The 56,684-nt window shown below is 42.8% G+C and carries 59 protein-coding genes and 1 tRNA gene (2 of these 60 cut by a window edge); 17 read left to right on the top strand and 43 right to left on the bottom strand.

The features are described from left to right. From AC1RRY_RS19630 to AC1RRY_RS19620, 3 genes are all read right to left on the bottom strand, one after another. Positions 1–617, bottom strand: partial view of a hypothetical protein gene (locus AC1RRY_RS19630; protein ID WP_492821410.1) — the 5' portion only. 253 nt of this gene lie to the left of the window's left edge; the window shows 617 of its 870 coding nt (coding positions 1–617); it begins with the start codon at positions 615–617; its stop codon lies beyond the left edge, outside the window. A gap of 893 nt (positions 618–1,510) precedes the next feature. Beyond that, positions 1,511–2,671, bottom strand: coding sequence for a signal peptidase I (gene lepB / locus AC1RRY_RS19625; RefSeq protein ID WP_492821412.1), 1,161 nt, complete (start codon positions 2,669–2,671; stop codon positions 1,511–1,513). Positions 2,672–2,815: 144 nt separating this feature from the next. Then, positions 2,816–3,835, bottom strand: coding sequence for an acyltransferase family protein (locus AC1RRY_RS19620; protein WP_492821414.1), 1,020 nt, complete (start codon positions 3,833–3,835; stop codon positions 2,816–2,818). A gap of 337 nt (positions 3,836–4,172) precedes the next feature. Between AC1RRY_RS19620 and AC1RRY_RS19615 the strand changes: the two genes are divergently transcribed. After that, complete coding sequence (locus AC1RRY_RS19615; RefSeq protein WP_492821416.1) at positions 4,173–4,724, top strand: DNA-3-methyladenine glycosylase I; 552 nt, start codon at positions 4,173–4,175, stop codon at positions 4,722–4,724. A 201-nt stretch (positions 4,725–4,925) separates the two neighbouring features. Next, positions 4,926–5,423, top strand: a complete 498-nt coding sequence (locus AC1RRY_RS19610) for a DinB family protein (RefSeq protein ID WP_492821418.1) — start codon at positions 4,926–4,928, stop codon at positions 5,421–5,423. A 46-nt stretch (positions 5,424–5,469) separates the two neighbouring features. Here AC1RRY_RS19610 and AC1RRY_RS19605 read toward each other — a convergent pair whose 3' ends face one another. The 8 genes from AC1RRY_RS19605 to AC1RRY_RS19570 all read right to left on the bottom strand — a co-directional run bounded on the left by AC1RRY_RS19605 (position 5,470) and on the right by AC1RRY_RS19570 (position 10,228). Continuing rightward, positions 5,470–5,979 carry an SRPBCC family protein gene (locus AC1RRY_RS19605; protein ID WP_492821420.1) on the bottom strand — a complete coding sequence of 170 codons (510 nt, stop codon included), beginning with the start codon at positions 5,977–5,979 and terminating at the stop codon, positions 5,470–5,472. Then, on the bottom strand, positions 5,963–6,310 hold the full coding sequence (locus AC1RRY_RS19600) for an ArsR/SmtB family transcription factor (protein WP_492821422.1): 348 nt from the start codon (positions 6,308–6,310) through the stop codon (positions 5,963–5,965). Before AC1RRY_RS19600 ends, AC1RRY_RS19605 begins: the two co-directional genes overlap by 17 nt. A 133-nt stretch (positions 6,311–6,443) precedes the next feature. Next, positions 6,444–7,112 carry a heavy metal-binding domain-containing protein gene (locus AC1RRY_RS19595; RefSeq protein ID WP_492821424.1) on the bottom strand — a complete coding sequence of 223 codons (669 nt, stop codon included), beginning with the start codon at positions 7,110–7,112 and terminating at the stop codon, positions 6,444–6,446. Between the two features lie 147 nt (positions 7,113–7,259). Beyond that, the gene (locus AC1RRY_RS19590) at positions 7,260–7,598 is read right to left on the bottom strand and encodes a potassium transporter KefB (RefSeq protein WP_492821426.1); all 339 of its coding nucleotides are present in this window, start codon (positions 7,596–7,598) and stop codon (positions 7,260–7,262) included. Positions 7,599–7,657: 59 nt separating this feature from the next. Beyond that, complete coding sequence (locus AC1RRY_RS19585) at positions 7,658–7,864, bottom strand: hypothetical protein (protein WP_492821428.1); 207 nt, start codon at positions 7,862–7,864, stop codon at positions 7,658–7,660. 52 nt (positions 7,865–7,916) lie between these two features. Continuing rightward, positions 7,917–8,255, bottom strand: a complete 339-nt coding sequence (locus AC1RRY_RS19580; RefSeq protein WP_492821430.1) for a potassium transporter KefB — start codon at positions 8,253–8,255, stop codon at positions 7,917–7,919. A gap of 40 nt (positions 8,256–8,295) precedes the next feature. Next, entirely contained in the window at positions 8,296–9,612 is a 1,317-nt protein-coding gene (locus AC1RRY_RS19575; protein WP_492821432.1) for a serine hydrolase domain-containing protein, read from the bottom strand. A 187-nt stretch (positions 9,613–9,799) separates the two neighbouring features. Beyond that, the gene (locus tag AC1RRY_RS19570) at positions 9,800–10,228 is read right to left on the bottom strand and encodes a hypothetical protein (protein WP_492821434.1); all 429 of its coding nucleotides are present in this window, start codon (positions 10,226–10,228) and stop codon (positions 9,800–9,802) included. Positions 10,229–10,417: 189 nt separating this feature from the next. Here AC1RRY_RS19570 and AC1RRY_RS19565 point away from each other — a divergent pair, with 189 nt between their 5' ends. Continuing rightward, positions 10,418–10,843: a DUF3788 family protein gene (locus AC1RRY_RS19565; RefSeq protein WP_492821436.1), complete on the top strand. Its 426-nt coding sequence runs from the start codon at positions 10,418–10,420 to the stop codon at positions 10,841–10,843. A gap of 167 nt (positions 10,844–11,010) precedes the next feature. On the opposite strand, the gene AC1RRY_RS19560 is transcribed toward AC1RRY_RS19565, so the two are convergent. The 6 genes from AC1RRY_RS19560 to AC1RRY_RS19535 all read right to left on the bottom strand — a co-directional run bounded on the left by AC1RRY_RS19560 (position 11,011) and on the right by AC1RRY_RS19535 (position 15,080). Then, positions 11,011–11,574 carry a DUF4256 domain-containing protein gene (locus AC1RRY_RS19560; protein ID WP_492821438.1) on the bottom strand — a complete coding sequence of 188 codons (564 nt, stop codon included), beginning with the start codon at positions 11,572–11,574 and terminating at the stop codon, positions 11,011–11,013. Positions 11,575–11,802: 228 nt separating this feature from the next. Further along, positions 11,803–12,714, bottom strand: a complete 912-nt coding sequence (locus AC1RRY_RS19555; protein ID WP_492821439.1) for a hypothetical protein — start codon at positions 12,712–12,714, stop codon at positions 11,803–11,805. Positions 12,715–12,954: 240 nt separating this feature from the next. After that, entirely contained in the window at positions 12,955–13,353 is a 399-nt protein-coding gene (locus AC1RRY_RS19550) for a DoxX family protein (RefSeq protein WP_492821441.1), read from the bottom strand. A 329-nt stretch (positions 13,354–13,682) separates the two neighbouring features. Continuing rightward, positions 13,683–14,276, bottom strand: a complete 594-nt coding sequence (locus tag AC1RRY_RS19545; protein WP_492821443.1) for a YdeI/OmpD-associated family protein — start codon at positions 14,274–14,276, stop codon at positions 13,683–13,685. A 6-nt stretch (positions 14,277–14,282) separates the two neighbouring features. Then, positions 14,283–14,750: an SRPBCC domain-containing protein gene (locus AC1RRY_RS19540; RefSeq protein ID WP_492821445.1), complete on the bottom strand. Its 468-nt coding sequence runs from the start codon at positions 14,748–14,750 to the stop codon at positions 14,283–14,285. 3 nt (positions 14,751–14,753) lie between these two features. Next, entirely contained in the window at positions 14,754–15,080 is a 327-nt protein-coding gene (locus AC1RRY_RS19535; protein WP_492821447.1) for an ArsR/SmtB family transcription factor, read from the bottom strand. 224 nt (positions 15,081–15,304) lie between these two features. Here AC1RRY_RS19535 and AC1RRY_RS19530 point away from each other — a divergent pair, with 224 nt between their 5' ends. Next, positions 15,305–15,703 (top strand): hypothetical protein, encoded by a 399-nt coding sequence (locus AC1RRY_RS19530; RefSeq protein WP_492821449.1) that lies wholly within the window; start codon positions 15,305–15,307, stop codon positions 15,701–15,703. Beyond that, the gene (locus AC1RRY_RS19525) at positions 15,700–16,107 is read left to right on the top strand and encodes a DUF1801 domain-containing protein (protein ID WP_492821451.1); all 408 of its coding nucleotides are present in this window, start codon (positions 15,700–15,702) and stop codon (positions 16,105–16,107) included. The genes AC1RRY_RS19530 and AC1RRY_RS19525 overlap by 4 nt, the downstream gene beginning before the upstream one ends. On the opposite strand, the gene AC1RRY_RS19520 is transcribed toward AC1RRY_RS19525, so the two are convergent. Next, entirely contained in the window at positions 16,093–16,680 is a 588-nt protein-coding gene (locus AC1RRY_RS19520; RefSeq protein ID WP_492821452.1) for a YdeI/OmpD-associated family protein, read from the bottom strand. The two genes, AC1RRY_RS19525 and AC1RRY_RS19520, sit on opposite strands and share 15 nt — an antisense overlap. Before the next feature lie 318 nt (positions 16,681–16,998). Between AC1RRY_RS19520 and katG the strand changes: the two genes are divergently transcribed. From katG to AC1RRY_RS19505, 3 genes are all read left to right on the top strand, one after another. Continuing rightward, positions 16,999–19,266 (top strand): catalase/peroxidase HPI, encoded by a 2,268-nt coding sequence (gene katG / locus AC1RRY_RS19515; RefSeq protein ID WP_492821453.1) that lies wholly within the window; start codon positions 16,999–17,001, stop codon positions 19,264–19,266. A gap of 494 nt (positions 19,267–19,760) precedes the next feature. Beyond that, complete coding sequence (locus tag AC1RRY_RS19510; RefSeq protein WP_492821454.1) at positions 19,761–20,669, top strand: NmrA family NAD(P)-binding protein; 909 nt, start codon at positions 19,761–19,763, stop codon at positions 20,667–20,669. Positions 20,670–20,741: 72 nt separating this feature from the next. Beyond that, on the top strand, positions 20,742–21,569 hold the full coding sequence (locus tag AC1RRY_RS19505) for a helix-turn-helix domain-containing protein (protein WP_492821455.1): 828 nt from the start codon (positions 20,742–20,744) through the stop codon (positions 21,567–21,569). 140 nt (positions 21,570–21,709) lie between these two features. Here AC1RRY_RS19505 and AC1RRY_RS19500 read toward each other — a convergent pair whose 3' ends face one another. From AC1RRY_RS19500 to AC1RRY_RS19485, 4 genes are all read right to left on the bottom strand, one after another. After that, entirely contained in the window at positions 21,710–22,219 is a 510-nt protein-coding gene (locus AC1RRY_RS19500) for a DinB family protein (RefSeq protein ID WP_492821456.1), read from the bottom strand. Between the two features lie 252 nt (positions 22,220–22,471). Further along, on the bottom strand, positions 22,472–23,527 hold the full coding sequence (locus tag AC1RRY_RS19495; RefSeq protein ID WP_492821457.1) for a proline iminopeptidase-family hydrolase: 1,056 nt from the start codon (positions 23,525–23,527) through the stop codon (positions 22,472–22,474). Positions 23,528–23,839: 312 nt separating this feature from the next. Continuing rightward, on the bottom strand, positions 23,840–24,760 hold the full coding sequence (locus tag AC1RRY_RS19490; RefSeq protein ID WP_492821458.1) for a helix-turn-helix domain-containing protein: 921 nt from the start codon (positions 24,758–24,760) through the stop codon (positions 23,840–23,842). A gap of 280 nt (positions 24,761–25,040) precedes the next feature. Then, positions 25,041–25,916: an SDR family NAD(P)-dependent oxidoreductase gene (locus AC1RRY_RS19485; RefSeq protein ID WP_492821460.1), complete on the bottom strand. Its 876-nt coding sequence runs from the start codon at positions 25,914–25,916 to the stop codon at positions 25,041–25,043. Positions 25,917–26,113: 197 nt separating this feature from the next. On the opposite strand from AC1RRY_RS19485, the gene AC1RRY_RS19480 reads away from it, so the two are divergent. Further along, complete coding sequence (locus AC1RRY_RS19480) at positions 26,114–26,620, top strand: VOC family protein (RefSeq protein ID WP_492821462.1); 507 nt, start codon at positions 26,114–26,116, stop codon at positions 26,618–26,620. Positions 26,621–26,663: 43 nt separating this feature from the next. Here the strand turns inward: AC1RRY_RS19480 and AC1RRY_RS19475 are convergent, their stop codons facing one another. Continuing rightward, positions 26,664–27,008 (bottom strand): nuclear transport factor 2 family protein, encoded by a 345-nt coding sequence (locus AC1RRY_RS19475; protein WP_492821463.1) that lies wholly within the window; start codon positions 27,006–27,008, stop codon positions 26,664–26,666. Positions 27,009–27,111: 103 nt separating this feature from the next. Here AC1RRY_RS19475 and AC1RRY_RS19470 point away from each other — a divergent pair, with 103 nt between their 5' ends. Continuing rightward, entirely contained in the window at positions 27,112–27,498 is a 387-nt protein-coding gene (locus AC1RRY_RS19470) for a VOC family protein (RefSeq protein ID WP_492821465.1), read from the top strand. Positions 27,499–27,739: 241 nt separating this feature from the next. Here AC1RRY_RS19470 and AC1RRY_RS19465 read toward each other — a convergent pair whose 3' ends face one another. The 4 genes from AC1RRY_RS19465 to AC1RRY_RS19450 form a co-directional block, all read right to left on the bottom strand. Continuing rightward, complete coding sequence (locus AC1RRY_RS19465; RefSeq protein WP_492821467.1) at positions 27,740–28,267, bottom strand: GNAT family N-acetyltransferase; 528 nt, start codon at positions 28,265–28,267, stop codon at positions 27,740–27,742. A 186-nt stretch (positions 28,268–28,453) separates the two neighbouring features. After that, positions 28,454–29,191, bottom strand: coding sequence for an SDR family NAD(P)-dependent oxidoreductase (locus tag AC1RRY_RS19460; RefSeq protein ID WP_492821469.1), 738 nt, complete (start codon positions 29,189–29,191; stop codon positions 28,454–28,456). 67 nt (positions 29,192–29,258) lie between these two features. After that, on the bottom strand, positions 29,259–30,140 hold the full coding sequence (locus AC1RRY_RS19455; RefSeq protein WP_492821471.1) for a helix-turn-helix domain-containing protein: 882 nt from the start codon (positions 30,138–30,140) through the stop codon (positions 29,259–29,261). 217 nt (positions 30,141–30,357) lie between these two features. Then, a tRNA-Arg gene (locus tag AC1RRY_RS19450) sits at positions 30,358–30,431 on the bottom strand. 220 nt (positions 30,432–30,651) lie between these two features. On the opposite strand from AC1RRY_RS19450, the gene AC1RRY_RS19445 reads away from it, so the two are divergent. From AC1RRY_RS19445 to AC1RRY_RS19435, 3 genes are all read left to right on the top strand, one after another. After that, complete coding sequence (locus AC1RRY_RS19445; RefSeq protein ID WP_492821473.1) at positions 30,652–32,061, top strand: MBOAT family O-acyltransferase; 1,410 nt, start codon at positions 30,652–30,654, stop codon at positions 32,059–32,061. A 76-nt stretch (positions 32,062–32,137) separates the two neighbouring features. After that, on the top strand, positions 32,138–33,124 hold the full coding sequence (locus AC1RRY_RS19440) for a hypothetical protein (RefSeq protein WP_492821475.1): 987 nt from the start codon (positions 32,138–32,140) through the stop codon (positions 33,122–33,124). Between the two features lie 87 nt (positions 33,125–33,211). Next, complete coding sequence (locus AC1RRY_RS19435) at positions 33,212–34,189, top strand: NAD-dependent epimerase/dehydratase family protein (RefSeq protein ID WP_492821477.1); 978 nt, start codon at positions 33,212–33,214, stop codon at positions 34,187–34,189. 156 nt (positions 34,190–34,345) lie between these two features. Here AC1RRY_RS19435 and AC1RRY_RS19430 read toward each other — a convergent pair whose 3' ends face one another. The 7 genes from AC1RRY_RS19430 to AC1RRY_RS19400 form a co-directional block, all read right to left on the bottom strand. Next, positions 34,346–35,539, bottom strand: a complete 1,194-nt coding sequence (locus tag AC1RRY_RS19430) for a glycosyltransferase (RefSeq protein WP_492821479.1) — start codon at positions 35,537–35,539, stop codon at positions 34,346–34,348. Positions 35,540–35,735: 196 nt separating this feature from the next. Further along, on the bottom strand, positions 35,736–36,851 hold the full coding sequence (locus tag AC1RRY_RS19425; RefSeq protein WP_492821481.1) for a glycosyltransferase family 4 protein: 1,116 nt from the start codon (positions 36,849–36,851) through the stop codon (positions 35,736–35,738). A 283-nt stretch (positions 36,852–37,134) separates the two neighbouring features. Further along, positions 37,135–38,454 (bottom strand): MFS transporter, encoded by a 1,320-nt coding sequence (locus AC1RRY_RS19420; protein ID WP_492821483.1) that lies wholly within the window; start codon positions 38,452–38,454, stop codon positions 37,135–37,137. A 232-nt stretch (positions 38,455–38,686) separates the two neighbouring features. Beyond that, positions 38,687–39,442: a LamB/YcsF family protein gene (locus tag AC1RRY_RS19415; protein ID WP_492821485.1), complete on the bottom strand. Its 756-nt coding sequence runs from the start codon at positions 39,440–39,442 to the stop codon at positions 38,687–38,689. A 109-nt stretch (positions 39,443–39,551) separates the two neighbouring features. After that, positions 39,552–40,499, bottom strand: coding sequence for a 5-oxoprolinase subunit C family protein (locus AC1RRY_RS19410; protein WP_492821487.1), 948 nt, complete (start codon positions 40,497–40,499; stop codon positions 39,552–39,554). A gap of 358 nt (positions 40,500–40,857) precedes the next feature. Further along, positions 40,858–41,544 carry a 5-oxoprolinase subunit PxpB gene (gene pxpB, locus AC1RRY_RS19405; RefSeq protein ID WP_492821489.1) on the bottom strand — a complete coding sequence of 229 codons (687 nt, stop codon included), beginning with the start codon at positions 41,542–41,544 and terminating at the stop codon, positions 40,858–40,860. Positions 41,545–41,546: 2 nt separating this feature from the next. After that, a complete protein-coding gene (locus AC1RRY_RS19400; RefSeq protein WP_492821491.1) occupies positions 41,547–43,559 on the bottom strand; it encodes a thioredoxin domain-containing protein in 2,013 nt (670 codons plus the stop codon). 429 nt (positions 43,560–43,988) lie between these two features. Here AC1RRY_RS19400 and AC1RRY_RS19395 point away from each other — a divergent pair, with 429 nt between their 5' ends. Next, a complete protein-coding gene (locus AC1RRY_RS19395) occupies positions 43,989–44,135 on the top strand; it encodes a hypothetical protein (RefSeq protein WP_492821493.1) in 147 nt (48 codons plus the stop codon). A 218-nt stretch (positions 44,136–44,353) separates the two neighbouring features. Here AC1RRY_RS19395 and pyrE read toward each other — a convergent pair whose 3' ends face one another. Further along, complete coding sequence (pyrE, locus tag AC1RRY_RS19390) at positions 44,354–44,983, bottom strand: orotate phosphoribosyltransferase (protein ID WP_492821495.1); 630 nt, start codon at positions 44,981–44,983, stop codon at positions 44,354–44,356. A gap of 134 nt (positions 44,984–45,117) precedes the next feature. Continuing rightward, positions 45,118–46,404, bottom strand: a complete 1,287-nt coding sequence (locus AC1RRY_RS19385) for a hemolysin family protein (RefSeq protein ID WP_492821497.1) — start codon at positions 46,402–46,404, stop codon at positions 45,118–45,120. A gap of 173 nt (positions 46,405–46,577) precedes the next feature. Between AC1RRY_RS19385 and AC1RRY_RS19380 the strand changes: the two genes are divergently transcribed. Further along, complete coding sequence (locus AC1RRY_RS19380) at positions 46,578–47,252, top strand: NUDIX hydrolase (RefSeq protein WP_492821499.1); 675 nt, start codon at positions 46,578–46,580, stop codon at positions 47,250–47,252. A gap of 23 nt (positions 47,253–47,275) precedes the next feature. Beyond that, a complete protein-coding gene (locus tag AC1RRY_RS19375) occupies positions 47,276–49,015 on the top strand; it encodes a T9SS type A sorting domain-containing protein (RefSeq protein ID WP_492821501.1) in 1,740 nt (579 codons plus the stop codon). A gap of 82 nt (positions 49,016–49,097) precedes the next feature. Here AC1RRY_RS19375 and AC1RRY_RS19370 read toward each other — a convergent pair whose 3' ends face one another. The 5 genes from AC1RRY_RS19370 to bla form a co-directional block, all read right to left on the bottom strand. Next, entirely contained in the window at positions 49,098–50,189 is a 1,092-nt protein-coding gene (locus tag AC1RRY_RS19370; RefSeq protein WP_492821503.1) for a fatty acid desaturase family protein, read from the bottom strand. Positions 50,190–50,318: 129 nt separating this feature from the next. Then, a complete protein-coding gene (locus tag AC1RRY_RS19365; RefSeq protein WP_492821505.1) occupies positions 50,319–51,335 on the bottom strand; it encodes a zinc-binding alcohol dehydrogenase family protein in 1,017 nt (338 codons plus the stop codon). A 134-nt stretch (positions 51,336–51,469) separates the two neighbouring features. Beyond that, positions 51,470–52,027, bottom strand: coding sequence for a hypothetical protein (locus AC1RRY_RS19360; protein WP_492821507.1), 558 nt, complete (start codon positions 52,025–52,027; stop codon positions 51,470–51,472). 156 nt (positions 52,028–52,183) lie between these two features. Continuing rightward, positions 52,184–53,551 (bottom strand): FGGY-family carbohydrate kinase, encoded by a 1,368-nt coding sequence (locus tag AC1RRY_RS19355; protein ID WP_492821509.1) that lies wholly within the window; start codon positions 53,549–53,551, stop codon positions 52,184–52,186. 135 nt (positions 53,552–53,686) lie between these two features. Beyond that, complete coding sequence (gene bla, locus AC1RRY_RS19350) at positions 53,687–54,445, bottom strand: subclass B1 metallo-beta-lactamase (protein ID WP_492821511.1); 759 nt, start codon at positions 54,443–54,445, stop codon at positions 53,687–53,689. A gap of 449 nt (positions 54,446–54,894) precedes the next feature. On the opposite strand from bla, the gene AC1RRY_RS19345 reads away from it, so the two are divergent. Beyond that, positions 54,895–55,266 carry a hypothetical protein gene (locus tag AC1RRY_RS19345; protein WP_492821513.1) on the top strand — a complete coding sequence of 124 codons (372 nt, stop codon included), beginning with the start codon at positions 54,895–54,897 and terminating at the stop codon, positions 55,264–55,266. A gap of 63 nt (positions 55,267–55,329) precedes the next feature. Here AC1RRY_RS19345 and AC1RRY_RS19340 read toward each other — a convergent pair whose 3' ends face one another. Together AC1RRY_RS19340 and AC1RRY_RS19335 are read right to left on the bottom strand one after the other, a co-directional pair. Beyond that, the gene (locus tag AC1RRY_RS19340; protein ID WP_492821515.1) at positions 55,330–55,839 is read right to left on the bottom strand and encodes a hypothetical protein; all 510 of its coding nucleotides are present in this window, start codon (positions 55,837–55,839) and stop codon (positions 55,330–55,332) included. A gap of 57 nt (positions 55,840–55,896) precedes the next feature. Next, positions 55,897–56,684, bottom strand: partial view of a chromate resistance protein ChrB domain-containing protein gene (locus tag AC1RRY_RS19335; RefSeq protein WP_492821517.1) — the 3' portion only. Its footprint extends 76 nt past the window's final position; only the last 788 of its 864 coding nucleotides appear in the window; its start codon lies off the right edge, out of view; its stop codon occupies positions 55,897–55,899.

The following is a 56,684-nucleotide window of genomic DNA, read 5'->3' as shown; positions in this document are numbered from 1 at the left end:
TGTCCATCCTTAAATTCTATAAATTCCTCTTTATTACCATTAGCATCCAAGCTTAACCAATTAATTAATAATCCGTTTTTATAATTAACCAGATGCTGTGATTTACTCCTTTCTTTTAATATATAAATCCATTTCCCTTCTTCTTTTCCGTACAGCAATTTCCCCTTTACTGTCATAATTTTATCATTAAAATAATAATCTTCTACACTCTTTTTTGAGAACGACAAAATCAAATTCAAATAAGCCACCTCCTTCTGCTTATAAACAACTTTACCACTATGTCCACACATTGACCCGTAGTATCCCACTAAAGTTTGATTAGCCAGTATAAGCCATTTCTCCGAAACTTTAATGTCCAGTCCACAATCTCCATCAATTTGGCTTGTGTATAATTCAACCTTTTTATTAGCCGTTTTGCCTTTAAATAGTTTTTCAATGCTGAATACTGCATAAGTTTTTCCTGCCTTAGTTATCTTGGTTGTGCAAGTACCTACAAAAATCAAGTCGCTTTTTTGATAATCAAGTAAATTTATAGCAGACTTGTCAATACAAGAACAAGCATGAGCGATTCCTAATTTAAAGAACCAAACGAAAACTGCTAAGAAATACCTATTCATAAATTTACTGATAATCTAATTTTTCCAAATGTAATAAAGATTACAAATACTATTTGCATTTACTGGCTATGGCCTCAGTGTCTCTTTGCAAGCCCGTATTAGGACGCCCAGTTGGGAGATTCTGCGGATATAAAAGCAAAAATCCCATATTTCATTTCAATGTACTGAAGTGCTCTATTTAATAAAATCCTTCTTCACTATGTAAAAACATTGCACTGTGAAACCTCGTCTTCCGAAGCATAAAAAACCCAATCTCTGGATTCCTCTTTGTATTAGCTATACCTTAACAATTATAATTAAATAGTCGTCTTCTGTTAGTTCAATGTATACTTTATATCCGAAATTTTCAGTGTGTCCAGTTAAGCTGAAACACTGTTTTCTCCAATCAGAGATGTTGTCATATTCAAAACCAACTTCCTTAAAATGATTAATAAGAGGCTTATACGAGTGGTACATACCTTCTTTTTTTATGGCTATTTTTCCTTTTGTGCTCCAGATACCACCATAAAAATAAAAGAACAGAGATAGTAATAAAGGTTACATAAATGTAAGTATTGGGACAAAAAAAACGGGCAGTCACGCAGGCACTTCCGATGCTCAAACACAAAATAGACCACACCGCCCATTATGGGTGTTTGCGTCTATCTTTGTGTCAGTAAAGTTTCGGAAGTTTTGCGTAACAAGATAAGACTATTAACTAATATGTAAGACCCGCTTTATTTATGCATGCGTTTTGATTTAAAAATTAAAGCTACAATGTATGTAAAAATAAAATTCTATCCTTGATGATTGGAATATCTAAATGTATTGAATTAACAACAGAATAAAATCATTAGGCTTTCGTATTGATTCCTGCCGGTGCCTTCGGCTTCGCTCAGGCACCGGAGTGATACTTAGTGAATAATACTAAACAGGCGTTTCCAACGGACTTTATTGAAGAAAGTACCGTTTCTATCGAACGACATCCAGACAAATACAGCCTTGCCTACAATATGGTCTTCGGGTACAAAGCCCCAGAAACGAGAGTCGTCAGAACTATGGCGGTTATCGCCCATCATGAAATAATAATTCTGCTTAAAGGTGTATGAAGTAATCGGCTTACCATCAAGTAGTATCTTTCCGTTTTCGTAACGGGCATCATCGTTGCCATCGAAAGTGGTAATAATTCCTTTATAGAAGGCCATATTCTTTTCGTCGAGTTGAATCGTTACACCCTTTTTAGGCACGGCAAATGCCTCCATGTTATCCTGATTGTTAGGAAACAAGCGGGTATTATACGGAAAAGTAATCAAATTACGGTTGGTGGTATCTCCTTTAGCCAGTATAATCTGGCGAGTGTTTTTCACGAAATCAAGCGCTTGTAAATCTTTGATGGCCTGTCCGGTGGCTTTTACCAGATACAGCGTTTTATCATCCGTACTAAAGGCCTGCGCAAATTCGCTGATACCGTATTTTCTGAAAACCTTGTCGTTTACCGCGCCGTCGGTTTCCAGTTCATATTCCCCTTGTACTGTTGACGGGTTCTGAAAAGGTTTTCCGTTTATAGTTATCTGTCCGGCGTTTAATGCCACTACGTCGCCAGGTATACCGATACAACGCTTGATATAATTGGTTCGCAGATCGACAGGGTATTTATCATACCCGCCAAATTCATCGGGGCGCTCGGGGCAGCCGGGATAATTGAACACAACTACATCACCATTTTTTATGTGTGTAAAGCCTGGCAGACGGAATTGCGGAATCTGAATCCAGTCGAGAAACGAAGGGATTTCTGTACCCCAGATTTTCTGGTGGGTAAGTGGTATTTGAAGAATGGTTTTGGGGGTACGGGTACCGTAATGGAATTTGCTCACGAAAATAAAATCGTCTGTCAGCAGGCTTGCTTCCATAGAGCCACTGGGGATGGTATAAGGCTCAAACATCAGCCAGCGAATCAGGGTGGCGGCCACTACGGCAAAAAGGATGGAGTCAAACCATTCGCGCAAAGGCGACTTCTTTTTAGGTGTTTTAAGGGCAGGTTGAGGCGCTTCGGCGGTAGTAGTTTTTTTGGTCATTCGCTTTTAAATAAGATTGCGCACATTAGACCAGAGAATCAGGAATTAGTTTATTTGGAAAGAGGGAAATATTTTTTGCGTGGATAGCTAATCCCCATTACTCTACTCAAACTGTTAAAGCAATCAACCTAACCGGATATGCCTCTAACTATTTCTTCCATATGGCAGCAAGAAAAACCTAAGAACACTAATTCTTTCGGTCAGTTTCTTCAGCATTACACAAATAAATATTGTAACAAAAAAGCTTAAGGCATCAGTAAAAATATGATTACCTAAATACTTTATCAGTATTGGTCCTACCCAGTAATTGCCGATCAGGTAATGAAAAATCAATATAAAGAAACTGCTCTGACCACATGAAATGAGAATGTAGGACAGCACATCAATTTTTAAAATTGCCTTAGCAACAGTCAGAACCATACATATACCTGAAAGCGAGAAAACCAGCGTTAGTAAAAAAGGCTTGAACTGATTAGTGAATAAGCCCAATTTTATATCGAGCGGATCTTTTAATAGCAAATAGCCTATATAAATGAGACAGTTAAAAAGAAAAAAACGGGGTTTTAGCAGAACTGTCAGATAATCGTATTGACGAACCAGATAACCGGCAAAAAGAAAAAGCAAAAAGTATAACAAATTTGCGAACTTAAAAATGTACCATTCAGCTTCATAATAATTCAGCACTGAAAGCGATATCAACGACACAAAAATTGCAAACAAGAAAACATCAAGCTGACTTGCTTTCCTGATTAATACCAATGTTCTGAAAATTACCAATGAAAAAAACAGACTTACTATAAACCATACAGGCATATAAAATTTCTTTATTGCAATCAGGTTTTTATCTACCATTTCTGCAAAGCCTGTACTTTCTTTAGAAAACTTATAAGCACTGTATATAATGCATGTAAAAATAAACACCGAAAGCAATGGTTTCAATAAACCATCGGCTTTGTTCAAAAGAAACGCTTTATAACTTCTTTTGTCAGTCAAAAGATAGCCGGATATACAAATGAACAATGGAATTTTAAAAATGACGAGTAACTCCTGATTGATATAATTGAGGATGTCATGCTTTTTTATAAAACTGAAATGGGATAAAGTCATGAAGACAATACTTATTCCTTTGGCAACATCTAAGGTCAGGTCTCTTTTCAAATTCATGGCTATACTTTATATAAAGCATTCAATATACCTTTTATAACCGGCAAAATACTGTGTGCAAAGAACAGGATGCCCTTCAAAATTGAGCATTTATACGCATATAAACCAATTTATTGTTTTTTTTTATGATTGCTATAAACGAAGCCGATTGATGCAAATTTTGAAGATTACCACTTTGCCGACTTCAAAATCAATCGAAATGTCTGCTGATACCCTTCCTTCGAACACAAAACCGGAGTAATTCATCCTGAAAACCTCATTCAGCTAAAACTCCTCATTTTGTGTAGTTACCCTATTTTGTATTAGCCTTATCTTTGCTTGACAAAAAAACTTAGAAATGTCTTATTGTTTTTATATCGACCGTATGACGGGGGCTCAACAAGCGCTTCATAAAGAGTATCATGATAACCATTATGGTTTTCCGATACATGATGACAACGAGCTTTTCGGACGGCTGATCATGGAAATCAATCAGGCAGGTTTAAGCTGGGAAACCATTTTGCGCAAGGAAGAGTCGTTCAGAGTGGCTTACGACAATTTCAATATTGAAAAAGTAGCCGGTTATACCGAGGCCGACCGTGAACGCCTTATGGCCGACGCCGGGATTATCAGAAACCGGCTGAAAATTAATGCAGCCATAGAAAACGCCCGTACCATTCTGGGCTTGCAGGCCTCGCATGGTTCGTTTGAAAAATGGCTGGAAGCCAACCACCCGCGCACCAAAGACGAATGGGTGAAGTTGTTTAAGAAAACATTCCGGTTTACCGGAGGCGAAATTGTGAACGAATTTCTGATGAGCATTGGCTACCTGCCCGGCGCGCACGATGCCAATTGCCAGATATACCATAAAGTATTAGCCGAACAACCGCTTTGGAACAAGGCCGTTTAAGCGGCTCTACGATTTTTTGATTGAATCCGTCGCTTCACCGCGACAAACTTTACGCGAGCTGCAAGGGGTGGCCTGTATGGGCCGCCCGACTGCAGATTAATCTTCCTCCCCTATTCCCTGAGTTTTTTCTTTTTTCTTCCAGGCATTTCCTATTGTAAAATAGCAGAAATTGACCGACTATTGTAATAAAACCATCCGCAAATGGCTACCGATAATGAAATGCTTGCCGAAGTGCTGGAATCGCAATACAAAGCGGTCCTTACTACTCTGAGACTGGTGATTGAAAAAACACCCGACGACCTCTGGAACAGCAAAGCTTACCAGAACCCAATCTGGCAGGTGGCTTTTCATACACTATGGGCTGCTAAAATGTATTTGTCGGCTTCACCTTGGGCATTTATGCCCTGGGCAAATGCCATCCGCGGGTCTGAAAACCTGAAAGCGGCACCCACTACCGATACTATCCATACGGCTACTGAACTGCTCGGTTTTATAGATGATATCATTGCCGGCCTGCAGCGAGACATCACCACCCTACCCCTGCACGAGCCCTCGGGGTTTGAGTGGTATCCGGTGAGCAGGTTGGAACTGCATCTCATCAACATCAGGCATATTCAGCATCACTCCGCACAAATCATTGAGCGACTAAAGGCGGCAGGCATTACAGGATTCGACTGGCTGATTGAAGGCACAAAGTAACCTTACGCTATATAAACCAACCGCTGCATTTACCATTTTAGCTTTCTTATGCCTTGCTTGTTTTGTTCAGGTAATCAGCTAATTGATTGAAAGAAGCCCCGAAGCCCTCTTGCATGCTGGCATTGATAGAACGGAATCCGGCCTCTTCTTCGGCGCTGGCATCAACCGGCCGGCCTGTCATGGTTAAGGTGGTAATCCCCTTGTTTTCGCTGAAAAGCAGTCTGTAAAAAATGCGCTCGGGGATAGTAATCTCAAAAGGAGCCGGAATAACATTGGCCTGTGCATCGGCAAATGAATTGGTGAATTCAAGCAGGTCATAAGGCTTGATATTGCCAAAAACAAATCGTCCGTAATTAGTGCCATGCTCCGATTCCATCTTGAAATGGAAGATACCTCCCGGACGAAAGTCGAGACTCATAACCGAGTTTTGGGTCTGCACAGGTCCCCACCATTCGTTCATGGCTTCGGCTGTGCTGAAGGCGCCAAATACCAGTTCTTTAGGCGCATTGAATTCGTAACTGAGCACAAACTCAGCATTATCAGGCTGTTGTATCATGATCTGTATTTTTTGTAGATTGAATTTTGTGAAGGTAATTATCCAGCGCGCTGAATTTCTGTAACCAGAATTGCCGGCAATAGGTAACCCATTCAGCCACCTGAGTGAGTTCGTCTATCTTTACTTCGCAGTAGCGTTCACGCCCCTGTTTTTTGATTACAATCAGGCCACATTCCGACAGAATTTTGACATGTAGTGAAACGGCCTGACGGGTGACATCGAAATTATCGGCGATTTCGTTCACATTCAGTGGCTTTTGCACCAACATTTCTATAATCTGCCGACGCGTAGGGTCGGCAATGGCCTGAAAAACATCTCGTCTCGTTTCCATATTAAGCAATTATTTGCTTGCAAATATATAAGCAAGCATTTACTTGCGCAAATTATTTCTTGATTTTTTTGGGGAAATTTCTTAGGCTAAGGTATTATCCCTTACGTCGTTTTAAAAACTGAGGAAAGAATGTTTACTGATTAATAATTTGGGATTGAACAATTGCAGAGAATGCGTCAAAACGTTTCATTTGTCCTTCTAAATCTGTAAATCTGCCAATCCAGTTTCTATTCTCTTCCGGCAACACTTGTGTATTCTTTACTCTGACTGCTGTTCCGGTCATACACACCATTATCATGTTCCTTCCTCCTCCCAATTCAGAATAATCCACATCTATGCCAATTACTGCATTCCCTCCGAACATTACGCATTTACTTTTCAGGATATTCAGACAGTTGTCTTCTCCTTTCAGTATTTTTCTATTCATTGTTTTCGATTCCAATCCAAAGAAATCGTTCCATTCAGAAGACATTTCGCTTAAAAAACCGGTTCCCATTGTAGACTGTGCCGTTATCATACTTATTGGCTCATAATCCCATCCTTGAGGCGATTGTAAATTCAGGCAAAGTAAATTCATAATCTCCTTTTTTTGCTGTTCTCTTATTTCTAGTACCTCAAGTTTTAGTTTATCTAGTGCAATCGAATACAAGTGATGAGAGCAAGCATCACAATAAGCTTCTCTTTTATCTTGCTCTTCTAGATAATAATTGATTAAATCCGTTTTATTCTGATCAGTAAGTGCATTCGGTGAGAAAAAGGAATTGGGCGCAATTTTAGTACCACAGTTCGGGCATTTTTCCATAGGGTTGGTTTCGGTTAGGTTTGAAATAAGTGATTCTTAAAAGTACAAATTGCTACTCAGAAATACCAACAAATAAACAAAAAAGCCCCCTCACACGAGGAAGCTTTTAACCCTTACCCTAAACTAAGCTCAAAACGTCAGAATCTATTAATTCCACATGGTGCCGTGCAGACCTAAGACAATGCCCATCCAAAGACCAATGATATAGATAAGAACAGCCAGAATATTGGCCAGCACTTTTTTGCTGCCGCCTTCTATACGCAGGATATCTAACACATGATTACAAAACCCTGCGGCTGCGCCTGCTAGTGGGGTAATTACCAGGGGCTGTATCAGCCAGTATTGTCCCCAATCTGGGTGATTCGGACTAACTCTTAATACAAAAAACAGGATTACTGCCAAACCTATGGCCGTGCCGATTAATACGCGCTTAATTAACTGGGGCGTAATGCTTAATATTGATTTTAAATTGCTCTGTGCTGTCATGTTCGTTCAATGTTTTCAGATGTGATACAATAAAGATAGGTCTATTCAGGAGCCCCATTTCAGACGCTCTTTTTGTTGAAATAATTCTGTAATAAATTCCCTGCAATCCCGAATATCACTCCGTTGATAACCGAGAGAATAACCACTGCGCCCGGGGCAAGTTCATCCTCCGGTGGAATATTCGGAAGAAAGAACACCTTGAATACTGTCAGAAATCCCACCATTCCTATGGCAAAACCTATCAATTTACCTGCTTTGTTTTTCATATCGCCTATTTATTTTATTGTGAATAATATGCTTTTAAATACTTTTTATGTATTAATCCCACAGGGTACCGTCCAATCCAAGTATTATTCCCATCCACAGGCCTATGAGGTATACTACCACCGTCAATATATTGGCCAGCAGCTTTTTGCCTTCGCTCTGCGCACGAAGCCCATCCATCAGGTAATTGAATACACCTGCGGCCGCACCAGCCAGCGGAGTGATTATGAGTGGACGGATCATCCAGTACTGCCCCCATTCGGGTTTCGGGTCTTTAACAGGCAATACAAAAATTAAGATGAATACCAGACCCAGGGCCGCACCAAACAGGGCTTTTCTTATCAATGAAGGCCAATTGACCGGTGATGCTGTTACGTTGTTTTTCGATGTCATGTTCTTGTTCGTTTATGAGTAATTAATAGTTTTGAATTACTTATTTCTCTTTGGTTAAAACGCGTTCTCCGCCGTTTCGTCTGATGATCATCTGCTTATTGGCCACATCAAACTCAAAGAATATACCCGGTGGCTCTACCTTAAATTTGTTTTCGGAGGTAGCTTCCAGCGCTATCGTTTGTTGCGCATTAGGTGGTAGCGCCAGAAGTGTCTCGCCGCTTCTGGTGATAGTAAATTTCACGGGTGTTCCTTCTACAGTATAGACACCTACGTATTGGTCGAGCACTTCAGGGCTTACATAGAATGTATCAAAAGCAGGAACCTTAAATTTCTTGTTGTAGTAAATATTAGCAACGCCCTCCATTATGTTGCCGACGGGATACACCTTTGCGTTGGTGGCATAAGAAAACACCAGTTTTTCTTCCGGCAGATACGCCAGCCACGCACCGAAACCATCTACCCCACCCGTGTGCCCATAGAATGTTTTACCAGCAAAAGTGAAAGTATCCATTGCCATTTTATTCTGAATCATCAGGCTGAGGTGCTGCTGAGAAATCAGTTTTCCCTCAAACAATGCCTGTGCAAACAGTGCCATGTCGGCAGGGGTTGAAATCATAGAACCGGAGCCGAACAAAAGGCTGGGGTGTGTTTCAGGGAATTTCTGCCAGTCGATGCCATGCCGGTAAGAAAAACTTTCGTTTCTGGCGGCATCGATGCTACCTGTGGCTATGTAGGTATCCTTCATGTCGATTTTAGAGAGGATTCTGTCGTTCAACACTTTTTCATAAGGCTGACCTGCAATTTTCTCTACCACATTAGCCAACACAAAATAACCTGAGTTGCTGTAGGTGTACCTGGCATCTGGCTCAAAGTCAGGAGTACTTTTGGCCATCAGGGTCAGTATTTCTTCTTTGGGTTTACCTGCCTCACGCCAGGTTCTGAACTCCTGGTCTTCTATCAGGTTATGGATACCACTGCGATGCCCCAGTATATGGGCAATGGTAATTTTATCAGCATTGGGTATCTGTGGTAAAAACCGGCTGAGCTTGTCGGCCAGTTGCAGTTTTCCCTCTTCTACCAACTGGAAAATGAGGGTGGCCGTAAACATTTTAGTGATAGAACCAATGCGATAACGGGTAGCCGCTGTCGACAACTCCTTGCGACTGACATCGCTGTAACCTATCGACCGGGTGTACAGGGTCTCTCCGTTGCGGGCAATGAGCAGGCTGCCCATAGCCTTGTTTTTTTCGGAGAGCCTGTCAAAAAAGGCATCAAGTCTGGTTTTGTCGGGTGTCTGGGCATAACTGATGTCTGCCCACAAACCGATTGTAAATAATGTTAATAATAGCTTTTTCATAGAGATTTGAAATGACGCCTGAAACGCCGTTTTTATATTGACGAAGCAAAGTAATTGAAAGTACTTTGTATTTCAAAGTACATTGACAAAAAAATTTTCATGCCCTGTTCTTCCTTGAAAAAACAGGACATGAAATGTCTGTTTGCTCTGTTTACAAATGCTATTTACGAACAGAAACTACTAGTGCTTATAAATCCTTGCTGTTGAGCTTAACCACTTCTTTCACTTTCATTGCGTTGTCTAGTGTTATCCAGGCAAAAAGACGCTTGGAGACCACAAATTCTGCATAGCAGATATTGTTTAGTCCGTCTGAAACACTATACAGATTATTCACAATTACTCTTCTGTTCGACCAGTCAATCGACATCTTCAGTTTATTTAGTTCCGGGTTCAGGTCATACCATTCAACGCGCCTGTTGATGAAAGAAAATTGCTCGGTATTGTTAAAGGGCTGGCCTATGGTAAGGGTGTCACCCTTGCTGATCTTCAGATTTCCGACGGTGCAGGTCAGAACCCTCATCTGGTCATACTTCTGGTCGAGTTTTCTTTTTGTTGTTTGTGCGAATGCACTTGAGATACTTAATACTAGAATGATACACAGAAGCTCTTTTTTCATTGTATTGACAGGATTGTGTGTTAAACCCGAAATTCTGGAAATGACGGATATGGATAGTTGGTGAATAACTAACCTATAAACGTAATAGTTGGTTGAATATGTTGCACAAAGGCGCATTTTAAATTAGCTTGCAATTCATAATATGTGGGCATTGGCCTCATAAGCTGAACACTAAAAAACTGTTACTCAATGGAAAAACAAAAAAAGCTACTGCGCGATCGTATCGTTGAACCGACACCCGAAGTATTGAGAAATGTAATGGACGAAAACGTTTTTGCCATCTATCAGCAGATGCTGCAAATACTGACTGAATTCGGACTAAGCAATGAGTGGAATTTTTACAGAGATAATGGCGCCTGGGTATGCAAAATAGCCTATAAAAAGAAAACTATTCTGTGGCTGTCTGCCTGGGAAGGGTTTATTAAAGTGAGTTTTTATTTTACAGATAAAACGAGCATCGGTATTCTGGATGCTGACATCGACCCGGCCATAAAATCGGCTTTCGAAGTCGCCAAACCCATAGGCAAATTGCTTCCTTTGACGATTGACATCAGTAATGAAGATCAACTTGCCGATTTACGCACTATAATTGCCTACAAGAAGAGTTTGAAGTAATATGGTTTCCAGTTGAATTGTAGTAGAGCCGCAACGCATTGCGGCTTATCGTAGAATCAGGTTATTCACTAATCAGACTTGCAGGACTAATTTCTGATAAATGTATTGTGCGCACAGGCCACTGAAGCCGCATTGCAATGCGGCTCTACTATATTATAACGTTAAAATCACACCCGCAATGCCCCACGAAACCCTCTGGCGGCGTAATAAGAATCGGCGCCGTTGTGATACATCCACACGTGATTATAGCGACAGTCGCCAAAAACAGCTCCTCCGTGTTTTCTGATGGCCGGAGGTGTCAGCACCCAGCTTGAGGTTTTGGTATCAAACTTTCCCAGTTCCTGCAGGCTGCGGTATTGCTCTTCCGTTAAAATCTCAATACCCATTTCGTCAGCCATGTTGATGGCGCTATTGGCGGGTTTATGTTCTTTTCTGGCATTTAGGGCCACGTGGTCATAACAGATGCTTCTGCGGCCTTTGGGGCTCTCGTCTGAGCAATCATAGAAAATGTATTCGCTTGTGCTTTCATCATAAGTTACCACATCAGGCTCACCGCCGGTCATTTCCATTTCGTTTAGCGACCATAGTTTATCCGGGTTCGCATCGAGTTTGGCCTGTACTTTTGCCCACTCAATGCTCTTGTGGCGATTCGCGTTTTTCTCAAAACGCGTTTGCAGGGTTTTGAGTAGTTCGGTGCGTTCTCCGGCTGGTAGTTCTTTTTTAATGCTCATGGTTTGAGTTGAATAGAGGGTGGATTGGCTGTTCTGCAAATTTACTGACTAAAAGCTAAATATGCAGGCCATATCCTTTCGTGATTATTTGCTTTTTTTTCCTTTATGGTTACTTACTGACTTTAGTAATCTAAACTCTCTTCAAATAAATTCTTCACCTCCTAGTGTATTTGTACGTTTTCATATTTTTCGTTAATCAAAGAAATAACTTTATTGAACTCATCCATGTCACATTTCGGTCCCTTTTCTACTTTGATAAGCTTGAATGTAGCATACATGTGATTCAAAAGGTAAGACAATATAACTATATCCATCGTTCTTTAAGTCAGTTAATGGTTGAAGTTCATTGGCGTAATACTGGTCTGTATCTCTTTTGATTAAAAATCTAAATTCCTTCTCATTTGAAAAGCCACCTTTTATATAAAACGCACCAATCTTTGAAGTATAAGAAAAGGCAAACGGATAATCGAATTTTTCTTGAATTTCAGTAAACAAATCCCTTAACAATTCAATTTGTTGACTAGAAGAAGTATTTGAATAATAAACTTCTCTGAAATCTGGAATTCTACTTTCAATTTCAAAGGTCAACTTGACGCCCTGTCCACAAGCACCAAAATAATCCCAGAGTCTTGTATCAATATTTTCTTCGGTCGTTAGGCATAGAGCAAATATTTGGGACATTATAGTCTTGTAATCAGTCGGTTCACCTAAAAAACTAGAGTTTTGTTCATATCCGGTTAAACAATGCTCTCTGTAAAATAAACAGAATTCATTGTACTTAAAATTTTTAAGCAGACTATAAAGCCTAAACTCACTTTTCTCGATAATAGAACGACCACTAACTATATTAGTGTAATGTGAAAATGTTTTTCTTGTTGGTGTGGGATAAATCCTCTCAAAAATTAAATTAGAAAGCTTTTTATCATTAACCCCATTAATATTACCAATATATCCAGCATTGAAACGTATGTGCGTATTATCTATTTTATCTTCAATGCCATGTCTTACTAAAATTTCGTTCACCAAAGTCACAAGTGAACCAATTTCATTGATATTCTTTTGTTCCGCGATTTCTTCTTTTTCACAGTGAGCATTAAATCGAGCTAAATTATCAGCGATTTGCTGTAAAAATTCTTCCATTTTAGCGTAGTAGTTAATATTACGTATTTCATTAATAGTTCAGAATTGATTTAGTTAATAAAGTAGGGTAACTTTAACTAATTCATTAACCCAAGCTAGAACAAATGTCTACTTAAAAAGCTTCTACTTTTCGATATATGTTATCCTGATTGTGTCAAAATCTTTATGATTGGGGTTGATAAGTAATTTGTCTGTAACCATACGATAAATGTCTACAGACAAATTATTCCTATCCTATTATTATGCAGTAACCACTCTCCTGTCTGCAGGTCTGAAATACCATGAAACCACAGTCAATACAATTAGCAATGTCGGCCCGAAGAAGGCTTCAAAGGCGTTATCGCCTACCGAAATGTGGGAAAACAAGGCGCCTGTCATGGTAAAGAAGAAACCTGCGTAAGCCCATTCTTTCAATACTGGGAATTTAGGAACAAGCACCGCCACAACACCGAGGAGTTTCCAGATACCCACTATGGTAAGAAAATAAATAGGGTAACCCAGATGTGTAAAAAGATCTACCTCTTCTTTAAGATGAATAAACTGCACAATACCCGTTGACACCATGCCTAACGAAAGCCATCCGGTGGCAATCCAGTAAATGATTTTGTTTCTCTTTGCTGCTTTGTTGGTTGTTTCCATTTTTGTAGTATTTAAGTAAGTAGTAATTGAATATAAATTTTCAGTCCCGTAGGGATGGTATATCAGTAAAAAACAATGTCATAAACCAAAAGGAGTCCCATAGGGACGGTATATTATGTCGAGACTTTAATACATTATCCCTACGGGATACAGAACATCAATCAAAGCTTTGTCTTTATATTTTTGACGGAATTACGGCGAATGAATTCACCGACTATTAAAACAAAGGAACGTTTTATTATAAAGCCGACTTAAGTCGGCTGTGCATTAAAAAGGACCTTTATTTGAAAAGCCACCGAATTCATTCGGTGAAAAGCAAATAACTATTTTCAATCCTCCAGTCCCTTTCCTTCCAGAATCTTCGGTATGTATTTTTCAACCCTTGCTTCGCGGGTTTTGGATTGCTTGGCCTGCGAAAAATGAAAGATATAGGCTTTTTGCCGGCCGGGTGTCAGGGCTTCAAAGGCAGTTTTCAAGGCAGGGTTTGAGTCCAGCTTCTCCTGAAATTCATCCGGAATAACAAAATCTGAAGTCTTTTTGTAGGTCACCTTAAGGCCTGCTTTTTCAACCTCAATAGCCTCATAAATATAAGCTTTGATGATAGCTTCCCGCTCAACTATTTCCTGTATATTAACAAATCGCATCTGTCGTGCTGCCTGCACATTTTCTGTCTGCTGAATCAGCAACCCGTCGGCATTACTCATCAGCGCACCTTTAAAAAACAGCAGCGCGCAGTATTCTTTGAAGCCATGGATCAGCACAATGTTATTGCTTTGAAAGGTATAACAAGGGGTTCCCCATTTCAACTCTTCGGTTAGCCCGCAGTCCAGCACAATCAATCTCAGTTTTTCGTATTCTTCCTGCCATTGAGTGGCCTTATCAAAAAAGAAATCAACCTTCTGATTCCTACTGCCTTTTTCCATCCTGTCTTATTTTAGTTTGCTTACTATATCTTCCAGACGACCATGCGCCATGTTCAAGCCATATTCAAACGGCAATTTCAGTTGTTGGTCACGCAACGCCACCGATTTATAGATTATCTGCATCGTAAATTTACTGGTGTTGTCAGTCAGTTTTTCGAATTCCAGAAACTCAAGTTGCACATCAAATGCCGCATTGTGCATCTGGAAAGTACGGACAATCCGCCTGTTGGGCTCAAACTCATGAATAGTACCATGCGCCTCAAACAACACATTGCCATGCCCGTCACTGGTTTCAAAGTGCCAGCGGCCATACTTTTCATTTTCCAGTTTCAATACTTTGGTGCCCATCCATTGCGCTACAATTTCGGGGTCGGTATAGGCTTTAAAGAGTAAGTCCAGTGGTAAATCAAATTCGCGGGTTATTGTCAGTTCCTGCTTGCCTGCTTCGGCATGTACTTTGGTTTTGCGTTCCATATCTTACTGGTTTTTTGCTTGATAGTTTTTCATGATAGCTTCCAGCTTATTAAACCTGTCGTCCCATATTTTGCGAAATGGCTCAATAAATTCGGCTATTTCTTTCATTTTTTCAATATTGATATGATAATAAATTTCTCTGCCGTTTTGCTCCTGTGCCAGCAATTCACACTCGGTGAGTATCTGCAGGTGCTTCGAAACGGTCGGCCGGGCAGTATCAAAATTGGCAGCAATGGCTCCCGCTGTCATCGATTGGGTGGCCACCAGCAACAATATCGCCCGTCTGGTGGGATCGGCTATAGCCTGAAAAACATCTCTCCTTAAATTCATTGCGTAGTTATTTGACTACAAATATATATGTAGTTATTTAACTACGCAAATTTTTTTATTGTTTTCATGCTACTACTACCCTGTCTTCACGCAATTGGTAATCAATTATTAGAAAAAAACATTAAATTTGATTTTAATCTTCCCCATCAATCAGGCCTTAACCAGCCTGTCCACCCAGCCGAAATACCTTAAAAGCATCAGATTTAAACCTAAACAAAAAAAACATGAAGAAAAATACACTCAAAAGCATTGGGGCTATCTTTGCCGGCTTTGTTCTGGTGGTGATTATGTCTATTCTGACAGACCTGATAATGGTAAGCACCGGGTTAATGAAGGATCCATTTGACTTAAACACCACTGGCTTTATTATTTTTGTGATTGCCTACCGGAGTTTTTACAGTGTCATCGGCTCGTATCTGACCGCTGCACTTGCTCCCACCAAACCTTTAAAACACTCAATGATAGGCGGAATCATCGGGTTTATCTTAACCATCATCGGCTTGATTGTGATGTGGGACACCCCACCCCATTGGTACCCGATAAGCCTAATCGTAACAGCTTTGCCCTGTGCCTGGCTAGGCGGACAACTATTTATTATTAGAATCAGGCAGAAACACCAATGAAAACAAAACTCTCAGACACTGAGCAGGTAACAAAACACATTCAACAACTGGAACCCCCGCTAGCCGAAGTGATTGAAACCCTTCGGCAGATTATTCTAAGTACCGACTCCGAAATAGGAGAACGAATAAAATGGAACAATCCGAGCTTTTACTATACGGGCAAAATGAAAGCATTTGACCCGAAAGAATACAAAAGAGATTTAATAGTGATGAACCTCTATAAAAACAGAATAATGCTGGTGTTTCCGAGTGGCGCAAAGGTAAATGACCAATCGGGGCTTCTGGAAGGAGATTATAAAGACGGCCGCCGGATTACGGTTTTCAGGGATTTGGAACATGTGCACGAAAAACGACAGGATTTACAGCGTATCATTCAAACCTGGTTGCAGTTAGTTGATAAGTAAATGGTTGGGCTTCAGCCGATTACTGGCGCGCCTGGCTATTTCATCCAAGCGTTTTTGTCTTGTTTCAGGTCTTCGGGCCAGTACTAGCCATTGTAAAATACTCTTCCTGACCGATTTACTCAAACTCAGAAAATAGTCTTCTGCGCCGGGTCTGGTACCAAAAGCCTCGATCAGGTCGGTCGGAATTGTCAGTTCTTCTACCTCGTCGAGCATTGTCCAATACCCATTCTGTTTTGCGATTTCAATACTTTCTATCCCTGCCCGGGTCATTAAACCTTTGTCTGTCAGACTTTGTATTTTTGCCTTGTTTATTTTCGACCAGACGCTTCTTGGCTTTCTTCTGCAAAAAAATTGCATAAACTTATCGTCGCCGGCTGACACACGGGTGCTGTCTATCCAGCCAAAACAAAGGGCCTCGTCAACCGCATCGCTGTGAACTATAGTTGGCAGGTCGGCCTTCTTCTTATAACAAACTACCCATACCGATTGCTTTACAAGATGATTCTCCTGCAGCCATTGCCGCCAGTCTGCACTGCTTTGGGGATAAAATGTTTCTACTTGTTCCTTTTTCATGGTTTTTTGTTGTTAATCTCGTTTTAAATGATGTACTTATTCAAAGTAAAATCAGGTTATGCGGCAAAGCTAAATCGACCTAATGACAACCCTGTGTCAGGGGTTAAATCTTTATCGAAATATTTTAACAACATAAGCTGATGCGGATTGATTCGTACGAACGATTTGTTTTAGGTGACTGACAAGGGCTCGATTATGATTATAGATAAAATCTAACAAATCATAGAATTTATTGATTTTGATTATTATACGTAATCAGATACCTTTACAACATCATACGATTTAAATATTATTCACAATCTATAAATTTTAGAATCCATGGAAAACGAATCTGGAGATATCAGCAAATGCCCGTTTCATAACGGCACAATGAAACAGAATACAGGTGGTGGCGGTACCAGAAACCGCGACTGGTGGCCTAATCAGTTGAAATTGAATATTCTGCGCCAGCACTCGTCTTTGTCTGATCCGATGGATACAGATTTTGACTATGCCGAAGCCTTCAAAAGCCTCGACCTCGCAGCTGTGAAACATGATCTTCATGCCTTAATGACCGACTCGCAGGACTGGTGGCCGGCGGATTTCGGGCACTATGGCCCTTTGTTTATCCGTATGGCGTGGCACAGTGCAGGTACCTACCGTGTGGGTGACGGCCGTGGAGGCGCCGGAGCCGGACAACAACGTTTTGCGCCTTTGAACAGCTGGCCGGATAACGTGAGCCTCGATAAGGCCCGCCGTTTACTGTGGCCGATCAAGCAAAAATATGGTAACAAAATATCATGGGCCGACTTATTGATTCTGACCGGAAACGTGGCTCTGGAATCGATGGGCTTTAAAACTTTCGGTTTTGCCGGTGGACGTGCCGACGTATGGGAACCACAGGAAGATGTGTACTGGGGTGCTGAAAAAACCTGGCTGGGTGGTGACCTGCGCTATGCGCAAGGTTCGGACGGTGTACCGAAAGAGCACGGCGTGGTGTCGTCAGACGATAACGCGGATGGACAAATTCACACCCGTGATCTGGAAAAACCATTGGCAGCCGTACAGATGGGTTTGATTTATGTAAACCCGGAAGGACCGGACGGTAACCCCGACCCTATTGCAGCAGCTAAGGACATCCGTGATACTTTTGGCCGCATGGCAATGAACGACGAAGAAACCGTTGCCCTGATAGCCGGCGGACATAGCTTTGGTAAAACGCACGGTGCGGCTCCTTCGAGCCACGTAGGCAAAGAGCCGGAAGCAGCGGGCATTGAATTGCAGGGCCTGGGCTGGAAAAGCAGCTTCGGCTCCGGTGCAGGTGCTGATGCCATTACCAGTGGACTGGAAGTAACCTGGACAACAACTCCAACGCAATGGAGCAACAATTTCTTCGAAAACCTGTTCGCCTTTGAGTGGGAATTGACTAAAAGCCCGGCAGGAGCACACCAATGGGTAGCTAAAAATGCCGAAAGCATTATTCCGCATGCTTTCGACAGCTCGAAAAAACAATTGCCTACTATGCTTACTACCGACTTATCGTTAAGATTTGACCCGGTTTATGAGAAAATATCACGTCGTTTCCTTGAAAACCCTGATGCCTTTGCTGATGCATTTGCCCGTGCGTGGTTTAAATTAACCCACCGCGATATGGGCCCGCGTGCCCGTTACCTGGGTCCGGAAGTGCCTGAGGAAGTACTCATCTGGCAAGACCCTATCCCGGCAGTTGACCATGAACTGGTAAACGAAAGCGATGTGGCTGCATTGAAAGCAAAAGTGCTGGAGTCTGGCCTGAGCGTATCTGAACTGGTATCTACGGCATGGGCTTCTGCCTCTACTTTCCGTGGGTCTGACAAACGCGGTGGTGCCAATGGTGCACGCATCCGCCTGGCTCCGCAAAGATACTGGCAGGTAAACAACCCGGCGCAGTTGCAAAAAGTGTTGGGTGTGTTGGAAGGTATTCAGAAGGACTTCCAGACTGGTGGCAAGAAGATTTCAATTGCTGACCTGATTGTGCTGGCAGGCGCTGCCGGTATTGAAAAGGCTGCCAAAGATGCCGGACACTACATCACCGTGCCGTTTACCCCCGGACGTATGGATGCCTCTCAGGAACAGACTGATGTAGAGTCAGTAAGTTTCCTTGAGCCGCAAGCCGATGGTTTCCGTAACTACCGCAAAGCGAGATTCACGGTATCAACCGAAGAATTATTGATTGATAAAGCCCAATTGTTGACACTGACAGCCCCTGAACTGACGGTACTGGTAGGTGGTTTGCGTGTGTTGGGTACCAATTTCGACGGTTCGAAACACGGCGTGTTCACCGACCGCCCGGGTCAGTTGACGAACGATTTCTTTGTGAATCTGCTCGACATGAGCACTGCCTGGAAGGCGGCATCACAAGACAGAGAGTTATACGAAGGAACTGACCGTGCGACAGGCGATTTCAAATGGACTGCCACCCGTGCCGACCTGGTATTTGGCTCGAACTCAGAACTTAGAGCCGTTGCCGAGGTTTACGGCAGCTCCGACGGAGAGGCCAAATTCGTAAAAGACTTTGTAGCCACCTGGATCAAAGTAATGAATCTGGACAGATTTGATTTGGCTTGACAATAGTTTAGTGAATAGCAAAAGCAGCCTTCGGTAACGGGGGCTGCTTTTTTTTGATAGCATTACGTCTTCGAGGGTATGTATAATCTATTATAGTATTTCGGTTTAGCTGAATCGAAATTGAGTCATTATGTCACTCACTTTGAACGCTGATAGTTGGTTGCAGTTTCTACGATTCCGTTCAAAGAACGGATGACACACCGACTAAATGGAGAACATTTAGCCGAACTGGGGAGTGATAGCATTTCGTAGAGACGTAATGCATTACGTCTCTGAATGCCCATCTAATCCGTTACACCATCCTATTAAAAATATATTTGACATTCACAGCCCCCTGAAGCCGTATGCAATACGGCTCTACAAAAAATATTTCCCTCCCCATTTGAGCTTTTCAATAAACTAAAACGAGCCATTCAGGAAACCTGCCGGTAGTGGGTATGCGTAATTTTGTATCAACAAATAAACAGCATATTCATCTTTTAAAATTGGTTGTTATGAATGATAAATCGTTGATACTGGTGGTTGGTGGTACCGGCACGCAGGGGGGCAACGTGGCCAGAGAATTGTTAAAACACGGCTACCGGGTTCGGGTGTTGTCGAGGAATCCGGCATCTGCTGCTGCTTTGCAAATTGCACAGCAGGGTGCGGAAGTAATACAGGGCGATCTGGGTGATGTGGCTTCACTGGCGGTGGCTTTAGACGGCGCTACGGCTGTATTCTCGGTTCCGTTTGTAGACCTGACCGACCTCTCGGCAGAAACCCGAAATGTATCAAATCTGGTTCGGGCGGCACAGGCTGCCGGAGTGCAGCAGGTTGTACACTCATCCGTGGTGGGGAGTAACGCTTCTCCGCGGTGGGATAAATCACCTGTTCTTTTACGCAACTGGGAAAATAAATATGAAGCCGAAGAGCTTGTCCGTCAGGGAGGATTCCGGTACTGGACTATCCTGCACCCTAGTTGGTTTATGGAAAATTTCAAGCAACCACTCGCTTCATATATGGCGCCTGAATTAAAACAAGGGAAATTGTTCGGGATGATTCGTACCGATGTGCCCATTAAATTAAGCTGCGGAGAAGACATTGCTCAATTTACCAGAGCCGCTTTTGAAGACCCCGAGCGTTTTCATACCAAAGACATCAACATAGCCGGAGAAGAGCTTACGATGGTTGAGGTTGCCGCCCAATTAAGCGAAGTACTGGGCAAAAAGGTGGTATACGAAGAGATAACCGCCGAAGAGGGCGTACAACGCGGGCTACTGGAAGGAACCGCGCAGTCGCACCAGTGGATGAACGAAGTACCCGGCTGGGGTTTCGACCTGAATGAAACCAAAGCCTACGGTATTCCGTTAAAATCTCTGAGAGAATGGCTCACAGAAAACAAAGACCGTATAGACATTGATTAAGTCGGATAAATACATAACCTACTCATTGAGTCTTTTGATTTTTGAGTAGGTTTATGTAACAACAAGCAACCAATGATAACCCCATCAGCGAAAGACGATATTGCATTTAGCCATGCCGGGCGAGACGTGGTTTATTATTTGACCAATCCGCAGGCCTGTGTGCATCATATACAGAAAGAGCATATTCTGGCGTATGTGTATTCGGGAGAATTATGGCTGCAGGATGGCGCAAAGGAAATGGTGGTCTGTGGGCAAAGCAGTGTTTTTATACGCAAAAATCATCGCATCAGGTTTGCATTCAGGCAGGGCAAAGACGAACAGATAAAAATTGTATTTTTGGTACTAAACAGGAATACGCTGCTGCGCTTTTATCAGCAAATGGATAAGACGCTGCTGCCTGAAGTCAATAAAAGTTTTAAGGAAAGCTTTCTTAAAATTCCTTCGGGCGTGGATATTGAAAGTCTGTTTCTATCTCTGATTCCATACATTGATGCTTCTCGCCAACTGCCTGACCCGACAATGGAATTGAAGTTGACCGAGGCTATCTATGCTCTGCTACGCACCGATAAGCGGGTGGTAACCACGCTATGTGATTTTGCTGAACCCTGGAAGATAGACATCCTCGACTTTCTGAATAACAATTTCATGTACGACCTTTCGCTGAAAGAGATGGCCTTGTACACAGGGCGAAGTGTGGCTACCTTTAAAAGAGATTTCACGAAAATCAGTGAACTTTCTCCACAGAAATGGATAACCAGAAAAAGGTTGGAGGCCGCACAACAACAGTTGAAAGAAGGCAGACGGGTTTCTGACATATACCTCGACCTCGGGTTTATGAGCCTCTCCCATTTTTCTACTGCCTACAAAAAAGAATACGGCATGGCGCCAACAAGGGCCTGATTAAGTAGAGACACTTACACGCTCCTATACAGGCAATTGCAAAACAATGGTTGTTCCTTTGCCTTCTTCAGTGTCTACATCAATGGTTCCGTTGTGGCCTTTGATAATGGTTCATTCAGACCAAACAGACGGTATACGGTCTATTTCCTTGGGGCAGATTGCTCATACGTTGGCCCATACAAACCGGGTACTTTGTTGCCGGTGGCACGCAGATACACTATCATTTCGCCCCGGTGGTGGTAAATATGGTTGAACAGAAAACCACGGGCAACTATTCCTCTGGGCATTGGCCCGAGCACGGTGCGCTCACCCACCTTCATTGTCCATTGGTTCTGTAAACTTTCTTCGGTTGCGGCATTGAGTGCGGCTCTGGCTTTTTCAACGTTACTTTCAAAAAGAGCAAGCGTAGCCGCGATATCACCCGGACTTCCGCGTTCGAGGCGGTCAGTTGCCATATCGTATACATCTTTCGTGAATGCACCCACATACCAGTAATAGATTGTAGCAATGTGCTGTGCGAGCTCACCCATGGTCCATGAAATGGGAGAAGGTTTATAGGCCAGATCTTTCTCAGGCACTGCCTGCAGCAGTCGTCTGGTGCTGGTTACTTCGAGTTCAAATTCACCTATTAAAGTTTGTAATACCATCATTGTATAGTTTTGCTTTTTACAAAGATATAGGTATTTAAGATCGGCAAACAAACAGAGCGTACTTAAAAAGTCAAAAGGCACCAAATAATCGTTGGCACCAAACAACCCCTCTCTCTAAATCTCTCTCCCCAATAGTGGGGAGAGAGACTTTTACTCCTTCCCCACTGTTGGGGAAGGTTGGGATGGGGTCTTTCGACAGAGATTATTTGGTGCAGAAAATTTTTCAGACCCCTCTTTTTTGCGATTAAGCTATTATAAAGTTACTTTCTTCTGCCCGCCATCGGTGCCTTTCAGGAACTTGATAAGGCCGGTCATATAAATCTGCTGGTCGTCCCACATGGCCATGTGGCTGCCATTCGGGCAATACAGATAGCTGCCGTTTGGAAACTGTGTGCTCATCCATTGCATGTGGTTGGGGTCCATGGTATCATGTCTGGCACCGATAGTAAGCGTGGGCACTGTAATATTTTTTAGTTGAGCTTTGCGATCCCAGTTTGCCAGATTGCCTGCAATTCCAAACTCACTCGGCCCCTGCATGGTTACGTATAATGACTGATTCATCTTGGCAAAAGAGCGGTTTACCGGCTCGGGCCATTGATCGATAGGCATGCGGCAAATATGTTTTGCGTAGTAATTGGGCAGGAGCAGCTCCATGTATTCCGGGTTACTGAAATCATTCTTAGCTTCTATCTCGCGGATACGTGCCAGCACTTTCGGGTCGAATTGTGGAGCCAGCACGCTGTCGGCATATTTACCGTAATCGGGGCAGCTGCTCATCATGTTTGAGATGATCAGTCCTTTGATGTGCTGCTGATATTTCAAGGCATATTCTGTGGCCAGTATACCTCCCCACGAATGGCCCAGCAGGTAAAAATTGGTACTATCCAGTTTTAAAGCCTGACGCACCTGTTCCACTTCTTCCACAAAACGGGGCAATTGCCAGAAAGTGGTGTCGTTTGGATTATCAGAATTACCACAACCCAGTTGGTCATAGTAAATCAGTTCGATGCCCTCGGCTGGTAGAAAACTCTCCATGCCCTCGAAATACTCGTGTGTACCACCTGGGCCGCCATTGAGCAGCAATAGCTTGATGCGGGGATTACTGCCTATTTTTTTTGTCCAGACCTTGAATTGCCCTTTGGGTGTGTTGATAGTGATTATTTTGATACCACCGGATTTAATACCTGCGGTTGTATCTTTAAAGTATTCGCTTAAGGTTGGCCCTTGTTGTGAAGATTGACTCTGGCAGCCTGTTAACCACACTGCACTGCATAAAACTATTAATAAGAAGCTGATTTTTTTTATCATGACGGTAGAGTTTAGTTATTACAAAGTTATAAAAAATTGATAATCAGCGAAATAATTCAGCCAAAGCAGTAAAAATTTAACATCCTGAAAATGAGACAGTCATTTCAGGTACATAAAAAAAGAGGCTGTCTCAAAAAGAAAAGTTGCAAAATATTATTTGGTACCAGAGCAACCCCACTCTCTAAATCTCTCTCCCCAACAGTGGGGAGAGAGACTTCAAGTCCTTCCCCACTGTTGGGGAAGGGTTGGGATGGGGTTTTTGCCAAAGATTATTTGGTTCAAAATCTTTTTGAGACAGCCTCTTGTAAACCCTTAATTAAACGATCGTTTAAACTCCAACGGCGACAGGTTCGTTTTCGTTTTAAATAATTTACTGAACGACTGCGGATGCTCAAAGCCTAACTCGTAGGCAATTTCACTGACTGATAAGGCCGTAGTAGATAGTTTCTCCTTGGCTTTTTCTATCAGTTTCTGGTGGATATGCTGCTGGGCGTTTTGTCCGGTAAGAGAACGCAGCACATCGCTTAAATAACTGGGTGATAAATTCAGTTTTTCTGACAGATAGTGAACCGTCGGAATTCCTTGGCTCACAGCTGTTTCGTCTGCAAAATAGTTGTCTAATACATCCTCCAGCTTTTGAAGCAGGTCGCTGTTCACGGCTTTGCGCGTGATAAACTGACGCTTGTGAAAACGATTAGCATAGTTGAGCAACAATTCAATCTGTGAAATGACCACATCGTGGCTAAAGTCGTCGATCCGGCTGTTCAGTTCATTTTCAATCATTTTAAAAACCCCGATTATAGTTGTTTTTTCATCTTCAGACAAATGCAGGGTTTCGTTGGTTGAATAAGAAAAAAAACCGTATTGCCTGATGTTTCTGGCCAGCGGATAGCCCAAAAAGAAATCGGGGTGAATCAGCAAAGTATACTCAGAGCACTTGCTCATATCGATATCATTACTGCCAATTACCTGACCCGGAGAGGCAAATAATAGGCCGCCTTCATCAAAATCATAATAACTCTGGCCATATTTCAGCTTACCGTTGAGCTTGGGTTTATACGCCATTTTATAAAAGCCCAGCACATGGTTTGCGGGAAATTTATCTGGGTCAAGCTTGGTGACGGAGCCATTAATAAGACTGATTAGCGGATGCTTCGGTGCGGGTAAACCAAAAACACGGTGTGCCTCCGGTAAAGAGGCCATTATCAGCGGTGCATTATCTTCTTTTTTCATTGCTGAGTATTTTATTCGGAACGAGCCGTCTCAAAAGTCAAGAGCTCTCAAAGATTATTTGGCACAAAGCAACCGCAGCGGCGGCCGCCCCTCTCTCTAAATCTCTCTCCGTGCGACGGTCGCCCCAACAGTGGGGAGCGGACGCCGCGCGGAGAGACTTTAACCCCTTCCCCATTGTTGGGGAAGGTTGGGATGGGGTTTCAACAAATATTATTTGGTTGAAATATTTTTTAGAAACTCTCTTGTTGCTTAAACAACTAATTGCTGCCGTCGGGTTCCTTTAGTTGTTACCTCCCTGTGCGGCATTGGAAACATCGGCCCATTCCTCCCAGATTGCCAGGCGCTCATTATAAGCTTGGCGTACACCCGACAAATTGTGGCTACCTAGAAAGAAACGCAAGGGTGGATTTTCAGCATCAACCACTTTGAAAAGCGCATCCGGAGTGGCATTGGGGTCTCCTCTTTCCATCGTTCTCAGACTTTCGAAAAACTGATTTTTAAAATCGGTATAAATATCTAATCCCTGAGCAAATTTCAATGACTGCGGACTGCCGAACTCGGTAGCATAAGCACCCGGCTCAATAATGGTTACTTTAATGCCGAAGGCTTCCACCTCAGCGGCAAGGCTCTCATGAATGGCCTCAAACGCCCATTTAGATGAACTATAGTAACCAATAACGGGCAATACCACATGGCCGAGGTTACTCGATGTACCCAGTATATGCCCCCCACCCTGTTGACGCAACAAAGGCAAGGCCGCCTGAATAACAGACACCGGCCCCATGATATTGGTTTCATACATTGCACGAATTTCATCTGCTGTGGCTTCTTCAATAGTGCCAACGAGCGAATACCCTGCATTATTGAGAACGATATCGAGCCTACCGAAGTGCTTATACGCCTCATTAACAACTTTTTTTACCTGTTCGGCGTTGGTTACATCCAGTTCCAGTGTCAGCACATTGGCACCGTAGGTTTCATTAAACACGGCAATGCTTTCCAGCTTGCGTGCTGTAACAGCTACCTTGTCGCCTCTTTCAAGAGCTGCTTCTGCCCAGACTCGTCCGAAACCACGTGAAGCGCCTGTAATAAACCATACTTTACCTGTTGTGTCAGCGCTTGCGCCAACACCTGCGTTTTCATTTTGAAGTGTCATAATTTTATATTTGAATAATTAACACCACAAAGGTGAGCAATGGCAGATTCAGATTTGTAGCCTAAATGAGGCATTACGTAATCAAAACGAGGATGCGGAAATACAACTCGTCTCAAATTGCCTTTATATTGGCGTAAATGCCCTTGCAGTAAATAGTCTGGAAGTTTTAACTTTGACGAAAACAATAGCCAACCAACATGAGCCATATCAACCAAACCATTGCCGGACTGGAATTGGCACAAATCGGCTGGGTAGTGCCGGACATCCACGCTGCCGTACAATTTCTTTCAAATGCATTGGGTATCGCTGGCTTTCCAGTACCAGAACGCGTCCGTGCTCAGGACTTAGGCATGACTTATTATGGCGAGCTTGTAGATGCAGAATGGCTAACCACCCAGACTTATAATGGTGGCACTTTCATTGAACTCCTTCAGCCGATTTCAGGGCGAAGCATGTTTCATGATTATCTGGCCGGATATCCGGCGGGTGGCACCCAACACATGGCCTTTCGTTTACCAATACGTGATTTTGAGAGAATCACCAATGAATTGCGCGAACAAGGCTATGCTGTGATGAGTGAGGTAGACCATCCGATTGCCCGAATGGCTTTCTTTGATACTTACCAGACACTGGGCGTTGCCACGGAGATTATGGGCATTACGCCGGAGGGCTGGAATGCTATTGAAGGGATGAAGCGGGGATAACTCCAATTCATTACAGAAGTGTAAATTGGAATGCAACCGAGCCTCATTTCACCTCAATCACAAAAGCCTTTAACTCAGCCATTTTGCCATCACGAAACCGCCAGACATCACAGTAATGGTAGTTTACCATCCGGCCGGTATCGTCTTTCATACTGATTTTGCCGGTAGCCGTGAGGTAATCACCTTCGGCAATCAGGGTTTCGACCATGAAATGGGGTGGCTCAACGTATGCCTTTGCCATGTATTGACGTACTGCCTCTTTTCCCTGTAGGGTTTGGTCGCCTACAAAAGTCCATTGGGTGTCGTCAGTGCAGTAAGCCAGGAAACCTTCATGGTCTCGCTCGGTAATGGCTTTGTTTGCTTTGAGCAATATTTCTTTGTTATTCATTGTGCCGTAATTAATAGCTTGTTACTTTACTAAACAAAGTTTTAATCCGAATGTTGTGGTTTGAAAGACTTTGAAAGATAATTCACCATAAAACCTTTGACTTATGAAAACAAAAAAAATCTGGGCCAATTATAGCGTAAGCGACTTGGCTCGAACCACAGAGTTCTACACGCAACTCGGTTTTAAACACAACGGGGCGTCAGACCAACTGACCAGTTTCTTTTTTGGTGAGGAAAAATTCATTATCCATTTCTTTTTGAAGGATATACTCGAACCCGCCATGATGGGGCCAATCATTGATACAAAAACCGGGAATGAAATTATATTTACCCTTTCTGCTGATACCAAAGAAGAGGTTGATAGCTGGGAAAAAGAGATACAAGAAGCCGGGGGAACGATAGTTTCAAAGCCGGTAGAGTTCGGAGAAGGCTACTATGGTTTTGTATTTGCCGACCCTGACGGGCACAAGTTTAATGTATTTTATATGTAACATGCCCTAATTGACAATAAAGAGACCGCCTCAAAAGCAAAGAGCTGCCAAAGATTATTTGGCACCAAACAACCCCTCTCTCTAAATCTCTCTCCCCAACGATGGGGAGAGAGACTTTTAACTCCTTCCTCATTGTTGGGGAAGGTTGGGATGGGGTTTTCGCAAGATTTTATTTGGCTCAAAATACTTTCTAGACACCTTGTTTATTTTTCATAAAACAATATTCCTATCTCAAAGTAACTCATGATTTAATCAGATAATACCCTATTAAATCAGGTTCTTCCTCAATCGGTTCTCCGGAGGCTGTAAATGACAATTTCTCCAGCAGTTTTATGGAACGCTGATTAGCTCTTTCAAGAACTGCTTCAATTCTTTGAACCTGAAGTGTTTGGAAAGCATAAGCTATTACTTTTTCTGCGGCCTCCTGCATGAGTCCCTGCCCCTGAAAGTTTGTCAGAAGTTCATAACCGGTTTCGCAAGTGCCATCATCTGAAAAATTATACAGGCAAATAGTGCCAATCAAATGGTCTGAATCTGTCAGCGTGATTGCCCAATATATCGATACATTTTTAGCAGTATTCTCATTAACAGTGTTAATAAAATTGACGGCATCGTCGATGCTTTCACTTGCCTTTCTACCCAGATATTTGTTTATTTCCTCATCAGACCGTAAGGTGAAAACTTCGGGTGCATCATTAATACTTGGTTGTCGGAGCGTTAATCTTTTGGTTGTAAGGGTTGGGAAGGGAGTAAAAGTTCTGTCTGACATTTGGTTTGATTAGTGGTCTGCCGGTGATTTTATTGATTAAAGATGTAAAAATTTCTTCTACCTGACAATTAATCGCGTACATATTGATAATCAACCTAATCTGCGCCGATTAGACACCTCTTTTTCAGGAATCAAAAAAAGCCCTCCCGGTTTCAGGAGAGCTGTTAACGCTGTTGCATCTTCTATTTACCAGGGACAACTGGCAGGTTCCGGAAAATACTCTTCGCTGATGTATTTTGCTGTAGGTCCCTCTGCTCCAACCAGTGCATATTTGGCAATACGCTGACCAGCCTCTTCGGGGGTACTGGTACCCTGATTACCGGTAAAGTCTGTTTGGGTCCATCCGGGGCAAACCGCATTTACTTTAAATGCTGTGTCCCGTAGTTCGTAAGCCAACTGCATTGTGTACATATTCAAGGCTGTTTTGGACGACTGGTAAACGGCATATCTTTTGGGGTAGCTCGCATTATCAATATCTGCTGCCATCGTAAGAGATGCCATAGCAGTGCTTACGTTGACAATGCGTGGCTCCGGCGATTGCTTCATCAGATCAATAAATGCGCCGGTAACTCTTACTACTCCAAAAACATTGGTATCAAACACCTCCTGATAATGCTCTGCTGCCGAACCAAGTGCCGATTGCCCGAATTCTCCGCCAATGCCCGCATTGTTTACCAGTACATCTAACACTCCGGTTCGATCACCGATTGTCTTTCTTGCTTCGTCTACCGATAGCTGGCTGGTAACATCCAGTTGTATGGCTGAAACATTATCGAGCCCTTCGGCTTTGAGTTTTTCCACCGCTGCCAGGCCGTTTGCCAGCTGACGACTGCCCATATAAACGAAAAAACCATTCTGGGCCAGTATTCTGGCTACTTCAAAGCCAATACCCTTGTTGGCTCCTGTTACTAATGTTGACTTCATTTTGTCTTTCATTTTGTTGATGCACAAAGGTAGTCAGCATAAAAAGGGGTGGTTGGGACAAATCTTTTTAATTGTGGGACAAATCGCGCAGGTCGGCCAGATATCGGCTGACACTCTTGCCCGTACTTTTTTTGAAAAGGCGGGAGAAATAACCAGGGTCATTAAAACCCAGTTCATAGGCCAGTTCCTTGACCGAAATAGCGGAGTATTGCAGTTTTCGCTGTGCTTCAAGCACGAGCCGGTTGGTTATCCATTCTTTCGGAGAAACCCCACCATATTCTTTCACAATGGCATAAAGGGTGCCGGAGGTCAGGGCCAGTTTATCGGCAATGCTTTGCACATCATGCTGTTCGGTCAGCTGGGTTTCTACCGCCAGTTTAAAGGCTATGTATTTTGCCAGTCTGGAACCCGCCGTTACCTCCGGGCTTTGGTATTGCTCAAAATAAGCGGTATTAAACTCGGTTAGCAAGGTATGCAGGTGAGCCAGAATGACATCGGGTTTTCTTTGCCTGCCGGGTGCATGCAAAAGCTGAAACAGCCCCGACAGCAGGTTCTTTACCCTTTGCTGTGCAGGGGCATCAAAGACAATGGAATTGACATTGAACGGATTAACCAGAAACTGGTAGGTACTGGGCAGCAGTGTCAGCGTTTGTTCATCGAAAGACAACGCGTATTGCTGCATGTTGATATCATAGGGTATTTTGGTAAATATCTGGTTGGGTAATCCGAAAGCCAGCTCGCCATCGTTAATGGTAAATTCTTTCAAATCAGTCCTGAAAGTGGCCGATCCTTTTTCCAGATACTGAAAATAATAGAAAGAAAGCCGGTGAGGGCTCTGCAATATACGTATGACATCCTGAGGCAAAGGAATCGCACAATTTTCATTCAGGGCAATCAATAATTTGTCGTGATGCCTGATTTTATTCAGTAATCCTGTTGTTTCTTCCATTTATTTTGCAAAACAGTAGAACAACTGCCTATGGATATGAGTTTCATTCTGATAGTCTCAATCCCGCGGATTTGTAATATTTTTTGAAAGGAAAAACCCGGCAGGATTCGAACGGCAGCGGTCAGACGTTCTGCGGCCGACCGTCTGCGACCCACAGATTAGAAATCTGTTGCTCTTAAGGCACAAAAAAAGTCTCAACTCTCGTTGAGACTTTAAGTGAACCCGGCAGGATTCGAACCTGCGACCCACAGATTAGAAATCTGTTGCTCTATCCAACTGAGCTACGGATCCGAATTGTGGGTGCAAATATAGCAGTTTGAATTTATGATTCAAAACTCCAATAAAAAAAATGTGTTAGTTACCCAATCTCTAAACACCCACTGACTCTTAATCAGTTGCTTGCGTGTAAAAAAAATCGGCTCCAATCAAGATTCTCTGTAAAAATACCTTTGAAACTTTGATAATTACACAGAACTTTGAAACTTGTATTCCTGAACAAAAAAAAACCTGAATGCTGTTCAATTCTCTACAATTCATTTTCTTTTTTATTGTTGTTACGCTGGCTTATTTCAGTTTGCCGCATCGGGGTCGAATCTGGTTATTGCTTTTAGCTAGTTGCTATTTCTATGCGGTTTTCAAGCCTATCTATATTCTTATTCTTTTTGTTACTATTGTTGTTGACTACTTTGCGGGTATCCTCATTGCTGACGCCACCGGCAAAAAACGCAAGTGGCTGCTGGTGCTCAGCCTCATAACCAATATCGGGTTTCTAGCGTATTTCAAATACTATAACTTTCTGAATACCAATCTGGCCGCTATACTATCTAAACTAGATACCCCTACCCCATTTCCGTTTCTTGATTTTGCTTTGCCCATCGGGCTATCGTTCCATACTTTCCAGGCCATGAGCTACACTATTGAGGTGTACCGGGGCAACCAAAAAGCCGAAAAAGATTTTGTTATCTATTCGCTCTATGTGATGTTCTATCCCCAACTGGTGGCAGGGCCTATTGAGCGTCCGCAGAACCTGCTCTGGCAGTTTCATAGTTTTTTCAAGTTTGACTTCGCCAATCTGAAAGAGGGCCTGATGCGCATAGCCTGGGGGATGTTCAAGAAAGTGGTAATAGCCGACCGCCTGGCCTTGCTGGTAGATTACTGTTACGATAACCCGCTGGACCACAACGGGCTCACCCTGCTTGTGGGTACAATTTTCTTTACTTTCCAGATTTACTGCGATTTCTCCGGCTATTCTGATATTGCTCTGGGCACAGCCCGGGTAATGGGTTTCAAGCTGATGGAAAACTTCGATACCCCCTATTTTTCAACCTCCATTTCAGAATTCTGGCGTCGCTGGCACATCTCCTTATCGGGTTGGTTCCGCGATTACCTGTATATTCCGATGGGCGGCAACCGAGTCAGCGAAAAACGTATGTACTTTAACCGTTTCTTTGTCTTTATGATGAGCGGCCTCTGGCATGGTGCTGCCTGGACATTCGTTATCTGGGGTGCCTTGCATGGTTTATACCTCATAATGGCGCAGATACGCGATAAGTATTTCAAACTTAGAACCAATCTGCTACCGGCGTTTCTGAACAAACCTTTCAACCTTTTGTTTACGTTTATACTGGTGATGCTCGCCTGGGTGTTTTTCAGAGCAAAGGGTTTGGGCAACGCAAAGATTATCTTGCAGAAGCTATTGGCATTCGGCAGCTATGGTGATACCATCCATTCGCCATTGAATAATGTAGAAATGATTTTCTGCTGGTTGCTCATTGCCGGGCTATTATTGAAAGAACGATTTATGAAAGTGATAGATGTTACGAATACCGCCCGGTTCTATGCCCTATTTGCAGGGTTATTGGTGGTATGCTATTTCTTTGGCGTATTTGATTCGAATCAGTTTATTTATTTTCAGTTTTAGGGAAGGATTGAGTGGTTGAGTGAATTAGTGATTGAGTGAATAATTGTATTGCACATCGTGGCAAAAATAAAGAAAAATGAATCTGAAAATACTGAGATATACAGCACTTACAGTTTTTGCTTTGCTATGGTTGCCGGGGTTTTCGCCGCACCTATCCAAATGGCTTTTTGAGCATGGCATAACAAAAGACGATTACCGTTTCGGCGACTTGTATCGTTTCTCAAATCTGCCGCAGTTCAGGGTATTGAACCAGCCATGTGGCAATAAAGTAACTAAAAAAACAAAGCCGAATACTGCCCTGTATCTGATTGGTGATAGTTTCACTGAGGAGGCTCGTATAGACCCGTCTGACTTTGTGAGTGGCTCTTATCAGCGGGAATTCATTGAAGATACGCTCTTTGTTAAATTAGACAAAACAAAGAAAAACGTATTGATTATAGAAACGGTAGAGCGGCATTTCAGAGAACGATTTACATCTGTTTACAAGAATGTTGTAATCGGCGACCCAAGCGCACTACAGGCTGCAAAGAAAATGATGAAAAACGCCAGAGCAGATTTCTGGTATAGTACAGAGCGCCATGAATCAATTCTGTTTTCTTCTGATTTATTCCTGAACATTAAAGAGTGGAAAGCTGTTTTAAACGAAAGCCTGTTTGACAGAACTGATAAGAACGTGGTTTTATCGAAAGACAAAAAGAATATTTTTTATGAAGTAGATGCCCGGCCGAAGGGGATCAATTCGTCGTTCGATAAAATTTCAGACAATGAAATTGCAATTTTGATAGAAAATGTAAATCGTACATACGATTTTTACAAAAAAAACGGTTTTGATGAAATATACCTTTCAATAGCTCCCAACAAGAGTTCGATACTGGGAACAGATTTGGGTCAGTATAACCACCTGATTGAAAGAATTCAGAAGAATCCGGGTTTACGAATGCCTTTTTTTGATATTTATACGCCTTTTAGTCAATCAAAAAAGATGCTGTATGATGTGGGTGATACGCACTGGAATTGCGAAGGAAAGCAGATATGGATTGATGCTGTCAATCAGAAACTGTAACATTTTTTTTTAATACAAATTGATTCACTAAATTTGTATTTTATTGAGTTGTGTATTTTATAAACTTTATACCATAAATTGTTTCATATGAAAAGAGCACTGGTTTGTGGAGCGGGTGGTTTCATCGGAGGTCACTTAGTTAATCGATTAAAAAGTGAAGGTTATTGGGTAAGAGGAGTTGATTTAAAATATAATGAGTACGGTAATGGCAACGCTGATGATTTTATTGTTGGTGATTTAACAGACCCGGTTATTTGCAAACAGGTATTGGAAGGCGGTTTCGACGAGGTATACCAATTGGCTGCTGATATGGGTGGTGCGGGCTATATCTTTACAGGCGAAAACGATGCTGCCGTAATGCATAACTCGGCGCTATGTAATCTGCACATGCTACACGCTGCACAACAGGCAGATGTGAAAAAAATCTTCTATTCGTCGTCGGCCTGTATGTATCCTGAATACAATCAGCTAGACCCTGACAACCCTAAATGCTCGGAAGAATCGGCCTACCCGGCTGCTCCTGACAGCGAATATGGTTGGGAAAAACTATTCAGCGAACGCTTATATCTTACTTACCAACGCAATTTAGGTATTAATGTAAAAGTAGCTCGCTTCCATAACATCTTTGGCCCGCAAGGCACCTGGAAAGGCGGTAAAGAAAAAGCGCCTGCGGCTATCTGCCGTAAAGTGATTGAGGCTGAAGACGGCGGCACTATTGAAATATGGGGCGATGGTAAACAAACCCGTTCATTCTTATACGTGGATGAATGTGTGGATGGTGTTCGTCGCCTGATGGAGTCTGATTTTTCGGGGCCGGTAAACATTGGTTCGGAAGAAATGATTTCTATCAACGATTTCGCCAAAATGATTATCGAAATATCAGGCAAAAATATTGCTATTAATAATATTCCGGGCCCGCAAGGTGTACGTGGTCGTAATTCAGACAACGCCCTGATTCAGGAAAAACTAGGTTGGGCGCCGTCTCAATCGTTGAAAGAGGGTATCACCAAAACCTACAAGTGGATTTCTGAACAAGCTACGAAAGAGGTGGAGGAATTGGTATAAGATTAATACTATTTATATAACATAGAAGATGGCTGGCCTGTAGGTTGGCCATTTTTTTGTCAGACATGTTAATGACAGTAGGTTTAGCATTCAGGTAGGTATTAACACACTTTGTTACGTATATACAAGAAAAACCGGAAGTTCGCGCCACAATCATTATAATTCCAGCAGCGTTCTGATAAATGCCTCGCCGGTGTGTTCTTCTATAAGCTGCCGGGATTTCTTTGGGAATTCGTTTTCAGGATGGTGCAGAAAATACTGAAAGGCCTCTTTGATTTCGTCAGGTTTATGGCCGTCTACAGTTAAGCCCAGCTGGTATTCTCGCGTTTGGTCACCTACCACGCCAAACTTAGTAGCTATGATTGGTTTATCATGACGCGATGCCAGACCAATCACCCCGCTCGATGAATAAAAGTTGACATATGCCAGAGAAATGACATCGCTTTGCCCCACAAATGATTCCATTTCATCATCGTCCACAAAGCGGCATTCTAAAACTATCTGTAATTCGGGACGTAGCTTCCGGGCTTCTGCCACTGCATCTTCCAAGGTTGTTTTGTATTTCGGCCTTACTTTGCCCACAACCAGTAAACAACTCTGAGCGGCATCTTCAGCCGGCAATTGCTGCAAACCGCGCAGTAGATTCACCACATTTTTTTTCTCGTCTATCATGCCGAATGCCAGCAATATTTTGCGATGGGCATCAATTTTATATTTCTCACGAATCACAAGGCTCTCGTTCGACGGATAATCATATACAGGATCGGGCAGGTAGGTAAATATTTTACTACCCAATGTGCTGTTCATGGTTTTGATGGTCTCCCGGTCGTTAAAGATAAATACTTTCTTCAATTGCCTGTTACGGAGCATCCACCAGCATGTAAACAATTTGCGTGCCCTGGCCACTTCTGTCTTTTGTCTGGTTTTCAACGAGTTGTCGGCCGGTATTAAACGCGGATACGGATTAAACATGATACCGGTAATCTCACAAAGCGGACGACTACTGCCGATTGTCTGTTGAAACATATCGAGCATCATCAGAATCAGGCGATCGGCTTTCAGGTCTGTCACATATTTCGTGATAGTTTTCCAAAGCCCTTGCATCAGTTTTATTGTTTCCAGAAGACTCGTACCTGTTTGAGGCACATTAAACTCTTCTTCAGCAAAGAAGATAATCTGTACATTCTTTGCCTGCGTTTGCACTGACGGAAAAGCTTTTGCCTCCGGATTCAATAAAAATATATATTCGGTGTCGCTGGGGTTTTGTTCAAGGTATCGTAAGGTATTCTGTATATGTCCCAGATTATGGCCTTGATGCAATACATAAATATCACAAATGATGACTCGCATAACTTTCTGATTAGAAAAAGCGGTTAGTAATCACACGACTGCAATAGCCGTGTTGGGGTTGAAAATCGTTTCCAGTGGTTCTATAAAGTACCAAAGTTACGATTTAATTTTATCTTTTACTTTTTAAAGTTTGACTATACTTACTAAAATCTTCTTTTATTCAATGCCAGGTTCTTTATGTGAAGAACAATTCAATTTATTGGCCCAATACTTTTCTATAGGTTTCAAGAGTTTTGATGGCCGTAATATCCGGCGAAAAACTCTTCAATCTTTCATATCCGCTCTTCACCAGACCAGCGCGTAAATCTGCATCATTCAGCAGTTTTTCTATGACAGAGGCTATCTGTCCGGTATCGTCAGGGTTAAAATACAGGGCGGCGTTCTGTGCTACTTCCGGAAAACACGAGCGGTTGCTCAGCACTACGGGGCAGCCACAAGCAAAGGCTTCTAGAATAGGAATACCGAAACCCTCATACAAAGAGGGATAAACAAAGGCAATGGCTTTCTGGTACAGTCTGTACAATGTGTCGTCACCGGATATGTCCTGATGAATCACCTGATGGATGATTCCCAGCTTCTGAAACAATTGTCGTTCCACATCTGTAAACGAATTATTACCGGCACACATCAGATACAGGTCAGGCTGCTTGTTCAGCACAGGTGCAATAGCCTTGACGAACACATCGAAATTTTTGTAGTTTTCGCGGTTACCTATATATAACAAATACCTTTTGGGAGTAGCAATATCAAAACCGGCCGCAGGCTTATACGTAGCAAAATGAGTTGAGTGATACACTACATCAATTTTGTCGGGCGCTATATTGAATATGTCGATGAGGTCGTTCTTCGTGTTTTCTGAAACGGCTATGATTCTTGCAGCACCATTGAGCACTTTTTGTTTATAGGTTTTATCGAAGCCATCGAGCGCAGCATATTTTGTACCGAATTTTTCGGGGATAGCATCATGGTGGGTAATTACATAAGGCTTATTACCCAGAAAAGGTATAAAATAATTATTGAAGTAGGTCGGATGAAAAATATCGTAGTTCTGCCGCGAAACCTGTACAGCGCTGTTGACACGGTTGATATGTGAAAACAATAGATTGGTAAGCCGATGGCCTAAGAAAAAACTGAAAGGAAACGCCTCTTTCACATCGCCTTTTTTCAGGTACTGATTGTTTGAAAACAACAGAGCCAGATTCACTTCAATATGCTGATGATACTTAAGATTGTGCATCAGGTCATAGAAATATCTGGCAACACCACCGTATCTGGCCCCTGTAAACGACTGATGATCAAAAAGCACTTTCATAAAGGTAGTGGCAGGAACTAAAGAAATTCACAGATAAAATCTCTCAGTATCCTTATATTTTATAAAATTTCAGAACAGACCGGCTGTTATCTAATGATTAAGCTTAGGGTAAAAGGTATTCCCGGTGTGATGATTTAAGAAAAAGAAACAATGAATTTAAAGTCGCTTTGTTATCTGTCAAGATTCTCTAAATATAAATTAATACACAAGCAAACTTCTGAATATCCCGCAAAAATAGTAAAATCGGGAGACATTCTTTTATAAGGACTGATTATATTCCTGTTTAATCCTTATAAATCTTCTTCGAAGGAATACGCATCAGCAGCAAAAAGCCGATGATAAAGAAAACCAGAATCATCAGTACCGAGTTGCGCATGTTGCCGGTTATCTGCTCTACAATGCCAAACAGAAGCGTGCCCAGAGTGATGGCAATTTTTTCGACAATATCATAAAACCCGAAATAAGAGGCGGTGTCTTTGGTGTTATCTGGTATCAGCTTGGCATAAGTAGAACGCGAAAGCGACTGAATACCCCCCATTATCAGACCCACCACGGTGGCAATGATATAAAACTCATTGGCAGTAGTAGTATAATAGGCTGCCAGAGGCATTAACGACCAGACAAAAATCTCTATCAGCAAGGCTTTGGTATTACCAAACTTACCCGACAGCCACGAGGCCAGAAATGAACCCGGAATGGCTATGAGTTGTATCAACAACAGGGTAATGATTAACCCCGTTTTTTCGATGTGTAATTCTTTATCGGCAAAGATGGTAGCGACGTATATGACCGTCATCACGCCCATGTCATAAAACAGGAACGACACCAGGAAGCGCTTCAATAAGTTATTTTGTTTTACTTCTTTCAACACTTTGCGTAATTCCTGAAAACTACCGCTGAGCCATTTGCCATTCAGCTTTTTTACCTGATCTTTCGGCAGATAATAAAAAGGTATCTGCGCAAATAATGCCCACCATATACCGACTGTCAGAAAAGATACTCTGGCTGTGAAACCGGAATCGCTGTCGGCTTGTGTAAGACCCACCAGCTCAGGTTTCATGATCATAACCAGGTTAAAAATCAGCAGCAACACGCTACCGATATAGCCCATCATAAAACCATGGGCGCTCAGGTTATCGAAACGGTCTTCGGTGGCTATTTCAGGTAAGAAAGAGTTATAAAAGACGATGCTCCCACCCCAACCCATAATAGATAGCCCGAATGCCACTACGGCCCAGGATACGTTGTCGCGGGTGAAGAAATAGAAATAGGCGCAACTGGCAGCCCCCAGATAACAGAAGAGTTTCATGAAAAACTTCCGCCGGCCGCTAGAGTCGGCCAGAGGTGTTAGAATCGGGTTCAACAAAACCAGCAACAGGGTGGCTACCGAAATGCTATAAGAATACAAAACGGAGTTCTGAACATGAAAGCCAAAGAAGTTTACCACGTCGTTAATGACATTTCCCTGTGTATCTTTGGTAGTAGTGGTTGCCAGAAAGTACATCGGAAAAACAACGGTGATAATAACGAGGTTATGCACCGAATTGGCCCAGTCGTACATGGTCCAGGCATTCAGCACCTTCTTCTGATTCTTTTGAAACATTTCTTCGGTAAGTGTTAAGTGTTCTTTGTTGCGATACTTTTTACCGAATAAATCCGGTGATCTATCCTAACAAAGGTATAATTTATTTACAACCGACTAAAGTCGGCCTGAAAAACTTCACAAAAATAGACTAATTCAATTCTGAAACCTTACGCCATTGGTGTACACCGTGGCAAAACAGCCACGAATTAGCAAATAAATATTTAATTTTTTAAGGGTTTTAGCTAATTTTTCAAACTGCCTTCATTGCTATTCCTTCGGCTCTGAGTTTTTCGCTGAGGGCTCCGGCAAAGGCTGCTGCATGTGCACCATCGCCATGTATACAAACGGTATCGGCTTTGATGGATACCTCCCGGCCATCAACCGATATGACTTTCCCTTCTTTTATCATCCTGATTACCTGTGCAACGGCCGTATCGGTATCTTCAATAAGGGCATTGGCTTGGGTACGTGGAGTCAGGCTTCCGTCGTTCTGATACGTGCGGTCGGCGAAAACTTCTGAGGCGGTATTTAAACCTATTTTTTCTGCTTCGGTTATTAAAAAGCTATCCGAAAGACCGTATAAAACCAGTGCAGGGTTGGTATCATGCGTGGCTTTGGCTATGGCCTGTGCCAGCGCGGCATCTTTAGCTGCCATGTTATACAATGCTCCGTGTGGTTTTACGTGATGCAGGACGCCTCCCAATGCCTTTGTTACATTGTGCATGGCACCAATCTGATAGACACAAATATCGTATACCTCCTGCACACTTAGCTGCATGTTTCGTCTGCCAAAACCCTGTAAATCCGGAAAACCGGGGTGAGCTCCGAGGGCGACACCTTTTCTGAGCGCCAGCACTGCTGTTTTACGCATAATGGTGGCATCACCGGCGTGGAATCCACAGGCAATATTGGCCGACGAAATGAAATTCATCAGGGTTTCGTCGTTGCCCATGTTCCAGGCTCCGAATGACTCGCCCATGTCGCAGTTGAGGTCTATGGTTGGCATGATAATGGTCTGTATTTAAACTTTATTCTATTTACACCAAAACCGACTAAAGTCGGTTGCTATTTAAACAAAGGAAACTTTTTGTATACTGCGACCGACTCAAGTCGGTCTATCTTGAATAAAAATATTGAATCGTGGCCTTAAGCTTTCTTATTTCTTTTTCTCTCAAAATTAATAATTCCTCGGCTTTTGCCTGCGTAACCAACTGAAAACGGATGTTATCTTTTGCTCCGCATTGTGCCAGCAGCGGTAAATCTACTGATATGACATGCGCAACCCGTGGGTATCCGCCTGTGGTCTGGTGGTCTGCCATGAGAATAATCATTTGTCCGTCGGGCAAGAGTTGTACTGTTCCGAAATCAACGGCTGATGAAACGAGTTCTGTTTTTTCTGACAGTTGCAATGCCTCTCCCATCAATCTGAACCCCATACGATTGGATTGCTGACTGATAGTAAAAGGCTGGTTTTCCAGCAAAGGTTTGCTTGCCGTGGTTAGTGAGTCATACTCATGCCCTTTGATAAGCCTGATGATAGGCTCAGCCGCATAAGGCGGGCGAATACTTACCCCTAAATATGGCAAAAAAACGGATTCGGTATAGGAAGCGAGTGCGAATGCTTCTCCCGATTGAATAGTATTGAAACCCAACAGACCATTGGTGCTTTTGCTCCCCAGCCATTCTTTGGTCTGAACACCTCCTTTTACGGCCAGATAGGCTCGTTGGCCGCTTTTTCGTTTTCTGAATTTCAGAGTACTTCCGGCCGCTATCTTTGTGCTTTGCCAGTGAGTAAGGTTGATGCTCTGGTTGTTTTCGTCCACCACATAGGGCACAAAATCTGCTCCGCCCACAGCAATTAAGGCATCTTGTGTAAAGGTTATTTCAGGAGCCGGAAAATGGAACTCTATCACTGCCTCGTTTTCATCATTACCCAGCAGAATATTCAGCAGTCGGGCGGCGGTTTTATCCATTGCACCATTGGGATTAATGCCGGAATAACGATAGCCGTTCCGACCCACATCCTGTATGCTGCTTAATATGCCTGTTTTGAGGAACTGCATCTTTTGAATTGAGTGATTGAGCGAGTTAGTAATTAAATTTCAGGCTTTTAAGATTTTGTTGTTGTTTTCTCTCTATGAGGTTGATTCGTAATAAAAATTCAACAAGTTTTATATTATTCTGTTGTTACTTTTTGCGGAAAAAGTAACCAAAAACTCGCATCATTTAAACTCGTCCAATTAAAAATCTGCTAGATTGAAAATATTCTCACAATCCTCTCCCTGATTTTTAATTGGTCTCAAACAGGAAATGATGCTTTAAGGTAGTAGTTTTTAGTTGTTATTCCTTTACTCCGTCAACTCTGTGGTAAAAACCTTATTATGAAACTTCTTTTTAAACAATACGTATTGTAGTTATTATTTACTGCGAAAAGGATGTTCGCGCCACAAATTTTACCAGATCACCTGCTTTCAGAAGTGTGGGATTGGGGGAGTTTATATCGAACAAGATAGTATCTGTATGGCCGATGAGTTGCCAGCCTCCCGGACTTTCGAGAGGATATATGCCTGTTTGTCTGCCTGCTATCCCTACGCTGCCTGCGGGTACTCTGGTGCGCGGGGTGGGTCTTCTTGGGGTGGCAATGCGCTCGTCCATTCCGCCCAGATAAGCAAAGCCGGGCAGGAAACCCATCATGTATACACGGTAGGTGGCTGCGCTGTGTATCCTGATTACTTCTTCTACACTTAAGCCGTTATGTTGGGCTACTAAGGCAATGTCTTCCCCATCATATATCACCGGAATTTCAATCAGATTGGCGCTCCCGGTTGTGGAAATATCCAGATTGGTTAAGGCCCCGGCCAGATAATTTTCTACCAACGCATAAGCAGTCTCGGCCTCCGGATACGCATTTCTTACCTGTATTACCTTATAAAAAACCGTCAGTGAAGCATAGGCAGGTATTGCTTCTGTAAAACCAATGAATGGGTGTTGGCGGCAATAATCAAACAGTTGAGCCACAAGCGTATTGACAGCCACATCGATTACAGACCCGAAATCGATCGTGACGGCAGAATCACCAATTGAGAATATGTTATAGGGTGGTTTCAAATTTATTTCATCAATTCCAATGCCTTGTTAATATCGTCAGTGGGCAGTTGGCAGGTTTTATCAAAACAGACGTATATCATGGTTTGTCCGTCGCGTGATTTTCTGTTCTGCAATAGCGGCAGGTCTGACGACTCACCGGTTCCTGCATATACTTTGTTGGGGTCGTAGGTCTGGTCAAGTACGGCTCTTACGCTCTGTGCATCAGGCCCTACTATGGCCACTTCGGCGGTTGGTTTTACCAGTTGCGTAGCCAGCGTAGCCCAGTTAGTGAGCCATTGTGTTTCGGTCAGCACCAGTTTTTTCATTTTGGCCAGCATCAGTTTACCGATTTCCAGATAATCGCGGCGGTCGAGTATCAGCCCGAGGTTATACAGATTCGTAGCCATGATGGAATTAGAAGCCGGAATCACGTTGTCGAACAACTCTTTTTTACGGGCTATCAGCGCTTCACCCTGGCTATCTGTAAAATAAAAGAATTCATCTTCGGCATCATAGAAATTTGCTATCACGTAATCTGTCAGCATTTCTGCTTCATGCAGCCATTGCTCGTCAAAAGTAACCTGATACAAAGCCGTATAGGCATCTATCACGCTGGCGTAGTCTTCCAGATAGGCAATAATAGTAGCTTTGCCATTTTTATAATTATGCCATAGTCCCCTGCCCTCTTTCCCTTCTTCAGTCAGCACCTTAGTGGTCATTTTATCTTTGATGAAATGCGCATTGACGAGCGCAATTCTCAGGAATTTCGGTTCGTTGATATACCTGTAGGCGTCTACCAGCCCTTTCAGCATCAGTCCGTTCCACGAACAGAGTATTTTATCGTCCAGTCCGGGACGAACGCGTTTGCTGCGTTCCTCAAGCAATCTAGCCAGCAGTTTGTCCCATTTATTGTTGTCTACACCATAGATTCGCTCTTCCAGATGCAGTATGTTGTTGCCGTGTTCCCAGTTACCGGCTTCACTAATCTCAAAAATCTCATTAAACTCATTTGACTGCTCCGCCAGCAGGTAATCAATTTCCTTTTTGGTCCAGACGTAAAATTTCCCTTCCTCGCCCTCACTGTCGGCATCCAGCGCTGAATAAAATCCTCCTTCTTCGCTGGTCATTTCACGTATCAGCCAGTCGATAGTCTGGCTGATACGCTCTTTGTACAGGTGGTCTTGAGTAAGCGCATAGGCCTCGGCATAAAGAGAAACCAGCTGGCCGTTATCATAGAGCATCTTCTCAAAATGCGGCACTTTCCAGTCTTCGTCGGTTGAGTAGCGTGTCCAGCCACCACCCAGTATATCATAGATACCACCCAACGCCAAGCGGTCGAGTGTCAGGCTGATCTGCTGCAAAGCCCGTTCATCTTTCGTAACGCTATAATATCGCAGCAGGAATTTCCAGATACTCGGCATCGGGAATTTCGGTGCGCGGTTCATACCGCCTTTTTCGTAGTCGAAATCGGTACGCATGCGGTTAAAAATCGTCACCAGGTCTTCTTCACTGAATGTCAACTCATCATCGGCCTGCAACTGGTATTTATCCGACTCTTTAAACAACATGTTTTCTGTAAAACCATCAGCCGACTCCTGCAATTTATCGTAGTTTTCATCAAAAGCCCTTTTGATGCTCACCACCAGATTGGCCCAGTTTTGTGGCGGGAAATACGTGCCGCCATAAAAAGGCCGGGCGTCGGGCATCAGAAATACATTCAGAGGCCAGCCTCCGCGCACACCCATGGCTTGCAGCGACTCCATATAGATGGCGTCAACATCAGGGCGCTCTTCACGGTCTACTTTTATGCATACCAGATGGGTGTTCATCAGGTCGGCTATCTGCTTGCTTTCGAACGATTCACGCTCCATCACATGGCACCAATGGCAGGCTGAATACCCGATGCTCACCAGTATCGGTTTGTTTTCTGCTTTTGCCTTCTGCAAAGCGGCTTCTCCCCAGGGATACCAATCGACGGGGTTATGGGCATGCTGCAGCAAATAGGGGCTTGTTTCGTGAATCAGTTGATTAGGCATATAGCAAAGAATACGGTTTTGATGTTAGAACAGCAGAATGGGTTTGGTTGTTCGGCTGATTAAATATTAAGTTTAGTTTTTAAAGGAAGTTATTTAAATTTCAGGTTTGTTCCTAATCTTCTGTTGTGATGGTTTACTGTCTGAATTTATATTTTTTTCATACAGATTCTTTTATTAATTATCGCTTTTGATATAATTTTGTATACTTTCCTTCGAAAGAACCTGTTCAGATTTGTAAAATGCTTTGCATTACTGAGCAACTATCGGGCGGCATTCAGAATTATTTTTCAGAAAGAAAACTTTATTGCTTATCGTTACGCTGTCTGTCTATTAAATTGAGTTGAATAAAAAAGACTGCTATAAAAGATTATTATATCAGAAATGATAATAACGTAGTTTTATTTTTTACAAACAATAACATTTAACGCGATGGAAAACATCCTACCCATTGAATTTTCTCCCATAGAAAACACTTCAAAAAAAGAATGGGTAACACCTCAATTTGAGATACTAACCAATAATATCAGAGCCTCAATGGGTGATGGTGAAGATGCGATGGATATAGCAGAGTCTTGATTTTGGGCCATATATCCAAAGTGCAGTATACGCTGCTCGAAGTTTTCAGCATAGCAAAAAATCATACTGCAAAAGTATTGCCGGGGAATCTTCGGTGGTTCTTCCAAATGCTGTTTGCGCTATTCATATAGCAGGTTCAAGGCTATACGTATAGCTACCAGATGCCATTAAGATTTCTATTACTAAAATGTTTGTCTTTTTATGAAATGCCTGCAGGTTTATTTACCCCAGGTTTCGGGTTTTCTGCGCCATTTTTTCAGTGACTCCAAGGACTCCGCTGAAATGTAGTTTTGCTTGATGGCCTCGTCTATCAGCGAGTTATAATTGCTCAGTGTTACCAATGGCACCTGCTTGTCGGCAAAGTTTTTGTCGGCTATTTTAAAGCCGTATGTAAAAATGGCGGCCATGCCTATTACTTCAATGCCGGCTTCTTTCAGTGCGTCTACTGCTTTCAGCGAGCTTCCTCCGGTCGATATCAGGTCTTCAATCACTACTACTTTCTGTCCTTTCTCTATGCGGCCTTCAATCTGGTTTCCCATGCCGTGCTCTTTGGGCTTAGGGCGAACATAGGCAAAAGGCAAGCCCAGCGCCTCGGCTACCAAAGCACCCTGTGGTATGCCCGCAGTGGCTACTCCGGCAATCAGTTCAGCCTCCGGGAAATGTTTCTTAATGGCCTTGGCCAGCGATTTCTTGATAAAAGTTCTTGCTTCCGGATACGACAAGGTGACGCGGTTATCGCAATAGATGGGTGAGTTCCAGCCCGAGCTCCATTGAAATGGTTTTTCCGGACTCAATTTTACTGCCTTGGTCGATAATAGATAAGAAGCAATCTTACGCGAAGTGTTCATTTAAAATAAGGTATGTTTTGCCGATGATCGGATTTATATACGTAGAGACGCATAAGCACGCGTCTCTATCAGGAAATTATATGCAATAATCAAAATATCCTTGCAGACAGGCAGCAGAACGTGCATCTGCGTTCTTAACTTTCGATAGTGCCCTTCATCACCAGAATCTTATCGATACGGTTTTTGTCCATGTCAATAATCTCAAATTCGTAGTCTTCCCACTCAAATTTATCGCCGGTGTCGGGTATTTCTTTTAGTATGTTCAGCGCAAAACCACCCAGGGTGTCGAATCCGGTATATTCGCGGCGATTGTTGATCTGAATATCAAAATGATTCAGGAAGTCATCAAACGGCAAGGAGGCATCTACCAGAAAACTGCCGTCTTCCCGCTCAAAAATCTCATAGCTGAATTCATTATCGACCGAAATATCACCCACCAGCGCATCCATAATATCGTTCAGGGTAATGATACCCAGCACACTGCCGTATTCGTCAACAATGATACCCATGTGGATGCGTTCTTCACGGAATTTCTCCAGGGCCTGATACGCATGGTTGTTTTCAGGAATAAACAGAGGCTCTTTCAATACCGACTCCAGATTCTGTAATTCGGTTTCCAGGTCTTTGCCCAGCAGGTTTTTAATATAGAGCAACCCGATGATGTTGTCGATACCGTCTTTACAAACGGGATACACCGAGTGCTTGAATTCAATTATTTTAGCTCTGTTTTCCTGCACGGGATCCTCGATGTCGAGCATGGTAATTTCGTTGCGGCTGGTCATCAGGGTGGTAATCTTCCTGTCGCCCAGATGAAATACGTTCTGTACAATTTCCTGCTCAATCTCGTCAATGGCGCCACCGGTAGCACCTTCCTGAATCATCGACTTGATTTCTTCTTCCGTAACCGAATTTTCAGTTTGAGTAATACCCAATGCCTTGAAGATGAGGTCGCTGCACTTGGTAAGCAACCATATAAACGGTGAGGTAATTTTCGAGAGGACATTCATCGGTGCAGCTACGGCCTTTGCAATAGCTTCCGGGTTTGCCATGCCTATACGCTTAGGTACGAGTTCACCCAGAACGAGCTGGACAAAACCGATAATGAGCACAATTAAACCCACGGCTATTTCATCGGCATAGCGGTCAGACAACCCCCAGTTCATCAGATAGGCCTTTAGCTGGCCTGTCAGCGTATCACCGGAAAAAATACCCGTCAGGATACTGATTAACGTAATTCCAATTTGAACAGTAGATAAAAAACGATTGGGTGAGTTGGCCAGGTCGAGCGCTGCCTGTGCTCTTTTATCACCATTTTTGCTTGCTATTTCTAGTTTTGTTTTGCGGGACGACACCAGGGCAATCTCCGACATGGAGAAAATACCGTTGAGTATTACTAAAAAAAGAACAATTAAAATTTCCATTTAAACGTTTTTGACCCAACGATTCGATGGGTCAGATGGTGATTAGAATGCAAAATAATATGTTTTACATATATTCTGAACGAAAAGTGTATTATAATTTTTTTACCACTTCTTTTACTTACAAAAAAATTACGAACTTTGTGGCCTGAATCAAATCTGCCTGAACAAAACAAATGGTTATCTTTATTGACGACAAACCTGTAAAAATTATCAGTAAAAAGAAATTTCAAGACCTGCACGGCAGCGATTTTGATACCATCCTCGATGCCAGACTTGAACCTCTGAACGAAAAAAAGTTTAACGGGCATGTAGTTGTGCTGAATACTTCGGCAGCCACCATTGAAAAATTCTTTCGGTTAATAAGCACAGTGAAAGATTTCGACTATCAGTCAGTGGTATTTGTGGTTGAAGACAAAGATGCTATTGAAGAGCAGATTAAGGGCTATTATAAGGTTGTAAAAGCAGCCGGAGGGGTGGTGTTTAATGAAGAGAGCCAGATTCTGATGATGTACCGCCTCGGTAAGTGGGATTTACCCAAAGGCAAACGCGACGACGACGAGAAGTCTAAAGCAACTGCTGTGAGAGAGGTGGAAGAAGAATGTAACATAAGCGTGACACTAGGCGAAAGAATCTGCACTACCTGGCATACTTATTCCATGGGCAATAACAGAATTCTGAAACGCACCAAGTGGTACCGCATGAATTGCACCGACGATGCCCACATGAAACCCCAACTGGAAGAAGGAATTGAAGAGCTAAGCTGGATGGACCCAAAACAAATTCAGAAAGCGTTGCTCAATTCTTACAGTTCTATACGCTATGTTTTTGATGAGCTGAATAAACCATAAGGTTATGAGAATTAATTGTCAGGATGTTGTATAGAAACGGAAAAGATATTGAAACCCCACCCCTACCCTCCCCAACAGTTGGGAGGGAGCAGGAAAATTTATATCTACCCCTTCAAAGTGACCTTCGCCTTGAAAGGAGTCTGAACATCCTTCCCCATTGTTGGGGAAGGGCAGGGATGGGGTTGTTTCTTTTTACTACCTTCCTTTTCTTATTCCCTCTTTTTAAATCCACGGCTCAAATCTGCAACGCAGTCGATTTCCCGTTTAGCCCGAGTACACAGAACCGAACTATAGACTGGCAGAAATTCCCCGAGTTCAGCCTGCCTTTTACTGTTATATACGGTGGCCCCCGCTTTGGCGATGCACAAAGGCTTCCGCTTAAACATGGCTTCAGCCATCTGGCTATATTTGAAAGTGCGGATGAAAGCCTCCCCAAAAATCAAAAAGCCTTAGCGTGGTATGGTGTAGCTTATAATGGAACCGACCAACCGTGGTGGAATCTCCGGAGCCCTTGGAACAATAATCTGGACGGCTACAAAGCCAAATGGCAACACGAACTGGCCACCATGCCTGAGGTAGATTTACTGGTGCCCGACATTGAACGACAAATCAAAACCAACGATTCTATCCTGATTCTGAAAAACCACCCGGCAACCCCTGCGGCCTACCGGAATCTGGACAATAATGCGTTTATAACCCAATATAAAAAAGACCTGCAGGCCTTGTATGCAGAAACTTTTCTGTTTACTAAAAACAACAAGAATGCGCAGATCGGGGGGTATTCAGATACCCCTATTCTCAATACGTATATCAATATTCCGGGCAATAGCTGGCAGAAATGGACTACCGATGCCAGCCTGCTGAACTACCTGCATTACGATTTTACCAGAAATACCATAGGCGGCGATGTCTTTAACCGACAGGATTTCTTTGCTCCTTCGGCCTACTATTATTATGATTATCCGCATCCGCTGGCTCCGGACTACCTGGCTTATCTGCTGTTTCAGATTGAAGCCAACCGTGCCTGGGCGCCCGATAAACGCCTGATTCCCTTTGTATGGCTGCGCTATAGCTACGTGACTGACGCCGCACGTAAATTCATTAAGCCTTATATGGCAGAAGCCACGGCTATTTTCCCTTTCTTTTCCGGTGCAAACGGATTATGGCTGTGGGAAGACCCCAACCTGTTTGCCAACAATGAGAATTTTGCTACGTATGAGTACTTCATTAAAGGTTTGTACCGGCTTTCTCAATACAAAGATATGTTTACGGGCAGCTATCAACTGGTGATACCTCAACCGGCACATGCCTATGTAGACAGCCGTAAGCCGCTGTGGCGTGGAGTAGTAAAAGGAAATGATTTGCTGGTTGCGGCACATAACCCATATGCCAAAGACGAAAACGAGACAGTAACGGTAGAAGCTACTTATAACAATATAAAGCTGAACATACCACTGAAAGGCTATGAGGTGTTTCTCTGTAAATTTGATATGAGCCTGTTGAGTGATGAGCCCGGCCGGTCGCCTGCTATGCTGAATGTTTTCCCGAATCCTACCGAAGAAGAACTTCATATCAGCCTGAACAGCCTGCAACCACAAACAACAACGCTTACGATAACAGACGCAAAAGGCAGGGTAATACATCAGGAGAAGCTCCTGCTACAACCCGGAGAAAACGCCACAACGCTGAAAATCAACCATCTTCAGGCAGGAGTTTACGTGGTAAAAGCCCTTAACTTATCCGGAAAGTTTGTAAAAAAATAAGACTTTTTTATTGTCGAATGTCGATTGCCAATTGTCGAATTACATCAATCGACAATCTGAAATCGACATTCGACAATCCTTCCTATTTTCCACCCAGATGTTTCAGCATTCTGATATGCGAATCGAGCCCATTGATGAAAGAGGCTTTGTCGTTATAAACGATGCCATACTCTTCGGCAGTGCTTCTGACAATTGGGGAAATATTGCGGTAATGCACGTGCGAAATATGAGGAAAAAGATGATGCTCAATCTGATAGTCGAGCCCGCCTATATACCATGAAAGAAGGTAATTCTTACTGGCAAAATTAGAAGTAGTATTTAGCTGATGTATGGCCCATATACTTTCGATATTTCCGTTTTCATCGGGCGACGGCTGGCTGGCTCCTTCTACTACGTGAGCCAACTGAAAAATAGTGCTCAGTATCAGGCCTGCTACTGCATGCATGGTCATGAAACCGACTAACCACTCGAAGAAATTAAGATTCAACCAAACTATCGGAAAAACACCCATCACGAGCACATAAGCCACTTTGCCTATAATTAAACGGATGATTTCTTTACGGGGAAACGATTTCACTAGTCCTGTTTTCGACATCTCGTTATAGAGAGCAATTTCTTTAAAGTCTTTCCATAAAAAAGAGAGTGTCATGAGGCTATACAGGAAAAAGGCATAAATATGCTGAAAACGGTGAATGGTTTTCAGTTTATCGCCGCAGGAAAGCCTCAAAAGGAATTTACCGGTGATGTCTTCGTCTACATCATGAATATTGGTATAGGTATGATGCAGGCGGTTATGCTGAATCTCCCAGTTATATACATTGCCACCTAAAAGGTATAACGATGCTCCGAACAAACGGTTGATCCAGTTATGCTCCGAAAACGAACCATGAATGGCATCGTGCATAACCGACATCCCTACTCCTGCCACGCCTATCCCCATCAGAATAGTCAAACCAAGCATCTGCCATTCTGAAAAAGCTCCTGTAAGAATCAATAAAAAAGACCCAACGTACAAGCTCAGCATGAAACCGGCTTTCACGAGTATTGGTTTCCCGCCGGTTTTAGAAATCTGATTTTCATGAAAATAAGAATCAACCTTGCTTCGCAGGACACTAAAAAAGAGTGATTTATCCTTGTTCAGAAATTTCACTCTGCTATATTTCGAGGGTTTCATTAAGGGGGTATTGATGGGGTTAGGCTGTACCCATACAAGGTACTAACTTTACTTGGAAGAATCTAATATCAATACGTCTAAATGAAAAAAAAATTGCATTCGTGGAACTTTTTATTTTCTTTCTGTACATCAGAGCGTTATTACCGCCTTTACCAGCTCATGACCCGATTGAAGCAGATTTTCGAAATTTCCGGCAACGTCAGCGAAGGCTACGCGGTGGGTGATCCAGGCATTGGTATCTATTCTGCCCTCTTCCATCCATTGAATAATGTTACGGAAATCTTCCGGCAGGGCATTGCGGCTAGCGAAAATGGTGAGTTCGCGGCGATGAAACAGCGGGTCAAAGAAAGTCATGTCTCCCTGAAAAAGCCCCACAAATATAATTTTACCCCCAAAGGCAGCCAGAGCAAAAGTGCTCATCATAGAAGCAGGGTTACCGGTGGCATCAAAAATGGCCGTGGGCATATCGCCATCCAGTTGGGCTTTTATGTTTTCAGAATTATTGTCTGACGCCACCACCGTAGCATCGGCATGCATTACAATTCTGGCAAAGGCGAGCCGGGTTTCGTTGACGTCGAGCATCACAACTCTGGCTCCTTTTATTTTAGCAAACTGCAAACAGGCCAGGCCTATCGGCCCCGCTCCTATTACCAGCACCTTGTCGGCCGCTGTAATACCCGAACGATTGACGGCATGACACCCGATGCCAAGGGTTTCAACCAACGCCAGTTGCTCATAATTCAGTTTGTCAGAGGCATACAGTTTATCGGCAGGTAGCTTCAGGTATTCGGTCATACCGCCATCGGTGTGCACCCCAAGCACCTGCAGGTTTTCGCAGCAATTGGTTTTGCCGTTGTGGCAAGGCTGGCATTGCCCGCAATGCAGATAGGGCTCTACTGAGCAGCGGTCGCCGGTTTTTATGTTCGTAACCGAATCTCCGACAGCCACAACCTCTACGCCCAGTTCATGACCCAATATACGTGGATAAGTAAAAAAAGGCTGGCGGCCTCTGTAGGCGTGATAATCGGTACCACATATACCGATACGATGTACTTTTACCAACGCTTCGTGGGCTTGTAAATCTGCAGGTTCGTTCACTGACCTATACTCAAATTTTCCTGCTTCCTGCAGCGATAATGCTTTCATTGTTGGGATCAATATTTAATGGGGGTGTTTTTAATATATCGTCCCTACGGGACTTTGGTTTTCAGGATTTGCCTTTTCTACAGATATGTTATCCCTACGGGATATAACTTTCGATTATTCTTAATTGATTTTCTCTAATCGATTCCTCGGCTTTCAAATCCGTAGCTTTTCAAAATTTCGCATGGTTCATCGACTTTATCCGTATTAAAACCAATTAATACTCCACAGTCGTAAAGTAAATTATTTCCATGCTTAGCATCACAATAAGCTTCTAATTTCTTCTCATCAAATTGTATAGGAACATCCGTTTTTATGGAAGTATTTGAATTAAACAGTTTAGCTTCTATAATGCATAAGTTATTTTTACTATCCCCTCTCCGATGAATTATTATATCCGGATAAACTAACCTTTCTATAATTTCTCGATTGTCATCTTCAAGTTTTAAATATTTCAACAACTCTGCAGTTAAATCATCCCTTATAAACCGAATTTTCTTATTATCCGATTCATCTGCAACATTCCCGTTATACTCACAATCAACATGATACTCTAAAAATAGTGGCTGCAAATATTCGGCAAGTTTATGTGTAATACTTCTTTCATTCAATTTGTTTTCTAAAAGGTATTTATCATTTGAAGCCAAAGAATTAAGTGCTATACATATCTTTTCAAGAATGATTTTCGCTTCCATGCTCTTAAATAATTGTATTATTTGTAAATCCCGTAGGGATGTTATATCTGTAGAAAGCACTCCAAAGAAAAGAGTACAAAGTCCCGTAGGGACAGTATATTATGGCTTTATTCCGTGAATATGTCATAAACAATCACTTCCTACATCCATTGTTTATCAAAAATACCGTTTCAAACTGATAATCTGTTCCGGAATGGGTTGAGTATTCCAGTGGTCGTGGATTACCAGTGCTGCACCCAAGGCAGAAGCCTGTGCTATTTCTGAGGCAAATACCTGTTTATTGAAAAAGGCATCTGCCAGCAGATTCATATATATTTCGTTTTTGGAGAAACCACCGTCAACAAAAATCTTTCTCACCTCCGTGCGGCCAATGGCCAGTTTCAATGATGCAATCTGTTGCGCCACGAGGTCGAGCATAAACTGGTGGTAGGCTTCCTCGTAAGATTTAAAGAGATTAATGTTACGCTCCACAAACGGGCAGTCGAGCATCACATCTGCCGTATCGGGTGTTGCCTGTTTGTGTTTATTGCGCAGATGCATAATCAGCTCCCGGTCGAATTTTACACCCTTGTAATAATTGACAGGCACATTAAAATACGTGGCCAGGTGTTTTGCCTGCCGCTCGTGCTCGTTTCCGGCAAAAATTCTGGACGCCTTCACCGGTTTACCCTCCACATTAAGGTAGCAAAGGCAGTCTTTGGCCAATTCACCGGCTGTGAGCGGCTCTTCGCTGAAAGGGTTCAGGCTGATAGCCCAGGTACCGGTGGATAACAGAATGAAGTTCTCGTCAAATGTGCGCAGGTAAGGCACCAAAGCCGACGAACTATCGTGCACACCAATGCCTACAGCCCTGCCCGAGGGCTCATCAGTAAATACCTGATTGGTGAGCAGGGGTTCCTGCTGAACCGAGTGTACGTGCTCGGCCTCTACCCATGCATGGTAATTGTTTTTGTCGAAATCCCACAGCATGGTATGACAACCCACACTCGTGATTTCAGACACGGGCTGGTTGGTGAACAAAAAACTGCAATACTGAGGCAAATGTAATGAGTAGCGTATCTGATGAAAAAGCGTCGGTTTCTCGTTTTTGAGCCAGTATAACTGCATACCTGAATTGAGCATGCCCAAATCGGGCGAAGCAGTTTCTCTGAATATGTCTTTACCGTATTTTTCGAGAAAGACCTTCTGTAAAGGTTTGGGGAACGCTTTCAGATAATTGTAAAGCGCAGCAAGGGGTTTTCCGTTGCCGTCCAGATGCACCAGACTGGCGCCATAAGCAGAGAAGTTCAACCCCCTAATATCATAATCAGGATTCTGAGCGAGCGCCTGAAAGCTATTCCTGATCCAGTTTGTAAGTTGCAGAAGATCGTCAGACGGATGTCCGTCATCGTCTAATGTTTCTTCCAACTGTACCTGTTCTTCTTTTAATACCTGATAATTCTGGTCGAAAACGAGTAATTTCTTGTTAGTTTTACCAATATCAAAAACGGCACAAACCGGAATCGGATCTTTCTTTTGAGTCATTGAGCTTTCAGAATTTTTACGTTTTCAAAATTAAGAAACAGTTTGCATTAATCTTAGGCATCGCTGAAAATTATCATAGCCGGTACTATCAAAGCACGGCCGGGTTTTGCAAACCCTATGGCAGCAGCTGTTCCCTTATGGTGTTTTAAAGAGGTCAATAGTATAATCCAATAGTTTGTTGTTTCCGTATTCTCCATGCCCCGGCACAACGATTCTGACATCCGCATACTCTTTTTTGATTTTCGCCACCGTAGCTGACCAATCTACTACATTAGCATCACCCAGATACCCTTTGCCTGCCTTTAATTCTTTTATCAGGCAACCGCCAAACATGATATGTTCGCTGGGGAAATAACCCACCACATTATCTTTTGTGTGGCCTTCTCCGAAAAACTTTGCAACAACAATTTCATTGCCCACTTTTAAAATCAGTGAATCGCGGAAGCTATTTTTAGGTACCACATAATTATTTTCTTTGGCAAGCTCAATTGTTTTGAAATAGGCAAAAGAAGGAATATTGTTTTCATGAAATGCTTTTAGTCCGGCTAAACAATCGTTGTGGAAATGGGTAGGAATAATTGCGTTTATGCGGCAATGAAGCGATTCTTTTATCCATTTGATTAATTCCTCTGCACTTTTGTCGTTCGTTGGTGTGTCGAAAACAATTGCTTCCTTGTTATTTATCACGATGAGGCCGTTACAAGGAACGTTCCCGAAATCATTGGTTTGTAAAAACGATGTATGTTCGAAAGAATTTTCGGTAATCTGAGTTACTATTAAGTCTTTCGACTTATAAACCTCTTTAGGTTTAAATGCGGGTCGTTTTTGAGCGTTTCCACTCAAAACAGTTATCGTACATGCAAGGATCAGCAGCGTTTTTGTAAGGAGATTCATTTGGTTTTCATGCTTTTTAGAATTTCAGCTAACCGTTAACTGGTGCAACGACAGCTATACGTTTTCAAAGGTAATAAATTAGAGATAAGGCTCAAAACTCCCTGAATTAGGAATTTATAAATATCAATAAAAGCTATTCTTCATTAAGAAATTGCCGTTTAAAATCCCACTGTTTCTTCAGTTGTTTGTATATTTGTTGATGATCGCCAGGTTATTTTGATTACAATGTCAGCGCCAATCAGATATTTTCTGACGCACGGCGTATTTCAGACAACCGCATGGCGGCTACTTTTTTCTGCGTTAATTGAAGCATAAGCCCTCATCTTCATTTTCTACGTTTTTTGAGTATAAATACTCACCTTAAAAAAATATTAATACTCAAAACTGGGCAACTTTTCGATAGCGATTATCGTTATATAGGTAGTACAACAAAAATTATTCGAAAAAAAATGAAATCTATCATACGCACTTCGGTGGCGGTATTGGCGATAGCCGTATCTACCACCACAGTATTTGCACAAAGCAAATCGACAGCTCCGGCTAACTACAAACAGCAAAATTTGAATTTAGCCAAAAAAAGTAAGCAGGCACAGGCAAGCCAGATTGCGATTTCAAATGATTACTCGGCCAATCCGTTAGAGAATCACCGCAATTATAAAGCGCACATGGGTGCCCCACAACCGTCTAAAGTCGTTTTCGATGTTAGTCTGGGTAACAGGCACAGAAATTATAAACAAAAAAATCTGCTTACGACAAACGGCTATAAAGAAGCCAACAAGCGAGCGCAAGACATTGAACAGGAGAAATTGGTTTTGAAATAGTAGTGAGTGTTCAATATGAAAAGGTAGTCCTCTCGGGCTACCTTTTTTGTTTTTTAAGCCTGCCTAAAAACTTAAGCCGAACTGAAAACCCAGTGTGAACGAAACCGGGTGGCTGTTGCCGAAGCGCAGGGGTAGCGGCAAAGCCACATAGTACCCTGTATGTTTGTTTTTCTTTACCACTTTGTTGAGCACCGGTGTGAGACCAAACCGGCCGGAGGTTTCAAAAGCCGCCCGGCCTGCAAAAGTGTAGCCCTTGCCCAGCGCCACCACTACACCAGGATGAATAAGCAGGTTGCTCATACGGCTGACGCCCTTTTCAGTCAAGATATGGGGTACAATCTCTAAAGAAAAACCGGCTTTGGCGGTTTTCCAGAGATTAAGCCCTAACGGAAAACCTACTACGTAACTGTCTTTGAAATTGACAGTATTGTGTTCGCTGAAAGTAACAATGGGATGAATAACTCCTACATAGCCTGTCATACGCGGATACGTATGCTCCGGAGGTTGGTTCTGACCAAAGGCAATAAAGCTGCAAAAAATAAAGATAGCGGATAGATAATGTCTGAAAGCCATAGTTTCTGGTTTGATACAACGCAAAACTAGAGTAGACAGATTAGCTAAAATAGCACACTATTTACTTTTTGTATCTGTTTTACTTTTCCGGAGATTATTTCTGTACGACAGCGGGTTTTTGCCAGTGTGTTGCTTAAAAGAACGGGTAAAATGGCTCTGGTCGGAGAAACCTGTGAGATAGGCTATCTCGGTAAGCGAGTACTCAGCCTGCTGCATCAGGTCAATGGCTTTTTCTATTCGCTTTTTCCGTACATATTCACCAAAATTGAGGTCGTCGAAATATTTCGAAAATTCTCTTGATAAGTAAGATGGATTAATGGCGAGCTCGTCAGAGATTTGCCGGAGGTCAACCGTAAACTGCGTATCAATCTGATCCTGAATAATATTCCTTAGCTCCTTTACCCAGCCGGGAATCTTCTTTTTGTCTGTTTCGCTCAGAATATTTTGATAAACCCGGTGCAACAGGTTCTCGAACGGGCTGTTCTGCAGGTGTTTTTGTTTGTACAGATGTGTTGCCCAGCTGTACAGGGCATCATAAATAATGTAGCCTTGCTCCAGTAACCTGTAATCGTCGGTAATATTGTAAGATAATCCGGCGGAAATAGCCATCAATCCGGCCGATTCATCGGTAATCTCATAGCGGTCGGTATCGGCCCCTCTTACAATTCCGGCCATAACTGCTACTGCCGGATCTGTAATGTTATACTTCTTAATGATGTAGTCAAAAGTGCATTGGTCGTCATAATGTGTGAACTCCACATCGGGTATGTCGAAAGGGATGGCATTATACTCCCGGGCCTTTTCAATGACCTCCTGATACGGCACATAGATAAATTCGGCTTCGG

Source organism: Emticicia sp. GW821-FHT11C11, assembly GCF_058808615.1.
The sequence above is the reverse complement of the archived record's forward strand: the minus strand, read 5'-3'. Positions and strand labels throughout refer to the sequence as shown.

Coding starts and splice junctions, on each gene's coding strand:
- AC1RRY_RS19580 (WP_492821430.1), bottom strand. CDS start 8,255: ATGACATCGAAAAACAACGTAACAGCATCACCGGTCAATTGGCCTTCA.
- AC1RRY_RS19425 (WP_492821481.1), bottom strand. CDS start 36,851: ATGAAAGTGCTTTTTGATCATCAGTCGTTTACAGGGGCCAGATACGGT.
- bla (WP_492821511.1), bottom strand. CDS start 54,445: ATGAATCTCCTTACAAAAACGCTGCTGATCCTTGCATGTACGATAACT.
- AC1RRY_RS19530 (WP_492821449.1), top strand. CDS start 15,305: ATGAAGAAAAATACACTCAAAAGCATTGGGGCTATCTTTGCCGGCTTT.
- AC1RRY_RS19415 (WP_492821485.1), bottom strand. CDS start 39,442: ATGCCAACCATAGACCTCAACTGCGACATGGGCGAGTCATTCGGAGCC.
- AC1RRY_RS19605 (WP_492821420.1), bottom strand. CDS start 5,979: ATGATACAACAGCCTGATAATGCTGAGTTTGTGCTCAGTTACGAATTC.
- AC1RRY_RS19385 (WP_492821497.1), bottom strand. CDS start 46,404: ATGGAAATTTTAATTGTTCTTTTTTTAGTAATACTCAACGGTATTTTC.
- AC1RRY_RS19455 (WP_492821471.1), bottom strand. CDS start 30,140: ATGGAAGAAACAACAGGATTACTGAATAAAATCAGGCATCACGACAAA.
- AC1RRY_RS19345 (WP_492821513.1), top strand. CDS start 54,895: ATGAAATCTATCATACGCACTTCGGTGGCGGTATTGGCGATAGCCGTA.
- AC1RRY_RS19435 (WP_492821477.1), top strand. CDS start 33,212: ATGAAAAGAGCACTGGTTTGTGGAGCGGGTGGTTTCATCGGAGGTCAC.
- AC1RRY_RS19460 (WP_492821469.1), bottom strand. CDS start 29,191: ATGAAGTCAACATTAGTAACAGGAGCCAACAAGGGTATTGGCTTTGAA.
- AC1RRY_RS19370 (WP_492821503.1), bottom strand. CDS start 50,189: ATGAAACCCTCGAAATATAGCAGAGTGAAATTTCTGAACAAGGATAAA.
- katG (WP_492821453.1), top strand. CDS start 16,999: ATGGAAAACGAATCTGGAGATATCAGCAAATGCCCGTTTCATAACGGC.
- AC1RRY_RS19495 (WP_492821457.1), bottom strand. CDS start 23,527: ATGATAAAAAAAATCAGCTTCTTATTAATAGTTTTATGCAGTGCAGTG.
- AC1RRY_RS19510 (WP_492821454.1), top strand. CDS start 19,761: ATGAATGATAAATCGTTGATACTGGTGGTTGGTGGTACCGGCACGCAG.
- AC1RRY_RS19550 (WP_492821441.1), bottom strand. CDS start 13,353: ATGGAAACAACCAACAAAGCAGCAAAGAGAAACAAAATCATTTACTGG.
- AC1RRY_RS19535 (WP_492821447.1), bottom strand. CDS start 15,080: ATGAATTTAAGGAGAGATGTTTTTCAGGCTATAGCCGATCCCACCAGA.
- AC1RRY_RS19540 (WP_492821445.1), bottom strand. CDS start 14,750: ATGGAACGCAAAACCAAAGTACATGCCGAAGCAGGCAAGCAGGAACTG.
- AC1RRY_RS19595 (WP_492821424.1), bottom strand. CDS start 7,112: ATGGAAAAATGCCCGAACTGTGGTACTAAAATTGCGCCCAATTCCTTT.
- AC1RRY_RS19615 (WP_492821416.1), top strand. CDS start 4,173: ATGTCTTATTGTTTTTATATCGACCGTATGACGGGGGCTCAACAAGCG.
- pyrE (WP_492821495.1), bottom strand. CDS start 44,983: ATGAACACTTCGCGTAAGATTGCTTCTTATCTATTATCGACCAAGGCA.
- AC1RRY_RS19560 (WP_492821438.1), bottom strand. CDS start 11,574: ATGAGCATTAAAAAAGAACTACCAGCCGGAGAACGCACCGAACTACTC.
- AC1RRY_RS19465 (WP_492821467.1), bottom strand. CDS start 28,267: ATGTCAGACAGAACTTTTACTCCCTTCCCAACCCTTACAACCAAAAGA.
- AC1RRY_RS19545 (WP_492821443.1), bottom strand. CDS start 14,276: ATGGAAAAAGGCAGTAGGAATCAGAAGGTTGATTTCTTTTTTGATAAG.
- AC1RRY_RS19360 (WP_492821507.1), bottom strand. CDS start 52,027: ATGGAAGCGAAAATCATTCTTGAAAAGATATGTATAGCACTTAATTCT.
- AC1RRY_RS19445 (WP_492821473.1), top strand. CDS start 30,652: ATGCTGTTCAATTCTCTACAATTCATTTTCTTTTTTATTGTTGTTACG.
- AC1RRY_RS19470 (WP_492821465.1), top strand. CDS start 27,112: ATGAAAACAAAAAAAATCTGGGCCAATTATAGCGTAAGCGACTTGGCT.
- AC1RRY_RS19600 (WP_492821422.1), bottom strand. CDS start 6,310: ATGGAAACGAGACGAGATGTTTTTCAGGCCATTGCCGACCCTACGCGT.
- lepB (WP_492821412.1), bottom strand. CDS start 2,671: ATGACCAAAAAAACTACTACCGCCGAAGCGCCTCAACCTGCCCTTAAA.
- AC1RRY_RS19430 (WP_492821479.1), bottom strand. CDS start 35,539: ATGCGAGTCATCATTTGTGATATTTATGTATTGCATCAAGGCCATAAT.
- AC1RRY_RS19355 (WP_492821509.1), bottom strand. CDS start 53,551: ATGACTCAAAAGAAAGATCCGATTCCGGTTTGTGCCGTTTTTGATATT.
- AC1RRY_RS19585 (WP_492821428.1), bottom strand. CDS start 7,864: ATGAAAAACAAAGCAGGTAAATTGATAGGTTTTGCCATAGGAATGGTG.
- AC1RRY_RS19440 (WP_492821475.1), top strand. CDS start 32,138: ATGAATCTGAAAATACTGAGATATACAGCACTTACAGTTTTTGCTTTG.
- AC1RRY_RS19490 (WP_492821458.1), bottom strand. CDS start 24,760: ATGAAAAAAGAAGATAATGCACCGCTGATAATGGCCTCTTTACCGGAG.
- AC1RRY_RS19400 (WP_492821491.1), bottom strand. CDS start 43,559: ATGCCTAATCAACTGATTCACGAAACAAGCCCCTATTTGCTGCAGCAT.
- AC1RRY_RS19340 (WP_492821515.1), bottom strand. CDS start 55,839: ATGGCTTTCAGACATTATCTATCCGCTATCTTTATTTTTTGCAGCTTT.
- AC1RRY_RS19505 (WP_492821455.1), top strand. CDS start 20,742: ATGATAACCCCATCAGCGAAAGACGATATTGCATTTAGCCATGCCGGG.
- AC1RRY_RS19555 (WP_492821439.1), bottom strand. CDS start 12,714: ATGGAAGAATTTTTACAGCAAATCGCTGATAATTTAGCTCGATTTAAT.
- AC1RRY_RS19525 (WP_492821451.1), top strand. CDS start 15,700: ATGAAAACAAAACTCTCAGACACTGAGCAGGTAACAAAACACATTCAA.
- AC1RRY_RS19380 (WP_492821499.1), top strand. CDS start 46,578: ATGGTTATCTTTATTGACGACAAACCTGTAAAAATTATCAGTAAAAAG.
- AC1RRY_RS19575 (WP_492821432.1), bottom strand. CDS start 9,612: ATGAAAAAGCTATTATTAACATTATTTACAATCGGTTTGTGGGCAGAC.
- AC1RRY_RS19520 (WP_492821452.1), bottom strand. CDS start 16,680: ATGAAAAAGGAACAAGTAGAAACATTTTATCCCCAAAGCAGTGCAGAC.
- AC1RRY_RS19590 (WP_492821426.1), bottom strand. CDS start 7,598: ATGACAGCACAGAGCAATTTAAAATCAATATTAAGCATTACGCCCCAG.
- AC1RRY_RS19620 (WP_492821414.1), bottom strand. CDS start 3,835: ATGAATTTGAAAAGAGACCTGACCTTAGATGTTGCCAAAGGAATAAGT.
- AC1RRY_RS19395 (WP_492821493.1), top strand. CDS start 43,989: ATGGAAAACATCCTACCCATTGAATTTTCTCCCATAGAAAACACTTCA.
- AC1RRY_RS19475 (WP_492821463.1), bottom strand. CDS start 27,008: ATGAATAACAAAGAAATATTGCTCAAAGCAAACAAAGCCATTACCGAG.
- AC1RRY_RS19485 (WP_492821460.1), bottom strand. CDS start 25,916: ATGACACTTCAAAATGAAAACGCAGGTGTTGGCGCAAGCGCTGACACA.
- AC1RRY_RS19610 (WP_492821418.1), top strand. CDS start 4,926: ATGGCTACCGATAATGAAATGCTTGCCGAAGTGCTGGAATCGCAATAC.
- AC1RRY_RS19565 (WP_492821436.1), top strand. CDS start 10,418: ATGGAAAAACAAAAAAAGCTACTGCGCGATCGTATCGTTGAACCGACA.
- AC1RRY_RS19420 (WP_492821483.1), bottom strand. CDS start 38,454: ATGTTTCAAAAGAATCAGAAGAAGGTGCTGAATGCCTGGACCATGTAC.
- AC1RRY_RS19570 (WP_492821434.1), bottom strand. CDS start 10,228: ATGAAAAAAGAGCTTCTGTGTATCATTCTAGTATTAAGTATCTCAAGT.
- AC1RRY_RS19500 (WP_492821456.1), bottom strand. CDS start 22,219: ATGATGGTATTACAAACTTTAATAGGTGAATTTGAACTCGAAGTAACC.
- AC1RRY_RS19410 (WP_492821487.1), bottom strand. CDS start 40,499: ATGCAGTTCCTCAAAACAGGCATATTAAGCAGCATACAGGATGTGGGT.
- AC1RRY_RS19480 (WP_492821462.1), top strand. CDS start 26,114: ATGAGCCATATCAACCAAACCATTGCCGGACTGGAATTGGCACAAATC.
- AC1RRY_RS19365 (WP_492821505.1), bottom strand. CDS start 51,335: ATGAAAGCATTATCGCTGCAGGAAGCAGGAAAATTTGAGTATAGGTCA.
- AC1RRY_RS19375 (WP_492821501.1), top strand. CDS start 47,276: ATGTTGTATAGAAACGGAAAAGATATTGAAACCCCACCCCTACCCTCC.